Origin of the sequence: Streptomyces sp. NPDC001634 (assembly GCF_040298185.1) — a bacterium.
Taxonomy (GTDB): domain Bacteria; phylum Actinomycetota; class Actinomycetes; order Streptomycetales; family Streptomycetaceae; genus Streptomyces.
This window is the reverse complement of sequence record NZ_JBEOZU010000079.1, coordinates 1-43,788: the sequence shown is the minus strand read 5'-3', so window position 1 is coordinate 43,788 and position 43,788 is coordinate 1. Positions and strand designations below refer to the sequence as shown.

Below are 43,788 nucleotides of genomic sequence, written 5' to 3'. Positions count from 1 at the left end.
GCGGCGGTCGCCGAGCAGCTGCGCACCTCGGGCTCGCAGCAGCTGGCCCTCGCGCCGTACCTGATCGGTCCTGAGCTCGAGGCGGGCCTGCTGGACGCGGCCGCCAAGGAGGCAGGCTGCGCCGCGGCCGAGGCGCTGGGCGCATACCCGGCGATCGGCAAGCTGGCGCTCGCCAAGTACACGACGGCGCTGGGCATCGCCCCGCAGCAGCCGCAGGGCGCTCCGGTCCGCTGAACCCCGCCGGACCCACCTGTACGACCAAGGGCCCGCTCCTCTCCAGGAGCGGGCCCTTCGCCTTTCCGGGTCGGGGTCCGGGTCAGCCGAAGACGACACAGGAAGCCGCCGGTGCCGCCACCGAGCCGCCGTGCCGGGGCACCCCCGTCTCCTGGTCCACCGCGAACCAGGTCACGTCTCCGGACCGCTCGTTGGCGACGTACAGGAACCCCTCCGACAGGGCGATCGCACGCGGCCAGACGCCCCCGCACGGCACCGTGGTCACTCGTCCGATCACGTCACCCTCGACGGCCAGCACGGACAGCACGTCCTGCCCGCGTGTCGCGGTCCACACGAAGCGTCCGTCGGACGAGACGACGATTCCCGACGGGTAGGCGTCGCCCACGGGTGCGTCCGGCAGCACGGGCGTCTCGGCGACCGGCTTGAGGACCCCGCTCTCGGCGTCCCAGCGGCAGACGGTGACGGTCGGAGCCAGCTCGTTGACGACGTACGCACGCTCCCCGTCCGGGTGGAAGGCCAGATGGCGCGGCCCGGACCCGGGGCGCAGCGCCGTCTCGCACTGCAGCCTCGGCACGCCGTCCTCCAGCGCACACGCGCGGACGGAGTCCGTGCCGAGGTCGACGCTGACGATCCATCGGCCGCTCGGGTCGGGTTGCACCTGATGGGCGTGCGGTGCCTGCTGCCGCTCTGCAACCGGCCCCGAGCCCTTGTGCGGGAGCACGCCGGACGGGGCGGACGTGAGGGCGCCGTCGCCGCGCAGGGGCACGGCGGTGACGCTGCCGGAGCCGTAGTTGGCGGTCAGGACGTGACCAGCGTGGACGCTCAGATGCGTGGGTCCGCTGCCACCGACGGGGACGGGCGGACCGGTGAGTTCGGGCCTGTCGCCGTCGAGCCGGTACGCGGCGACCGCGCCGTCGGCCGTCTCGCTGACCGCGTACAGCACGTTCCCGGACAGTGCGAGGTACGACGGGTCGGGAACCCCGTCCACGGCGCTCAGCACGGTCAGCGCGCCGCTGTCCTGATCCACGGCCGCGGTGAGGACACCGCGCCCTCCTGCCGCCGTGAACGAGCCGATGTATGCCCGCCGCCCGCCGCCGTTCGCCACTGCCGTCCCCTCCCGCCGACACCTCACCGGGACGACGGTAGCAGTAGGTCTAGACCAACAAGGTGGTCAGGCCCGGGCCGGCGACGAGCCGCGCAGAGGGGCCGCCAGGGCGAGCAGGGCCCGTTCCAGGCCGTGGAGGTGGCTGAGGGCCTGCTCGGCACCCGGGTGGTGGACCGGGGCGCCCTCATGGGCCGTGAGGGCGCGTTCCGGTACCGCGCCGAGCAGGCTCTCCACCGCGCTCTCGACACGTCGGCACGCGGCCGTGAGACGGGCGTCGTGCGAGGCGTCGGGGTCGGCGGCCACGGCGACGAGGCCCCGCGTCTCCCGGGCGCAGACGTCGAGCAGGGCGAGTACCTGACGGGCTCGCGCCTTGCGCGCCCGCATCGGGTTCAGCGGATGCACCAGTGGCGCGACCGCCTGCCGTACGCGCCCCAGCAGCGCTTCGAGCTCCGCCGCACCGGACGCAGGGTCCGCCTCCGCATCGCCCGCGAGCCGCCGTGCCGCGGCGGCGGTGCAGTCGTGCACCGCGTGCAGGGCCCGGCGCACCCACTGGTCGGTGACCGTGTGCGTGGTGATGGGCAGGACGAGCGCGACAGCGAGGGCCGCCCCCAGCGCCCCGACGCCCGTCTCCGCGAGGCGCAGAGCGAGCAGCCCCGGATGCAGGACACCCAGGAGGCCGTACAGCAGACCTGCCATGACGGTGACGAAGAACATCATCCAGCTGTACGAGAGCGCCGCGGTGTAGAAGATCCCGAACACACAGACGGCGACGAGCGCGGCCGTGGGTGCGGGGGCGCCGTGCAGCGGCACGGCGATCAGCAGCCCGGCGACGATGCCGGTGACCGTGCCGACGACACGCCGGAATCCGCGTATGAGCGTCTCGCCGCGCGAGGCGGTGTTCACGAAGATCCACCAGACGGTGCCGACGGCCCAGTACCAGCGCTCATGCGACAGCAACTGGCCCGCAGCGGTCGCGAAGGCACACGCGGCGGTGGCCTGGAACGCCTGACGGGTGGCCGGCCGGTCGAGTCCGCGCCCGGCGAGCGGGGCGGGTGCGGCGGGCAGCGGCGAGCGGCGCTCGACACACCACAGGCCGAACCGCACCGCGGAGGAGACGGCGAGCGACAGCGCCACGGCCGCGTACAGCTCGGGGAGCAGGTCCGGGACGGCGTGCAGGAACTGGGCGATGAAGAAGGTCATGAACGCGAAGATGCCGAGCGCATGGCCCCGCGGCCCCCAGCGGCGCGCGTACACGCCGGCGAAGACCACCGCGAGCCAGGCCGTGTCGCGCACCGTCGGCGCCCCGTGCAGGGCGGTCGCCAGCGCGAGGACGGGGAGACCCACGACGGGCAGCAGCACGGTGGTGCCCGCCTGGTCGCGCACGGTCGGGTCGGCCACCGTGAACAGCGCGAGGAGCGCGGAGAGTCCGCCCGTGACCGAGGCGGGCAGGGACAGTCCGGCAAGCTCGCACAGGGCCACGGCCAGGCCGATGCCGAGCACCGCGCGCAGCGAGATGCGCAGCCGGAACAGCCCCGGATCCGGAGCCGTGAACATCTTCTTCACCGTCGGGTTCTTCACCGTCGGACGTCCGCCCCCACTTCATTTCGACACAACGCCAGGACATGGGAATGGCGCCGCGGGCACGGACTCCGGCTTCGTCACCGGTCCTGCGCTGCGCGGCGCCATTGATATCCACAAGAAAAGCACCAAGAAGGCAGTGGCTCAAGCGGCGCGCTCTCCACTGAGCCATTGGTACAGTCGAGGAAGATCCACCCATGTGACAGGGAGGCCAACGGACCATGGCCGTGGACCAGCTGGACACCCGCATCCTGCGGCTGCTGCTCGAGCAGCCGCGCACCAGCGTGCGCGAGTACGCACGCATCCTGGGCATCGCCCGCGGCACGTTGCAGGCCCGGCTGGACCGTCTGGAGCGTGACGGCGTGATCACCGGCATGGGCCCCTCCCTGTCCCCGGCCGCGCTCGGTCACCCTGTGCTCGCGTTCGTGCATATCGAGGTCACGCAGGGACACCTGGACGACGTGGGCGACGCCCTCGCGGCCGTACCGGAGATCGTCGAGGCGTTCTCGATCACCGGGGGCGGCGATCTGATGACCCGGGTCGTGGCGCGGGACAACGAACATCTGGAGGACGTCATCCAGACGCTGATCAGTCTGCCGGGTGTCGTCCGCACCCGTACGGAGGTGGCGCTGCGCGAACGCGTGCCGCACCGGTTGCTTCCGCTGGTGGAGTCGATCGGGCGCGCGGCCGCGACCTGACCGCCCCACCCGGAGAACTGCCCGCGCCCGCCCGCACATGACCGGCCCTTGGCATCCTGGACCCCATGAGCACTCTCGGCCCCGTCGCGGTCATCTTCGATCTCGACGGAACACTCGTGGACAGCGAGCCCAACTACTTCGAAGCAGGACGGCAGATTCTCGCCGAGCAGGGCGTCACCGACTACACCTTGGCCGATCACGAGCGGTACGTGGGCATCAGCACACAGGAGACGCTGGAGCGGTGGAAGGAGCGCTACGGCCTCCGGGCCTCGTTGGACGAGCTGCTCGCGGAGACGAACCGCCGTTATCTGGAGCTGGCCCGCGCCGCCACCCGGGTCTACCCGGAGATGCGGAAGTTCGTGGAGCTGCTGGCCGGGGAGGGTGTCTCGATGGCCGTGGCCTCGGGCTCGTCGTCGGAAGCCATCGAGGCGATTCTGGCAGGCACTGGCCTGGGGTCCTGGTTCACCACGGTCGTCTCGGCCCAGGAGGTCGCGCACGGCAAGCCGGCCCCGGACATCTTCCTGGAGGCCGCTCGCCGCCTCGATACCTCCCCCGCCGACTGCGTGGTCCTGGAGGACTCCGCTCCGGGTTCCGCCGCCGCACATGCCGCCGGGATGCGGTGCATCGCGATCCCGTATGTCGCCGCGCAGGCCGACGACCCGGCGTTCGCCACCGCGGGGCTGCTGGTGCGCGGCGGGCAGGCGGAGTTCACGGCTCGGGCGGCATTCGACTGGCTGGTGGGCTCGGCTGCGGCATCCTCGTAGGCGCGACGTCGGTCGTCGTCCGGGTCCGTCGACCGGGTCCGTCGACCGGGTCCGTCGACCGGGATTCGAACGGGAGTTGATCGAGAGTCGATCGGGAGGGGTTCATGGGTTCTGCCGCCGTCCTTGTGGCGAACCGCGGGGAGATAGCCGTCCGCGTGCTGCGCACCGCCGCCGAACTGGGCATGCGAACGGTCGCGGTGTACGCGGACGACGACGATCCGCACACCCGGCACGCCGACGAGGCCGTGCCGCTCACGGACTACCTGGACGCGGACGCCCTTGTGGCGGCCGCCCGGTCCAGCGGCTGCGAGTTCCTGCACCCGGGCTATGGATTCCTCAGCGAGGACGCGGAGTTCGCCCGGCGCTGCTCCGCCGACGGGATCACATTCGTCGGTCCCTCCCCCGAGGCACTCGCCCTCTTCGGCGACAAGACACGCGCGCGTGCGCTCGCCGCGGACCACGGGGTACCCGTGCTGCCCGGTGGCGGCACGACCGTCGACGAGGCCCGGGAGTTCCTGCGCGACGGTCCAGTGATGATCAAAGCTGTCGGCGGGGGCGGCGGGCGCGGCATGCGCGTGGTGCGTACGGCCGACGAGCTGGCGGAGGCCTGGGAGCGCTGCCGCTCCGAGGCCCGACAGGCGTTCGAACGTGACGCGTTGTACGTCGAGCGGCTGCTGGAGGGCGCCCGGCACATCGAGGTGCAGATCGTCGGCGACGCGAGCGGCGCCGTCACGCATCTGTGGGACCGGGACTGCAGCGTCCAGCGCCGCCATCAGAAGCTCGTCGAGATCGCACCGGCGCCCGAACTCCCGGACTCCGTACGGGAGAAGCTCCTGACGGCCGCCCTGCGCCTGGCCCGCGCCACGTGCTGCACGGGGCTCGGCACCTTCGAGTTCCTGGTCCGTGGCGAGGAGTTCCACTTCATCGAGGCCAATCCACGGCTCCAGGTGGAGCACACGGTCACCGAGGAGGTGACGGGTGTCGACCTGGTCGCCGTCCAACTGCGCCTGGCGGCGGGCGAGTCCCTCGCGTCGCTGGGTCTCGCGGGGCCGCCTGTGCCACCGCGCGGCTTCGCGGTGCAGGCGCGGGTCAATGCCGAGGTGACGTCGGCAGACGGCGCGGTCAGGCCGTCGGCCGGGCGGCTGACGCGCTTCGACGTGCCGACCGGGCCGGGCGTCCGGGTCGACACGGCGGCCCGCACGGGCACCGCCGTGGGAGTCCGCTACGACCCGCTGCTCGCCAAGGTGGTGGCGCATGTCCCGCACAGTGGCTGGGAGGCGGCCTGCGCCCGGGCCCGGCGAGCACTCGACGAGTTCGCGATCGAGGGCGTACGGACGTCGATCCCGCTGCTGCGGGCGGTGCTGGCGCACCCGGAGTTCTGGGCGCACACCGGCTTCGTCGAGCAGCATCTGCCGGAGCTGCTGCCCGGCGAACCGGGCCCGGCGGCCGAGCCGCTGGACGGCACGCTGAGCGCGCCGTTGAGCGGCACGGTCGTCTCGGTCGACATCGCGCCGGGCGACAACGTGCACCCGGGCCGGCAGTTGCTGGTGCTGGAGGCGATGAAGATGGAGCACGTCGTACGTGCCCCGGGCGCCGGAGTCGTACGCGCTCTGCACGCGCGCGTGGGCGACACGGTGGGCGAGGGACGGCCGCTGGTCGAGCTGGACGCGACCGCCGAAGCTCCGCACGAGGACGCCGGTGCCGAGCCCGTGGATCCGGACGCCGTACGCCCCGATCTGGCGGAGGTGATCCGACGGCATGCGTTCGGTCTCGACGAGCACCGCCCGGAGGCCGTCGCGAAGCGCCACGGGATCGGCCGGCGTACTGCGCGCGAGAACATCGAGGACCTGTGCGACGAGGAGTCGTTCACCGAGTTCGGCGCCCTCGCGATCGCCGCGCAGCGGCGCCGGCGCTCACTGGAGGACCTCATCCGGGCGACTCCGGCGGACGGCATGGTCACCGGCACCGGTCGGATCAACGGCACGCCGTGCGTGGCGATGTCGTACGACTACACAGTTCTGGCGGGCACCCAGGGGCTGCAGAACCACCGCAAGACCGACCGGATGCTGCAGATCGCCGAGGAGCGACGGCTGCCGGTGGTGCTGTTCGCGGAGGGCGGCGGGGGCCGCCCCGGTGACACGGACACCACGTCCGTCGCGGGCCTGGACGTGACCACGTTCCACCGGATGGGCCGCCTCAGCGGCCTCGTCCCGCTGGTCGGCATCGCCTCGGGGCGCTGCTTCGCGGGCAACGCGGCCCTCCTCGGCTGTTGCGACGTGGTGATCGCCACGCCCGACGCCACGATCGGCATGGGCGGCCCCGCGATGATCGAGGGCGGCGGGCTCGGTGTGTACCGGCCCGAGGAGGTGGGGCCACTGTCGGTCCAGGCCCCGGGCGGGGTGGTGGACATCGAGGCGGCGGACGACGCGGAGGCGGTCGAGGTGGCACGACGCTACCTGTCGTACTTCCGGGGACCGCGGACGACCTGGGAGGCACCGGACCAGCGGCTGCTGCGGCACGCCGTTCCCGAGAACCGCCGACGGGCGTACGACGTGCGCACCGTGATCGGGGCGCTCGCGGACACCGGCTCGCTGCTGGAGCTGCGACGGGCCTTCGGAGTGGGCGTGCTGACGTGCCTGCTGCGGATCGAGGGCCGCCCGATGGGTCTGATCGCGAACAATCCGGCACATCTGGGCGGGGCCGTCGACCGCGATGCCGCGGACAAGGCGGCCCGCTTCCTGCAACTGTGCGACGCCTTCGGTCTGCCGGTCGTCTCGCTCTGCGACACACCCGGATTCATGGTGGGCCCGGACGCCGAACGGACCGCGACGGTACGGCACTTCGCCCGCCTCTTCGTCACGGGCGCCAACCTGCGGGTGCCCCTGGTAAGCCTGGTCCTCAGAAAGGCGTACGGCCTGGGCGCGATGGCCATGATGGGCGGATCCACCCGCGCCCCACTGGCCACCGCCGCCTGGCCCACGGGCGAGTTCGGCGGTATGGGCCTGGAGGGCGCGGTCCGCCTCGGCTTCCGCAAGGAGCTCGAGGCGATCCCGGACCCGGCGGAGCGGGCACGCGCGTTCGAGGCGCGGGTCGCCGAAATGTACGAGCACGGCAAGGCCGTCAATGCGGCGGCGGCGCTCGAAATCGACGCGGTGATCGATCCGGCGACGTCGCGAGGGTGGATACGGGCGGCGCTGGAAGGGTGGGAGGGGCCCGGCGACGAGCCGCGCCGCGCCTTCGTCGACACCTGGTGAGCGCCCGACGGTTCCCCGGTGCTACGACCGGCGACGGGGCTTTCCGCGCCTGGCGCCCTTGGGACCGCCGGAACGGCTCCGGGGGTCCTTGCCCGTGGACGCCCTCGCCGCGGGCTTCTGCCGCCCGGCGGCCGCGTCGGGCTGCTTGCGCTTCGGCTGTGTCTGAGGCGCGGTCCGCCCCCGCGTGCTGTTGACCGTCCGTCCGCGGACGATCCCGATGAAGTCCTCGACGAGGTCGGTGGTGGCGTCCTCCGGCCACGACAGCGCGACGCTCGACTGGGGGGCGTCCACGACCGGCCGGTAGGTGAGGTCCCGGCGGTGGTGCAGACGCGCCAGCGACTGGGGGACGACGAGGAGGCCCACGCCGGCCGCCACGAGTTCGATGGCGTCCGCCGTGGTGGCGGGGCGTTCGAAGGCGGGCTCTCCGGGCGGCTGCTCCCAGCCGAGGACGTCGTCGAGGGGGTGGAAGAGCACCTCGTCGGCGAGGTCCTCCACGGACACCTCTTCCGCCGCCGTCACGACGTGGTCCTTGGGGACGACGACCACCGTCATCTCGGTGTAGAGGGGGATCGCGCTGAAGACCGTACGGTCGACCGGCAGCCGTACGAGGCCTGCGTCCGCCTCGCCGCTGCGCAACACATCGGATGCCTCTGCGGCCGGCACCTGGAGGAGGGTCAGGGGGATCCCGGGCAGGCGCTCGTTCCAGATCCGCACCCACTTGGCGGGCGTCACCCCGGGGACGTACGCGAGCCGGAACGAGGGAGATGCTTCCGAGCCTGTCACCCCGCCAGGTTACCGGGCGTGGTCGGAGGTCTCGTACACGGCCGATAGTCTGGACACCATGAAGTCGCACCAGACCACCCAGACGATGAAGCCCGCGACCGCGGCGAAGAAGCTGGGTGTGTACCTCCCCGCCACCCCCGCCGAGTTCCAGGAGGGTGTCGTCTCGCGCGCCGAGCTGAACGAGCTCCAGGCCGATCCGCCCGAGTGGCTGCGGGAGCTGCGACGCAACGGCCCGCACCCGCGTCCGGTGGTCGCGGCGAAGCTGGGCGTCTCCATCGCGGGCCTCGCGCGCGGCGGGGTCACCGAGCCCCTCACCACCGAGCAGATCGAGGCACTGAAGCAGGACCGGCCCGAGTGGCTGGAGAAGGAACGCGCCACCCAGGCCGAGGTCCGCAGGGAAGCGGAGCGCGTCAAGAAGAAGAACGCCGAACGCGCGGACCAGGCCCGCGGGGCGGGTTCCTGACCCCCTCCTCTCCCGGGCCTCGACGGCGGGCCTGAGCGCGGAATGGACCCCCGGCACCCCTGCCGGGGAGATGAACACGTCGCCGTGAACACCCGCGCGGCGGGCGTGGCGCGGCCGCATGCACGGGACCGCGGCGATAGCGTCGCGGCAGACGGTCATGATCCGGACCGGCGGTCGTACCGCGGGCCCGCGGACGCGCGGGCCCCGCCATGCCCTCTCCTTCCCTGCCGGCCTGCGTGGAGGAGGACGATGACGGAACTGTCGCAACGCATCGCCGCCGCCCGTCGGAAGACCGCACCCACATCCTCCTTCGGCCGGACGCTGCTGCGCTGGACCACGACGACCGATCACAAGGTGATCGGCAGGCTGTACATGGTCACGGCCTTCTGCTTCTTCCTCTTCGGCGGTCTGCTCGCCCTGGGGATGCGTGCCGAGCTGGCCCGTCCCGGACTGCAGTTCCTGTCCCTGGACGGCTACAACCAGTTCTTCACGGTGCACGGCACGGTGATGATGCTGCTCTTCGCCACGCCCATGTTCGCCGGGTTCGCCAACGCGGTGATGCCGCTGCAGATCGGTGCCCCGGACGTGGCCTTCCCGCGGCTGAACGCCCTGTCCTACTGGATGTACCTCTTCGGCGGCCTGATGGTCGTGTCCGGGTTCCTGGTGCCGGGCGGTGCGGCGTCGTTCGGCTGGTTCGCCTACGCCCCGCTGAACAGCGCGTACCACTCCCCCGGCGCGGGCGGGGACCTGTGGGTGATGGGGCTGGTGGTGACGGGTGTGTCGACGACGCTCGGCGCGGTCAACTTCATCGCCACGATCCTGTGTCTGCGGGCCCCCGGCATGACGATGTTCCGGATGCCGATCTTCACCTGGAACATCCTGTTCACCTCGATCCTGGTACTGCCTGCGTTCCCCGTGCTCACCGCCGATCTGCTGTGCCTGGAAGCGGACCGGAAGTTCGGGGCGCACGTGTTCGACGCGACGAACGGCGGCGCCATCCTGTGGCAGCACCTGTTCTGGTTCTTCGGCCACCCGGAGGTCTACATCGTCGCGCTGCCGTTCTTCGGGATCGTCTCGGAGATCATCCCGGTGTTCTCGCGCAAGCCGATGTTCGGCTATCTGCCGATGATCGGCGCGACGATCGCGATCACCATGCTGTCCGCGGTCGTATGGGCGCACCACATGTTCGCCACCGGTGCCGTGCTGCTGCCGTTCTTCTCCGTGATGTCGTTCCTGATCGCGGTGCCCACCGGGATCAAGTTCTTCGCGTGGATCGGCACGATGCACCGGGGGTCGCTGTCGTTCGAGACGCCGATGCTGTGGGCGCTGGGATTTCTGGTGACATTCCTGCTGGGTGGTCTCAGCGGCGTGCTCATCGCGTCCCCGCCGATCGACTTCCATGTCACCGACTCGTATTTCGTCGTGGCGCATCTGCACTATGTGCTCTTCGGCACCGTTGTCTTCGCGATGTTCGCGGGCTTCTACTTCTGGTGGCCCAAGTTCACCGGGAAGATGCTCGACGAACGGCTGGGCAAACTGCACTTCTGGCTGCTCCTGCCCGCCTTCCAGCTGACCTTCCTGGTGCAGCACTGGCTCGGCGCTGAGGGCATGCCCCGCCGCTATGCCGACTATCTGCCACAGGACGGCTTCACCCTGCTCAACACACTGTCGTCCGCGGGGGCGTTCCTGCTCGGCGTCTCCACACTGCCGTTCCTGTACAACGTCTGGCACACCGCACGGCACGGCGAACGGGTCACGCAGGACGATCCGTGGGGCTACGGCCGCGGGCTCGAGTGGGCGACATCCTGCCCGCCACCGCGCCACAACTTTCTGGCCCTGCCCCGGGTGCGGTCCGATTCGCCCGCCTTCGACCTGCACCATCCGGAGGTCGTCCGGCAGGCGCTGGAGGAGGGACTGCGGTGAAGGTCGAGTCACTGGTCTTCGGCGTCGTCGCCGTGTTCTTCGGGGGCTCGGCCGCGCTGTACGGCGCATGGTCGAGGGATGCGACCGGTACGGCGGTACTGATCATCGCCTTCGGTATGGCCACGCTGGTCTCATTCTTCTGCGCGGTGCAGTACAAACGCCGCGGGCGCCGTCCCCAGGACCGCAAGGACGCCGAGGTGGCGGACGGAGCCGGTCCCCTGGAGTTCTTCCCGCCCCACAGCCCCTGGCCCGTGATCACGGCCCTCGGTTTCGCCGTCGCGTCTTTGGGAGTGGTCTACGGGCTGTGGCTGTTCCTCATCGGCGTCGGGGTCTTGGCGCGGGGGGTTTTCGGGATGGTGTTCCAGTACGCGACTCGCGGGGGCTGAGCGGCTTCCTGGGTGCTCCCGGCCGGAACCGGGTCACCGGCCGGTGGTCGCTCTCGTAGCCGCCTTCCACGGTCTGCCGCACCTCCCCGGTCTCCTCTCCCTCGGCCAGGCGTTTCCGCTCCGCCTCCAGCAGGGCGTGACACAGCCGCCGGGTGAGCAGGAAGGCGAGGATCGGCGCCACCACCAGTGCGATGCGCAGAATCCACGTCAGGGAGTTCAACGAGATGCGGAAGGCGTTCGCAAGGATGTCGTTGCCGCCTGCCAGCAGCAGGACGGCGTAGAAGGTGACCCCTGCAGTGCCGAGTCCGGTGCGCACGGGACGTTCCCGCGGCCGGTCGCACAGGTGCTGTTCCTCGCTCCACTCGCCCGTCAGCCGCTCTTCGGCGAACGGGTACGCGTACAGCACGAGGAACAACAGCGCCGGCAGCACGACGGCCGGCAGCAGGACGTTCCACATGATCGTGTGACCGGCGATGTTCGTCTCCCAGGGCGGTACGAGCCGCAGCGCGCCCTCCAGGAAGCCGACGTACCAGTCGGGCTGCGAGCCGGTCGACGCCTGGTCCGGCCGGTAGGGCCCGTACACCCACACAGGGTTGATCTGGGCGAGCCCGCCGAGCAGCGCCATCACGCCGAAGACCGCGAGGGACAGACCCGTCGAGGACGCCGCGAACTGAGGGAAGAGCGGCTTGCCGACGGCGTTGCGGTTGGCCCTGCCCGGGCCGCGCCACTGGGTGTGCTTCAGGTGGAAGACAAGGATCAGGTGCACGGTGACCAGGGCGATCAGTGCGCCGGGCAGGAGCAGGATGTGCATGCCGTACAGACGGGCCACAATGTCCTGCCCGGGGAACTCGGACCCGAACACAAACATGCTCACGTACGTCCCCACGACCGGCAGGGACAGCATGATGCCCTGTGCGATGCGCAGCCCCGTGCCGGAGAGCAGGTCGTCGGGGAGCGAGTAGCCCGCGAAGCCCTCGGCGAGGGCGATCGCGAACAGCGTGACACCGATGACCCAGTTCATCTCCCGAGGTCTGCGGAAGGCACCGGTGAAGAAGATGCGCAGCAGGTGCACACCGATGGCGGCGACGAACACCAGGGCGGCCCAGTGGTGCATCTGCCGGACGAGGAGTCCGCCGCGCACGTCGAAGCTGATGTGCAGGGTCGAGTCGAAGGCCTCCGACATCAGCACGCCGCGCAGCGGCGCGTACGGCCCGTCGTAGACGACCTCCCGCATCTCCGGCTGGAAGACGAACGTCAGCCATACGCCGGTCAGTACGAGGAGGACCAGGCTGTAGAGCGCGATCTCACCGAGGAGGAACGACCAGTGGTCGGGGAAGGCCTTGCGCAGCAGCGCTCCGCCTCCGTCCAGCACGGGCAGCCGCGCGTCCGCCGCGTCGGCGATCCGTTCTCCGGGTCGGCGGGCCTCGGCCGGCGCCGGCAGGGCCGGTGGCCGGCGCTCCGCACTCACAGTGCGTTCCTGCCGCAGTCGACGGGCACCCCGCACCGGTCCCGGTCCACGGAACGCCTCCTTCTGCCGCCTCGCGCTGACCGCTCCCAGCCATGCATTGCCCTCGGGCAGGCGGACGAGTGTCCCCTCGCCGCGAAACACTCGCGCGCCCCGTGCGGTACACCCGTTCGGCTGTGGTGGAAGGCGAGGAACCCTGGGTCCCATGACGTCCAGGCGGGGGCCACGGATGAGCCGGGCGGCTTCGGCGGGGAACGGGACGGGCCGCCGGTCCCCCCGCGCCGGCGGCCCGCACGCCGGAGCACCGATGTGCTGGAGTGGCACCCAGAACGCCGATGTTGCTCGGTTGAAGTCTGGAGTAGCGGGGACGGCACCGGAATGGGTACAACTGCGTACGGACAGGCGGAGAGGGATACGTGACACTCGGGCCGGGCGAAGCCTACGAACGCATGCTGGCGGTGGCCGTGGCCGCGCTCCACGAACGGGACCCCGGGCAGCTGTGGCCGCTGCTGGCCGCCGCCCTGCCGGACCTGTGCGGCGGCGAGGCCTTGATCTACAAACTGGACGACTGGAGCGAGAGCCGGGGCACGGTCGGCCTCTCACCCGGTGTCGGCGCGGCATTCGACCGGCTCGGGGACGAGGCCATGGGGCTGATGCGGGCGGGTTACCCCTTCGCGGACCACTACACGACCCGAACGGACCGATTGCCGGTCACGGCGCGTCGGACGGCCGGACCCGCGTGGTCCGCAAGTCCGACCGCGCGTCTGATCGGCGAGACCCTGGATGCGGACCACGTACTGGCGCTTCCTCTGCCGCAGACGACCGACCCGATAACCGGATGTCTCATCTACCGCTCCGGTTCGGACTTCACCGACGACCACGTCCTCATCGGTCAACGCCTCCAGCCCCTGCTGGCAGCCGTCGAGCAGCAGCGGCAGCTACTGGAACGCTGGCAGCGGCAGGCCGTGCCGTGCGATGCACCGGGCACTCCCCAGGAGCTGGCCGAGGACTGTGATCTGACGCCACGGGAAACGACCGTTCTGCTCCTGCTCACCGACGCCCTGACGGCCGCAGCCATCGGCCGCCGCCTCGCCATCTCGGACCGCACGGTGCACAAGCACATCCAGAACATCTACCGCAAACTCGGCACACACGACCGCGTCAGCACGGTGCTCCGGGCCCAGCAACTGGGTCTGGTCCCCGCGATGCAGCCGGGTCCGGGCACAGTTCGACCGTGACGCCGCGCCGTCACTGCGTGAGCCTCGTGCGGGACCGGACGTGAGGTGTCATCCCTCGCTGTTGCCGCCGGAGAGGGCTCGGTGGTCCCTGCGTGTCCTCCATGCGTTGCCTTCACCGGCTGACGCGGGTCCCTGGAGAAGCCGCCTGTACTCCGAACGCTCCAGGGCAGCCTTGTCGTTCGGCCGCTCCAGGGCAGCCTTGTCAGTCGACGCCGGAACCGGCGCGGTCACCGGCGCACCCGTGCCGGCCCGACGGACTTCCCTTCCCCCGATCAGCAAGCCGAGCCACGCCGGACGGAGTCTGCGCCCGCGCCCGCGTCCGTGGAGCAAGCCCAGGACGATTGCGGCGCCCACCGCGATCAGGTGCTCGCGGCCGGCCAGGTTGGGCTTGGCGATCGACTCCCACACCATCGACGCGCCCGTGAGCGTGAACACGACCGGGGCACGCCGGACGATGGAGAGATAGGTGAACAGACCCACCACCGCGGCGGACGGCCCGGTGTCCAGCACCTGCCCGATCTCCGGCGGCAACCCCAGCCCCCACCAGCCCGGCCCCATCGCGATCATCACCCGCACCGTGAGGGTGCCGGCCAGCGTGGTCGCATAGGCGATGGCCAGAGTCCTGGCCCGGCCGAGTATCAGCTCGGCGAGAGCGAACGCGAGGAACAGCTGGGTGATGCCCGCCCATACCGGCAGGTCGAGGGCCGGAACATACAGCGACACCGGGGTGCGCAGCAGGGCGAGCCACAGCGGCAGGTCGGCCTTCACTCCGCCGACGATGCGCACCACCACCGCACCGGTCGGCCGCTGCGCGATCGCGTGGAAGAAGATGACGCCGAAGGCGGCCACGAACGCCAACGAGAGTCCGGGCAGCCCACGACGCAGCAGCCGCCGGACCGGATCGACAACGATGCCGCGCCACTCACCCCGCAGCGTGCGCCCGACGAACAGCGCGCCCCGGACCACCGCGGCCCGCAGGTAGGTTCGCAGGCCGCCGCTCGTGGCGGATGACAGCCCGACGTTGTATGGGACGCCGGCATGCGCACGGTCGTCCTCGGCACTGTTACGACGCCACTCCGCCCCTTGAAGCAAGGACTTCCCCCCACACCCTCAGCACGGCCATCCTATGAAGGGAAATTCAAATCCCGGCCAAGTGGTTCCAGGTGCGCGAGGGAATTGGGCAACACCTCGTTCGTATACAACCGTCTGCGACTACGACCGACTGCGACCGACCGCGACCGCAACCGTCTGCGACGAGGACCGCGCCGGACCCGATCGCGGGGTTACCGGAACTCAGCCAGCGGCGGCCGAAGCCCCAGCGCCGTCAGCCCACACGCCGCCGACAACAGGCATCAGCTCCAGGGGAGCAGATCGGTCAGCGTGGAGCGACCGGTCCGTACCGACAACGCGAAGTGATCGCGGTTGATGACGATGAGCTTCCCCAGGGCGTCCATGTACGCGCCGAAGTGCGCGTTGGACATGTCCGGATCCCAGCTGATGCAGAATCCCACGGCCGCCTGCTCCTTGCCCTGGGCGACCATCGCGCGGGTCCACCGGTCGTCGCGCTGGTAGACGGCGTACGTCTCCACGGTCTTCTCGGCCGCGGCCCTCTCCCCCGGGAAGGTGATGTTGGCGAGCTCGCGCCGGCACTCGCCGGTGAACCGCAGGTCATTGCGGTTCCGGCGGTAGGCCTGCCTTGTGCGGTCGAGGTCGTCGTCGTACGTCGCGAGGGTCGCGCCCTTCATCCCGTACAGCTCCTGGGACTTGTCGAGGAACGCCTGCGCGTACTGGTCGCGGTGCTCGGGATCGAGAAGGTACCGGCTCCCGTCGGCGTTGGCGTCGTACGCGATGGCGCGGGCGCAGGAGAGCGCGACGACGGAGTCGAAGGCGTCGCGTCGTGCGCCGCGCAGATGGTCGGAGGAGGCGGACAGCATCTGGCTGCCGAGGATCACCGCAAGCAGGGTGCACACGGTGGCGGCGAGCACGCCCGGTACCTGGCGCGCTGCACACTCTCACAGAGCCCCTTCCAAGAGGTGATGGAATACCCCTGGGGGGTATAGTGTTCTCACTGTCGAGAGGGCCGGGGATGCGCGCCCTCCGATGGCCGTCCCACGCATCGACCCCAGAGGAAGAAGCCATGACCGACCAGACGACCAACGGGTCCTGCTGCGGCTCCTGCGGCACCAACGCGGCAACCGATGTCCAGATCCACGGCACCGGCGTCACGACCGTCTACAAGGTCTCCGGCATGACCTGCGGTCACTGCGAGAGCGCCGTCTCCCAGGAGATAGGTGACCTGGACGGCGTCACCGCCGTCACGGCCGTCGCCGAGACCGGCGAGGTCACCGTCACCTCCGCCGCCCCGCTCGACGAGGAGGCCGTACGCGCCGCCGTCGACGAGGCCGGATACGAGTTCGCCGGCCAGGCCTGAGACGTCCGGGCCGCCCCGGAACGCGACAACCGCCGGGACGTATCGCTCCGCTGATACGGACGCCGTACGTCCTGGCCCTCCCCCAGGAGATACGCAATGACCAGCACGGCTCCCGAGAAGACGCTCAGCACGGCGGCGGCCGCTCCCGACTCCGAAGTGGAGCTCTCCATCGGCGGGATGACCTGCGCCTCGTGCGCGGCCCGTATCGAGAAGAAGCTCAACCGCATGGACGGCGTGACGGCGACGGTCAACTTCGCCACCGAGAAGGCGAAGGTCGCATACGGTGCGGGTGTCGAGGTCGCCGACCTCATCGCCACCGTCGAGAAGACCGGCTACACCGCCGAGGAGCCGCCGCCTCACACACCACAGCCCGAGGAGCACGCGGTCACGGCCGCACAGAACGGCGAGCCGGCCTCCCTGCGCCAACGGCTGATCGTCTCGCTGGCGCTGTCCGTGCCCGTCGTCCTGATGGCGATGGTGCCGGCCCTGCAGTTCGACAACTGGCAGTGGCTGTCGCTGACCCTCGCAGCCCCGGTCATGGTCTGGGGCGCCTCCCCCTTCCACAAGGCCGCGTTCACCAACGCCCGCCATGGCGCCGCAACGATGGACACGCTGGTCTCCATCGGCACGCTCGCCGCGTTCGGCTGGTCCCTCTGGGCCTTGTTCTTCGGGCACGCAGGCATGCCAGGCATGCGGCACGGCTTCGAGTTCACCGTCTCCCGCACCGACGGGTCCTCCTCCATCTACCTGGAGGCCGCGGCGGGCGTGACCGCCTTCATCCTCGCCGGCCGCTATCTGGAGGCGAAGTCCAAGCGCAAGGCGGGCGCGGCCCTCCGCGCCCTGCTGGAACTAGGCGCCAAGGACGTCTCGGTACTGCGCGACGGCAGGGAAGTACGCATTCCCGTCGCGCAGTTGGCGGTCGGCGACCGGTTCGTCGTACGTCCCGGCGAGAAGATCGCCGGCGACGGCACCGTCGTCGAGGGCGCCTCGGCGGTCGACGCCTCGATGCTGACCGGCGAGTCGGTGCCGGTGGACGTGACCGTCGGCGACGCCGTCACCGGCGCCACCGTGAACTCCGGCGGCCGCCTGGTCGTCGAGGCAACCCGGGTCGGAGCGGACACCCAGCTCGCGCGGATGGCGAAGCTGGTCGAGGACGCCCAGAACGGCAAGGCGGAGGTGCAGCGGCTCGCCGACCGGATCTCGGGCGTCTTCGTTCCCGTGGTCATCCTCATCGCCCTGGGAACCCTGTTGACCTGGCTGTTCATCACCGGTGACGCGACCGCCGCCTTCACTGCCGCCGTCGCCGTACTGATCATCGCCTGCCCGTGCGCCCTCGGCCTGGCCACTCCGACGGCCCTGATGGTCGGCACGGGACGAGGCGCCCAGCTCGGCATCCTCATCAAGGGACCCGAGGTCCTGGAGTCCACCCGACGCGTCGACACCGTCGTCCTCGACAAGACGGGGACCGTCACCACGGGCCGCATGGAACTGCAGGACGTGATCGCCGCACCGGGCGTGGACGAAGCCGAACTGTTGCGGCTGGCGGGCTCGTTGGAGCACGCCTCTGAGCATCCGATCGCCCGGGCGATCGCCGCCGGCGCAATCGAGCGGGCCGGAAGCCTGCCCGTCCCGGAGAACTTCGAGAACGTCGCCGGGCTCGGCGTGCAGGGCGTCGTCGACGGGCACGCCGTCCTCGTCGGCCGCGAGAAGCTCCTCGAGGAGTGGGTGATCGATCTGCCGCGTGAGCTGGTCGAAGCCAAGGCCGCGGCGGAGGCCGAGGGGCGTACGGCAGTGGCCGTCGCGTGGGACGGCGAGGCTCGCGGCGTCCTCACCGTGGCCGACGCGATCAAGGACACCAGCGCCGAAGCGGTGGCCCAACTGCGTCGCCTCGGCCTGCGGCCCGTCCTGCTCACCGGCGACAACCGGCTCGTCGCCGAGTCGGTCGCCCGTTCCGTGGGCATCGACGAGGTGATCGCCGAGGTACTGCCCCAGGACAAGGTGGCCGTGGTCAAGCAGTTGCAGGCCGAGGGCCGTACGGTCGCGATGGTCGGCGACGGCGTCAACGATGCGGCCGCCCTGGCCACCGCCGATCTGGGCCTGGCCATGGGCACCGGCACCGACGCGGCGATCGAGGCGGGCGACGTGACGCTCGTACGGGGCGACCTACGGGTGGCGGCGGACGCGATCCGCCTGTCCCGCAAGACGCTGGGCACCATCAAGGGCAACCTGTTCTGGGCCTTCGGCTACAACGTCGCCGCCCTGCCCCTGGCCGCCTTCGGCATGCTCAACCCGATGATCGCGGGCGCGGCGATGGCGTTCTCCTCAGTGTTCGTGGTCACCAACAGCCTGCGGCTGCGGTCGTTCAAGTAAGCGGACAAAGATCGCGTCACCAAGAGGTGCCCGGCCTTCGGGCCGGGCACCTCTCTTGCGTGGCACGACGTCACGATCCAAGACAACAAGACTTGACGTAGACACACTGTCTCGATAAAGCTGGGCATGATGGAAGCCGGACACTGTCCGGAGGCTCACAGGCGATGGAGGGCACCCACATGTCCAGCCCGCACCCCCACCTCGGTTCCGGCACTCCATGGGTGAGGCCCGACGACATGTACACCAGTCGGCCGCCCTGGGACATCGGACGCCCCCAACCGGCGTTCCAGGCACTCGCCGACGCGGGAGAAGTCCGGGGCCGGGTGCTGGACGTCGGCTGCGGAACCGGCGAACACGTGCTCATGTGCGCCGCGCGCGGCCTGGACGCCACCGGCGTCGACCTCGCCTCCCGAGCGCTGGATGCCGCCAAGGAGAAAGCCCGCGATCGGGGCCTTTCGGTTCGCTTCCTCCACCACGACGGCCGGAAGCTGGGCGATCTCGGGGAGTCGTTCGACACCGTCCTGGACTGCGGGCTGTTCCACCTCTTCAACGCCGACGATCGCGCAGCCTTCGTCGACAGCCTACGAGCCGTCCTGCAGCCGGGTGGCCGCTACTTCATGCTCTGCTTCAGCGACCGGCAGCCCGGCGATCAGGGACCGCACCGGATGACGCGGGGTGAGATCGAGACATCGTTCGCCGAAGGATGGCGGGTCGACTCGATCGAACCCGCCACGATCGACATCATCACCGATCCGCAGGGCATCCGGGCCTGGCTGGTCGCCCTGACCAGGATCTGACCTCCGCGGACAATGGGCGCCCCTGAGGCGGCGTGCGAACGCGCCGGCGCTGCTCGACCGCATGCCCGCGCCCGCAGGCGCCCGCCCCTGCGGGGTCGGCCCGAGAAAGGATTCCCATGCCGACCGCCGAAGCCCGGATCGCCACCGACCGCGCGAGCCGTTACCTCGTCCAACTCTGCCGTCACGCCGACATGATGGTGCGGATGCGCCATCGGCCGCCCGCCCGCCATGGTGGCCGCCAAATGCCCGACGTACGGCATGTCGAATGGTCCGACACCCATGGGACCGTCCGCTTCGCCGAGGGTCAGTGGACCCTCGACGCCAGTTCGGACGCGCTGACCGTGCACGTCGAAGCAGACGACGAGGAGACCCTGCAGCGACTTCAGAACGGCATCACTGGCCGCATCGAGAAGATCGGCCGACGCGACGGACTGAAAGTGACCTGGCAGGAGCGCCCCCCATCGCCCTCGGCTGCGCCCACTGACGAGACGCCTTACGCGGCCGGGGCACCCAAGGGTGATGGACGCACACTCCGGAGTTTCACCAAGACGACAGGTCTGCTGATGGTTGGCGCACTCGTCATAGCCGTGCACCTGGGCGTGGCCGGAGCGACACTGACCGCCTCGACGTGGACGGGCTGGGCCGTCAACGGCATCCTTGCGCTCATCGCATTGAAAGTCGCCATCGTGGCCGGCCACGTCATCCTGGGCCGCTTGGGCATCCGCCGCGGCAAAGCCTTCCTGACCCACCACAGGCAGCGACACACACCGCCCGAACCCGAAGCCACAAACCCGTCGGAAGCCGCACTGGCACAGACCGGGCTCATGACGAGCGAAGAGCGCGCCTGAAAGGGGCGGGCGCCTGATCCGTCTCAGCCGAGCTCGCGCGCGAGCGCCTCGATGAGGATCACCTGGCGGGCTGGTGGCATCCGGAATCCGCGTACCTACTAAGGAAGTCAGTAGTGCGCCCCGTGTGGCACCTCAAAGCCGGGAGCTCCTGTTCGTGCGCCACGCTCCCCGGCGTTCAACAGGAAGGCGGACTGGAGCTTCCGGCGTGAGGTAGTCCCGCTGTGCGACATGCACAACTCTTGGGGATGGTGCGGGTCCTGCAGGAGTCAGGGCCCGCACGCCACCAGCAGAGGCAACAGCGGAGAACCGACGGCTACCGCCACGATTCCCAACCACGCCGCGCGTGGCGGCCCGGGGCTGCGGAGTGAGAACGCGCCGCAGGCGGATGGCGACTCCCGACCCACTGGCCCCCAGGGCCGCCAGCGGCGCGCGGCCGGCCGCGACCTCGTGCATCGCGGTCGTCGGCACCTCGCCGGGATGGAACCGCAGGGCGCGGTCGTCCGCGATCATTTCCAGAAGCAGGAACGTCCGCTCCTTCGCGTGCCGGCCGAGCGGCAGGCCGCGGAACGTGCGGGAGAACGCCTCGGCGAGGACCCTCAGAAGATGGTGCCGCCCCACGATGTGGGCACGCTCGTGCTCCAGTACGGCTCGAAGCTGCGTTTCGGACAGGACGTCCAGCGCGCCGCGGGTGACGACGACGCGGGCGCCGCGCCCAGACAAGCAGTAGACGGCCGGAACGCCATGTTCGACGATCGTGGTGCCGTACTCGGGCGCACGTTGTCCGACGAGGGCGAGCAGGTCCAGTCGGCGACGGCGAGCCCGGCAGGCCCGCCGGCCGCACCGAGCCAGGCAGCCGATCGGCAGGAGCACGACGCTCGCGGTGGCGGTGAGCACGAGCGCGTCACCGAGCGCGGGCGGCGCAGCGCCCACCGAGGCGTCGTCAGCCTGGTGCGCCGCAGCGGCAGTGGCCGGCACTGCCCCGGACGGGCCGGCGCGGTCCCGGGACCTGGGCAGCGTAGAGGGCGTCAAGGATCGGCGGGACAACCCCTGTCCTACCGTTCGCCCAGCTTTTGGCCAACGTGCGTCGATATCGTCGCCCGATACCGGCCGATCAGTCACACTGGGCGGCGGAGGGGAGACCGGTACAGGCTGCGGTGCGCCAACGTGCCATCCCGAAATACGTGCTGCCTTGGGGAAGGCAGTGTCGGAACAGCAGGGGGATGCATGACACAGTCGCTACCGGGGCAACGCCCTGCCCGCGAGCAGGCGTTCACCGGGCGCGCAGGGCTTCCCGTCGTCGTGGTCGGGGCGGGCCCGTACGGACTGTCGGTGGGCGCGCATCTTCGAGCGGCAGGGGTGCCGGTCCGCATCTTCGGTGATGCGCTGGGCAGTTGGCGGCATGCCATGGCCACCGGCATGTTTTTGAAGTCGACCCCGGACGCGACCGACCTGTCCACGCCGGAGCCGGGCGGGCGCCTGGCGGACTTCCGCCGCGTGCACGGTGAGCCGGAGCTGACCGAGCTGACGCCGATCCCGTGCGACGTGTTCGTGCGGTACGGGATGTGGTTCCAAAAGCGCTACGTCGGCGAGGTGGACCCGGCCCGGGTCATCGCCGTCGACCGGGCCCCCTCCAACGGGGGTTTCCTCGTCCGGCTGGACGACGGGCAGGAACTTCCGGCCGCTGCCGTCGTGGTGGCCACGGGGCTGAACGGCCTTGCCCATATCCCCGAGGAACTGCGGCGACTCGCCCCGGACGGACCGGGCGTTGGTGCGTTGGTGTCGCACACCAGCCACCACACCGACCTGTCGCCGTATGCCGGTCGGCGTGTTGCCGTGATCGGCGGTGGCCAGTCCGCGTTGGAAAGCGCCGCGTTGCTGCACGAGGCCGGCGCCGAGGTTCAGGTGTTGGTCCGCGAATCGCGCGTGTTGTGGGGGATGAAGCCGGATCCGGCCCGGCCCTGGACGCAGCGCGTGGCCAAGCCCGCCTCACCGCTGGGCACGGGCTGGATCCTGGCCGCGGTCTGCAAGGCCCCACAAGGAGTGCGGAAGTTTCCCGCAGCCGCCCGCATGCTGCTGTTCCGGCGCGCGTTGGGGCCGTCGGGCGGATGGTGGCTGCGGGACCGGGTCGAGGGCATCGTGCCGGTCCGAACGTCCATCCGCGTCACCGGGGCGGAATCAGAGGGTCCCGGGGTGCGCCTGGAGATCGCCGGGCCTGGCGGCTCCGAGACGCTCACTGTCGATCACGTGCTCGCGGCCACCGGCTACCGGCTCGACCTGGACGCGGTGCCGTTCCTGTCGCCCTCGGTGCGCGGCGCCCTGACCTGCGTCCCCGGCTCGAAGGCACCCCACCTGTCCGCATCGTTCGAGTCATCGGTACCCGGCCTGTACTTCACCGGTTCACTCGCCGCCCCGGTGTTCGGCCCGATGATGCGGTTCGTGGCGGGCACGGAGTTCGCCGCCACTCGCATCACCCGGCACGCATCACGACTCTCTGCAGTCCGCTGAGCCGACACGTCGCCACCCTTAGGCTCGGTTGCCGAGCGCGGCCGAGGGCGAGATCCACGGCGCCATGATGGCCCGCCACGTCCACAAGGCGATCGCCGCAGGCGAGCAGGCCCTGGCCAAGGGCCTCAGAGCGTCGACGGAACCGGCCCGCGAGGTCCTCGGGCTACGACGCCTGTCGTGCCGTGAGGCTTCGGCGTACGCCGTAGGCCGCAGCCCCGAGCGCGAGCACCGCCGCTCCCCAGACCACCGACATCGCGGGCAGTGTGAAGGCCAGGACCAGGCAGCCGGCCAGCCCGACCACGGGGATGATGCGCGGGGGCCGGTTCTCCTCCTCGGTCAGGGTCCAGGCGGAGGCGTTCGCCACGGCGTAGTAAGCAAGTACGCCGAAGGAGGAGAAACCGATCGCGCCGCGCACGTCCGTGGTGGCGGCCAGGATCGCCACCACGGTACCCACCAGGAGCTCCGCGCGATGGGGCACCTTGAACCGCGGATGCACAGCGGACAGAGCATGGGGCAGGTGATGGTCCCGGGACATGGCCAGCGTGGTCCGTGAGACACCCAGGATCAACGCGAGCAACGACCCGAGCGCGGCCACCGCCGCCCCGACCCGAACCACCGGAACAAGCCCCGACACCCCTGCCTGCCGAACCGCCTCGGCCAACGGCGCACTCTCCCGTGCCAGCCCGTTCGGGCCCAGGACCGCGAGCACGGACACGGCGACCGCCGCATACACCACCAGCGTGATCCCCAAGGCCAGGGGAATGGCCCGCGGAATCGTGCGCGCGGGATCCCGGACCTCCTCCCCCAGGGTGGCGATCCGCGCGTATCCGGCGAAGGCGAAGAACAGCAGTCCAGCCGCCTGCAACACCCCGGCCACGGAGGCGTCCGAGCCGATGTCCAGCCGCCCGGCCTGAGCATCGCTGGAGGTCAGACAGGCCACCATCACAGCGGACAGCACGGCCAGGACCACGGCGACGATCGCCCGCGTCAGCCACGCCGCCTTCTGCACACCCACATAGTTCACCGCAGTCAGCGCCACAACGGCCGCCACCGCGATGGCGTGCGCCTGGTCCGGCCACACATAGGACCCCACAGTGAGCGCCATCGCCGTGCACGAGGCGGTCTTGCCCACCACGAAGCCCCACCCGGCGAGGTACCCCCAGAACTCGCCCAGCCGCTCACGGCCGTACACATACGTCCCACCGGACTGCGGATAGCGTGCCGCCAGCCGGGCCGAGGACGTGGCATTGCAGTACGCCACCACAGCGGCAACGGCCAGCCCCACCAGCAGCCCCGAGCCCGCCGCCCGCGCAGCCGGCGCCAGAGCGGCGAAGATCCCCGCACCGATCATCGAGCCCAGCCCGATGACGACAGCATCGAAAACGCCCAGTCTCCGCTCAAGCACAGCGGCTCCGCCGCCCTGCGACGCCTGACTCACTCTGCACCACCCATCTATCGACCTCCGATATCGCGAGACGATAGCCGCCGGGGATGAACATCAGGTGGTACGTGTCGTGATCCTCGGCTCCGCCAGCGGGTGCCTGAAGAGCTGGTCAGCGGGCATGTGGGCTGGTAGCGGGGTGGTTGCGCACTGTCGGGGGCTGGGGTGGGCGGGCTGCGTACCCGTTGCACGACGGATCTGTCCGATCCGGAGTGGGAGATCCTTCGTCCGCCGGTACCGGCGGTCAGGCCGGGTGGGCGTCCCGCGCAGCACACGCGGCGTGAGATCGTCGACGCGCCGACGCACTGGCTGCGGGCCGGCGTACTGGCTGCGGGCCGGCGTACTGGCTGCGGGCCGGCGTACTGGCTGCGGGCCGGCTGTGCCTGGAGGCTGCTACCGCAACACCTGCCGCCCTGGCAGACGGTGTACCACTACTGGCGCAAGGGGCGGCAAGTCAGTGTATGGGAGCGGATGTTGACCGCGCTGCGCGAACGCGAACGGGTTCGGCTCGGGCGGGATCCCGCACCGGGCCCGGGGATCGTGGACTGCCAGAGCGTCCGGGCCAGTGACGCGGTGCCTGCACGGCTACGACGGCGCCAAGAAGGTCAGCGGGATCAAGCGGCAGTTGCTGGCCGACACCCTGGGCACCGTCCGGGCCGCCTGCGTGAGCCCAGCCGACGTCAGCGACCTGACGGCGCAACGGTCCTGTTCGCCCGGGCTGTCGACGCCTTCCCGCGCCTCGGGCATGTCTGGGCGGACCAGGGCTACCGCGGTGCCAACTTCCACGCCTGGATCCCGGAGACCACCGGCATCACCGTGGAGATCGCGCAGCGCCGCGATGGCGGCTCCCGCTCCACATGGGCTCGGGCAGGGACGACACCTCGTGAAGTGCCCGTCTTCGCGGTTGTTCCGCGTCGTTGGGTGGTGGAGCGGTTGTTTGCCTGGCTGGGACGCTGCCGTCGACTGTCCAAAGACTACGAATACCTCCGCGGCAACTCGGAGAACGTCATCCACCTCGCCATGGCCATGCTGCTCGTACGTCGTCTCACAAGAACGACCCGCTGACCGGCCTTTTCAGACCCCTCCAACAATCACTTCTCTTGTCCTGTCCCGTCGGACGGAACCGGTGATCGTCGGGTCCCCTCTATCCAAGTAGCCTGCATGCGGGGGCATTGCAGACGTTACGGCCTGTATCGCCTGCTTCGTCCCCGTCGAGTGGTCCAGAGAGGTGGTCGCGTGTCCCTCACCGGAACGCCGTTCTTCGTCGTCCTCATCGTCGCGACGGTCGTGGCGATGATCGGCACGATCGCCCTGTGGGCCAGGATCCGCGGGCCCAGGCCGGCGCGCTGGCTGGCCCACGCCGTGATGATCGGCCTGTGCCAGCTCACCGCGATCAGTGTCGTTGCCACCTGGATCAACAACAGCTACGGCCTGTATGCGTCGTGGGACGACCTCCTCGGCAAGACGAACACCAACGCGGTCGCGATGCCGGGACCTCCGGTCAAGCGCGCGAAGTTCAACCACAGCACCAAGGGCGGTGTACTGGACACGTACTTCCGCGGCCAGAAGTCCGCCCTGTCCGGACAGGTGCTGGTGTGGACGCCGCCTCAGTACGATGAGCCAGGTTTCAAGAACAAGCGGTTCCCGGTCATCATGCTGCTGCACGGCGTGCCCGGCTCCCCGCAGTCCTGGCTGGAGCACGGCGGTATGCCGGGCGCCTTCGCGGACCTGCTGAACCAGAACAAGGTGCACCCCTTCATCCTGGTGATGCCCGTGGTCAACCCGGGCAGTGTGGACACCGACTGCACCGACCTGCCCAACCGCAAGGTCGCGACCTGGATGTCGGCGGACGTCCCGGACCTGATCAGCCACAAGTTCCGCACCCTGCGGAGTGCCAGTGGCTGGGGCCTGATGGGCTTCTCGACCGGCGGCTTCTGCGCCGCGAAACTGCCCCTGCAGTACCCGAAGGTCTTCGGCGCGGGCGCCGCTCTCGACCCCGACCCGCTGACCGGCGACAAGTCCGTCCTCCCGGACCCGACCGTGCGCCGACTCAGCAGCCCGACCTACTTGGTGCGGCACACGAAATCCCACGTCAGCCTGTTCCTCGCCACCTCACGCGAGGACCGTCTCAGCCCGCCCTCCTACATCACGCAGTTCCAGGCGGCCGCGGCGTCCTCGCCAGTCACGGTGCGCACGCTGTTCCTGCCGAACGGCGGCCACAACTACAACACCTGGTCCGCGGAGTTCCCGCCGGCCTTCGCCTGGCTCAGCCAGTGGCTCTCCGCCCCGCACTGACCCCGGCCGTTTCCCGGCTGCCGGATCCTGTCGGACGACTGTCGAGCCGCTGTCGATCAGCGGTCGATCGGGGTCCGGCACGTGGACGGGGCCGGTACCGGGAACTTTGTGGCGTAGCACGAGCGGGTGGAGAAAGTGCGACTCCTCCTGGCGGACCACGACCGGCCGATCGCCGATCTCGTGGCGACGGCCGCCCGGTACAAGGGCTGGGAGGCGGTGACCGCGTACGCGGGCGAGGAGGCGCTGCGGTCGGCCGCCGAGTTCCATCCGGACGTCATGGCGCTCGACCTGATCCTGCCGGGCCTCGACGGCTTCGGCGTGCTCGACCGGCTGCGCGGCTCCGGGACGATGGTGTCGGTGGTGTTCCTGACCGCCCTGCGACGGGCCGGCCGACCGGGTCGCGGGACTGACCCGGGGCGGGGACGAGTCTCTGGTCAAGTCGTTCGCGGTGGAGGAGCTGATGGCCCGGCTGCGGACAGTGCTGCGGCGCAGCGCGGGGGGCCCGGCTTCCGGCGGTCTGTGCTGCGGGTGGCGGACCTGAGGCTGGACGAGGACACCCGCCGGTGCGGCGCGGCGACCGGTCGCTCTCGCTCACGCCGACCGAGTTCGAGGCGCTGCGCCATCTGATGCACAGCCGGCCCGCAGCCAGTGCGCCGGCGCGTCGACGATCTCACGCCGCGTGTGCTTCGCGGGACGCCCACCCGGCCTGACCGCCGGTACCGACAGACGAAGGATCTCCCACTCCGGATCGGACAGATCCGTCGTGCCACGGGTACGCAGCCCGCCCACCCCAGCCCCCGACAGTGCGCAACCACCCCGCTACCAGCCCACATGCCCGCCGACCAGCTCTTCAGACACCCTCTGGTGACGATGGCGATCCTCACCGCGTGGCGGCTGCGCGGCAGGCTGTGCGCGATGGGGGTGCACTCCACCGTCGGCCTGGTCCCGGCGGGCTGGAAACGCGCCGGCGAGCTCTCGCGGGTGGTGCCACGGCGTCTGCGCGGCCGAGGCTGGGGGTATTCGTCGCAGGCGGCCTGCTGGAGGCGGCCATCCGCACCCCAGGGACGACGACACCACAACAAGCCCCCGGGCCGCAGTGACACCGAGGCCGTGCACTGCAACCCCGCCCTCTTGCGGCTCTACCAGGCCCCCTCACCCAGGACTTCGCGGGCCAGCTCCGCCAAGGCTCTGCGGTCCTCGGCCAGTGCCTTCTTCCCCGCCTTCGTGGCCGTGTAGACGCGCCGGGCACGGCCGTCGACGACGCGCTGTTCGGAGACCAGCAGCCCGTCGGCCTCCAGCCGGTGCAGCGTCGGATACAGCGTGCCGGGACTGATCTGGTAGCCGTGGTGGGCAAGTTCCTCCGTCATCCACGCGCCGTGGATCTCCCCTTTTGCGGCGTGGTGCAGGATGTGCAGCCGCACCGCACCGCGCTGGAATTCACGCACCGTCCACCCCACACCCCACCCGGCAGTGACGAAACCGATATCGGCCTTCGAGTCTACGGGTCGGACACGGGCAGGCCGGAAGGCTCCTGCCGGTGCCCCGGCTGGACAAATCCCCCTTCCCGCGGCGCCGATCGCGCGCACGGCGCTCTCGGCACCGGACGGAACCGGCGATCTGCGCCATGACGCCGTCGCGGCATGCCGATACGGTATCGAGTTACGATATTTGCCTTGTGTATCCATATGGACACTCAAAGTGCTCGCGCCGCCGGTCCGAATCAGTCGGGTCCCGGCAAGCGGGGAAGGGAGCAAGGCCGTGCCCGGCTCTCGTCGCGATGCCCTCAAGCTTGGTGGCGTGTCCCGTGCCGGCCGGAGCGGGTGCCGGTGTGGTCGCCGGCTGCGACTCCCGAGTCGGGGCGAGAAGGCGATGGCCGACTCGCTGGCCGCGGCATGCCCCGCGGCTCCGAAGTCGGCTACCGCGCCTTCAGCGTCAACGGCCGCACACTGGGCCACGGCCGGCCGATCAAGGTCAAGACCGGACAGCGTGTGCTGTTCCACGTCCTCAACGCCGGCGCCACCGAAATCCGCAGCCTCGCCCTGCCCGGCCACACCTTCCAAGTGGTCGCGCTCGACGGCAACCCGGTACCCCGCCAGGCCAACCTGCCGGTGGTGTGGATCGGCACCGCCGAACGCGTCTCGCCCCTGGTGGAAATGAACCACCGGGGCGTGTGGGTGCGGCTCCGCCACCCAGCGGCCCGACCACACGATCGACCTGCTGGTGGAGAGACGCAACGCAGCCGACAAGGGATTCGACATCCGGCCCCTCAACGGTGTCACGTTCTCCGTGGACACCGACAAGCCGGTGCTGGACGTCGAGCGCGGTAAGCGGTACCGGATGCGGCTGCGCAACGCCTCCGACGACATCCACCCCGTCCACCTGCACCGCCATACCTTGAGGTCACCCATATCGCCGGCGCCGCCACCCACGGCCTGCGCAAGGACGTCGTCATGCTCGGCGGCTACCAGACCCTCGACTTCGACTTCACCGCCGACCGGCCGGGACTGTCCCTGTTCCACTGCCACCAGCAGCCCGGCCGGGACCAGCAAGGTGTCGCCCGGCAGGAAGAAGCCGACCACCATGCGGCTCTGCCAGCACCCAGTGATCTTCCTCCCCCCGCCCGTGTGCCCCCCTTCCCAGGGACCCATGGAGAAGCGCCACGCCGCAGCTGCGGTAACCGCCCTCGGCCTCGCCACCTGCACGAGCAGCGATGGCGGCACGGCTCCCCCGGTTCGTACGGCACGGCGCTGAACCATGTCCACGGACTCGGCCTGGATCCCTACAGCGGGCGCCTACCAAGCGTCTGGCGGCCGCGCCAACCGGCGCACACTGATCCACTCCGCCCAGACCACCCGGACCTCTTGGCTCGTGCAGACAACACTGGCGGCCCCCAACCACTTCATCCACCGGCCTTTCACCTACCCTGAGCTGGAGGTGGGTGAGTGACGATGAGCGTGCGGCGGCGGACCGGAGCCGTGGTGCTGGGCCTGCTGGTGGCCCTGGCCACAATGCTCGGCGCGGCCTGCCTGTGCACCCACGGGTACGCCATGCAGCCACGGACCGTAGCCGTCTCCTCGATCACCTACGAGACACCCGGCGGTCACGCACGCGACCACGCGTGCCTGTCCCCCGGCCACGATCAGTGCGGCGGGGCGTCGACAGCTGTCACACCGACCACCGGCCCCGGCCCGCATCCACAGCCCTTCAGCCCGCCCGTCCGACTGGACGCACGGCCCGCCTCCCCCTCCACGACCTTCACCACGTACGCGATGTCGCCGCGTGCGCCCGACCTTCACGTCCTACAGGTGCTGCGGACCTAGACCGGATGCCCGCTCCCGATTCACCGGCATCAGTCAATTTCCGCTGCAGACAAGGGACTTCACAATGGCTTCCGCCAGCTCCAAGAACTCGAACGCAGGCAAGGGCAAGAACAGCAGCAGTTACAAGGCCGAGGCCCGCCGCGCTCGAATAGAAGAACAGCGCCGCGCCGAACGGGCGCGCGAGCGCCGCAACCGGATCATCACCATCGTCGCGTCCACCGCGATCCTCGCCGGGCTCGTGGGCGGCGGCTGGTACCTCGTCGACCGCGCCAACCAGAAGGAACAGGCCAAGGCCGTCCCGATCTCCGGCGAGAAGACGTGGTCGAATCTGAGCCGCAACCACGTCACCACGAAGGTCGCCTACCCCATGACCCCGCCCGTGGGCGGCAATCACGCGCCCGTCTGGCAGGACTGCAACGGCAACGTCTACACCCAGCCGGTCCAGAACGAGAACGCCGTGCATTCCCTGGAGCACGGAGCAGTCTGGGTCACCTACAACAACAAGGCCGCCGACGCCGACGTCAAGGCGCTCGCCGCCAAGGTCGCCAAGACCCCGTACACGCTGATGAGCCCCTACCCCGGCCAGTCCTCGCCGATCACGCTGAACGCCTGGGGCCATCAGCTGAACGTGACGAAGGCATCGGATCCCCGGGTGGCCGAGTTCCTCGGCAAGTACGTCCAGGGCCCGCAGACCCCCGAACCGGGAGCGGCATGCACCGGCGGTAAGTCCTCCTGAGCGCCGGCGGCTGTTGCCCCTGCTGATCGCGGACGACGAAGAGAGCCGTGACGCGCCGCCCTCGCCGCGGCGCGTCACCAGTTCTTGATCCACATGCCGTCGACCCAAACTGCGGAATCTGCTCGAAGACCCGACCGTTCTGCAGGCCGTCCGGACCCTGCTCCCCGCGTAGCAGCCCACGACAGCTCGCAGGCACGCCGCACAACGAAAGAGACTCGGGTCGATCAGACTGGTCCGAGTCTCTGTGCGGAGCGTGGGACGGATCAGTCCTGCGAACGCAGCCCGGTCAACGTCACCGCCACCAGTCGCTTGACCGCGGCCTTCGAGGTCAGGCTGCCGGCCGCGGCCAGGGCATGGATGCAGTAGTCGGCCAGCTCGTCCGGCGCGACGTCGTCGCGAACCTCGCCCACCTCCACCGCCTCGGCCAGCAAGCCCCGGATGAAATGGCGAAGATGCTGCTCCGCGTGGGCCACATGGTCCCCGCGGTGCAGGAGCGCCGACAGCTCTCCCCCATGGCCGTTTCGCTGTTGCTGGATGAACGCGTAGGCCTCCAGCACCGCGGCCAGTCGTTCGCCAGGGGTTCCGGGGCGGTCACGCAGTTCGGCGAGCTGGCTGAGGTGACCGGAGATCTGGCGTTCGTGCCAGGCGGTCATGATGGACTCGACGTCCGGAAAGTACTTGTACAGCGTGGCCCGACCGATGCCGCTCTGTTCGGCGATCCGCGACATCGTCACGGCCCGCAGCCCCTGCTCGGCGACGAGGGAGGCCGTGGTCTCCAGCACCGCGTCCCGCACTGCGCGGCGGTGCTCCTCGATCGTCTCGTTCCACAGCTTCGGCACCAGCTCAGTGTATGTGACGACGCCCTCGATACACCTCGACCTGATAGGGACATCCTGTCGTGATAAAGCCGCCACGGCAGGGTGGCGGACGCGGCAGTGCGGACGAACCGCGATTCAGCCCCGTAGGCGGGGGTGGCGGCGCATGCCTGGTCAGGCCGTCGCCGTCTCACCGTGGAGCTGTCCCCGCGGCCACGAACATCGGCAGTGACAGAAAAAGCCGGTCCGCCTCGGCCCGTGCTCGCTGCTCGGCGATCCAGCCGTTCGCCTGTGCTCGGGTGACAGCGCCGCTGGAGCAGGCACCTTCGGCCAGTCCGACGAGCATCGGCAGCATCGTCGGCCCTGTGAAGACTCCGGTACGCACCTCGACCGACACCTCGTCGAAGCCGGCATCCAGCAGCAGGTTGCGGTACTGGCGGGCGGCGCGCGGGCTGGCGGTCAGATCGGCGCGGACGCGCACGATGGTACGCGTGAGGTCGGGATCCCCGGAGTCGATGACGAACGTGTCCCAGTCCTGCCCGACGAGAACGGCGCGCCCGCCGGGCACGAGGACCCTGCGAGCCTCGGCCAACGCCCGTCCCGGCTCGGCCAGTTCATGGAACACCTTGTCGGCTCGGTAGCCGTCAGCCGAGGCGTCCGGCAGCGGGAGTTCGTACGCACCCGCCATCCGGAAGTCCGCCTCGGGCCATCGGCCACGGGCGACGGCCATCATCCGCTCGTCCGGGTACAGGCCGGCGGCCTTCACGTCCCGCTCGGCAAGCTCCGCCACGGCCCGTCCCGCGCCGCACCCCACATCGAGCACGGTCATTCCGGGCCCGGCGGCGAGCAAGTCGTAGGTGAGTTCCCGGAGTTCCACGGCTCCCGGAAGCCGGTCGACGGCATCGAGCAGCGCGATGAGGTCGTCCGTCGTGTGGCGCGTCTGTTCTGCTTCCTTGGTCACGAGCGCCACGCTGCGACTTAATGTCGGCATGAAGTCAAGCGAGCACAGCACGTCGGGCCGCGGCGAGGACAGCCCCATGAACATCGGCACCCTCGCGGAACGCTTCGGCCTGGCGACACATGTCCTGCGCCACTGGGAGGCGATGGGGCTCCTCACCCCCGCGCGCGACGGCGCCGGCCGACGCCGCTACCGCGCTGCCGACCTCACCCGCGTCGCCGTAATCCTCCGTGCCAAGGAAGCCGGGCTCTCCCTCGACACCATCCGATCCCTGGCCGCTACGACCGTTCCGGCGAAGCGGCGCGACATCCTGCGCGATGAGGCCGAGGCACTTCGTTCCCGCGTCGCGGCGGCCCAGGCGTCCCTCGAACTCATCGAATGCGCCCTCGGCTGCGACCACGAGGACTTCACCCAGTGCCCTCACTTCCAGCAGATGATGGCGGATCGCGTCGGTGCGGACGCCCCGGACCACATTCCCGTCCGAGCCGCCGACCGTGGGCAGTCGGACGATTCGGTGGCTACACGGCGAGCCCGAGCGGCGACGATCCGGTCGAACCACACGCCCCCAAGCCGCTCCATGATCGGCGTTGGTCCTGGGGTGACCGGACGCCATTGGTGGTCGGCTGCGGTCGTGGTGGTTGCTGTACTCCGCTGCTGTACCGCAACATCACAGCCCGCCTGTAGGGCTGACGGTCAGCCGCAGCTGCCGACGGCTGTGGTCGGGTAGTCGTGACCCGGCTAGCCGACCACAACGGCCTGGCCACAGTGATGTGACCTCGACATGTGGCCAGAGGCGGTCGCAGGAGCCGCGCTGCGGACTCGGAGATACCTCCGACAGGGCGGGCGGGCTACTCGCCCGTGGCGCCGTCGATGGCTTCGCGGAGAAGATCCGCGTGCCCGATGTGGCGGGCGTACTCCTCGATCACGTGCTCAAGAACGAACCGCACATCGGTGTCACCGAACTCCGAGCTCGACACAATGCGCGCAGTGTCGTCGGTCACCCGCGCGAACACCTGCCGCGACTCCTCGCACGCCTTCACGTAGTCCTCGTAGACATCCCTGGCCGGCGTAGGGTCCGACTCGTCGTACCACTCGTCGCCGGCAGCGGTGACGTAGGTCCTGTAAGGGAAGAATCGAGGGGGTGTGCCCGCCAGCGTCCGCTGGAACCAGTGACGCTCGACCCCCTGCAGATGGCGCATGAGCCCCAGCAGGGTCAACCCCGAGGATCGCACAGGCCGTTGCCGCAGTTGTGCGTCCGAGAGGCCCTCGCACTTCCACAAGAAGGTTGCCCGGTGGTGGTCGAGGTTCGAGGCGATCACCTCCAGCCATGAGCCCGAAACCGTGCGCTCAGGTCGAACGATCTTGTGGACTACTACGTCGCTCACGCCGGAGGTCTCCTTGCTCGTTATTGCGCTTGGCCGAGTACGCGCCCCGCGATTCGCGGAACCGGGCGGCGCCACACTGCCACCCGTGTCAAGCGCATCCGCCCAAGAAGACTCCCCTCTGCATCGAAACTCATCGCCGCGCACTGCAACCACCGCAGCACACTGGGTCAGGCGCACGCTTTCCACCTGTGACGGCGGCGTCTTGGACGGTGTACAGGGGCGTTCACCGATCTCCATTTCCCGTCCGGGCCTTCAACGCAGCTGGTTGTCGGGTCTCAGCAGAACGCCGATGACCGCTGCTGAATGAGACGGAAACTGATTCGAAAATCCACCCTCTCGCTTCCGTGGCCGCTGGTCAGACGGCTGCTTCCGGGGCTTCATCGGTGACCTTGCTGGTGCCGCAGCCGTCACCGGAGGCGTCGGGGTCGGCGCACAAGCCGAAGATCTCGGCGTCGGCCTTGACGAGGTGGTCCCCCCGCCTTGCGCGGCAGCGGTGCTTTGCCAACCAATCCCCGGAGTCCCGACGCCGTAGGCACCCGGGCCGCTGTTGGAGGAGCGCCGCCCGCGGCCGTACCTCTTCCGCGTCACTCCTCTGCACCGTTGGGAGCGACGGCAGGCAGCCGTCCGCTGAGGCTGGGACCTGACACAGGGGGGCGCCGTCTGTTCGGGAGCCAACCGGGTGGATGGGATCGCGGCGCCGCAGCCGCGCTGCTCAAGGAAGAAAGAGGTGCCTCCGCATGTCACACCACACCGCGGCGGGGGCGGGGTCTACCTGGGTGGCCAGGTGGGCGGGCGCTCTGCTGTCCCTGGCCGTGGCTGCCATCCATGTCGTCGACCAAGGCGGTATCACGGCAACGAGGGACCCCTACTACATCGGCGTTGCCTACCACGTCCTGGAGATCGCGGCCGTGGTCACCCCGGTGCTGCTCCTCATCGGTCTCGTCCGACCGGGATGGCTGTTGGCAGCCGGGGTCGCCGCCGGCCCCTTGCTGGGCTACGTCCTCTCCAGGGGGCCGGGACTGCCCGACTACAGCGACGACGTCGGCAAGTGGACCGAACCGCTCGGGCTGGTCAGCCTGGCCGTCGAAGGCGCCCTGCTCCTGCTGTCGGTGCCGCTCTTCGTCGAAAGTTGGCGGAACCGTGCTGGGCGAGCCAATGCCTGAACGATCTTGAAAACCGTCGTGGCGCGAGCCACCGTGGGTTCAAATCCCACACCCACCGTGTAGGTGAACGGCCTCTGACCAGGTTGATCGGTCAGCGACGGTCGATCGCACCAGCAGGCAAGCGCTGGAGCACGGCATTGCGTAGACGCGCCGCAGCGCTTCGTCAGTGCGAAACCGTCACTTGTACGGACTGATGTCGCCCTCGGGTGACCCTGTGGCGAACACCGTGCTGCCGTCGGCACACGCGCGCACCTCGATATCGATTCCAGTCCACGGAACCAGCGTGGCGCCCAGGCTGAGTGCCGCGGTGATCAGCGAGGCCATCGCGAGGACGAGGATCAGCAGACTGCGGGGCCGGTCGGCCGCTCTGCGCGCCATCCAGGCCTCGCAGGCGTGGAAAGGCCCTCGTCGGCGCAGAGCTGGGACAGGACCAGGACAGTGGTGAGGAAGCCGATCACCGGGCCCAGCCGGGCCGCCTCTGCCAAAGGGGCCGCCGGTTTGCCGTCCACGAGCCGAGCGCTTTCGGCGCCGTGAGGAGGTAGGCGCGCAGGCCCACTCACCTTGCTGACCGGGTACCGGACCCCGATGGCCCTGCGTCGGATCGGTTACCGAGCGGCTGGAGACCTGGCTGCAGAACCGGCTTGTCCTCCGTGCTGACCGGCTCGCCGAGATCGCCGTCCAGACCGCGATGTGGCACGGTCGGCGACCGCTCCGGACACGTGTGTTACCGCTGCACATGCCGGTTCATGCTGCAAGTGCCGGTTCATAATGAAAGCAGCAGCACCATGGAGTACTCGCGATGCCGGATCCCATGCAGGCAGGGAAGCCGATGGCTGCGGTCGGGCAGGCCGTGGCCTGGTGGAACCTGCTGCCCGTCGCTTTGATCGTCTTCGACGGCGCCGGACGGATCACGCAGTGGGCGAAGGCCGCCCCTGAGCTGTTCGGTTACACCGCGGATGAGGTCATCGGCCGCGACGGTACCGACCTCGTTCTCCCGGACAGCCGGCGAGAGGCCCGCGCCGTCCAGGAGGCGGTCGCTTCCGGACGCAGTGTGACCGGGCACATCCCGGTGCGGCACAAGAACGGCTCGATTGTCGAGGTGGAGGTATGGGCGTGCCCCATCACCGCGCAGAGCGGGGATGGGTGGGACGTGCTGGTCCTTGCCGCCGACGTTCGCGCCGCGCGTCAGGTCCGCGAGGTGGGTGGCCTGCTGGACAGCCTGTTCGCCAGCTCGCCGGTGGGGTTGGCGGTCTTCGACACCGAGCTACGGTTCCAGCACGTCAATCGCACCGTGGAGGCCATGCACGGGCTACCTGGTTCGGCGCACGTCGGTCGAAGGCCGTCCGAGGTGCTGCCGGGGGTGAACAGCGAGCAGATGGAGGCGGCGATGCGCCGGGTACTGGTCACCGGCGACCCCGTGGTGAACTTCCGCCGCATAGGCCGCACCCCGGCCGACCCCGACCATGACCGCGTCTGGTCCTGTTCCTACTTCCGCCTCGAAGACGCGGGCGGCAAGCCATTGGGGATCAGCGCCTCGATGATCGACATCACCGCGCAGCAGAAGAGCGAGCTGGAGGCCGCCACCGGCCGCCAGCGCCTGGAGCTGCTCAACGAGGCCACGCTGCGGGTCGGCACCACTCTCGATGTGGCCCTTACCGGGCAAGAACTGGCCGACATCGCCGTGCCGCGCTTTGCCGACATCGCCACCGTCGACGTCCTGGCCGACGTCACCGAAGATGCCGAGCCGATGAGCAGCCTGTCCAGCGGCGCAGTCCTGCGCCGACTCGGCAAGGCCCCCGCCTCCGGCCTCGCGGCCGTCGACATCCTCGCCCCCGTCGGCCGGACCCTCCACTTCCCTGCCACCGCCCCGTACACGCAGGCCGTCATTGACCGTCGGCCCTATCTCCTGCGTCGTATCGACGCCCGTGTCATCGCTCCCGCCGCCCGCTACACCTCCACTCCCAAACGGCTCCTTGCCCTGGGCGTGCACTCGATGATCATGGTCCCCCTCGCAGCCCGCGGCCTGGTCCTCGGCGTCGCCACCTTCCTGCGCACGGGTGACAGGCCGGCCTTTGACGCCGCCGACCTCGCGCTCGCCGGTGATCTCGCCGCTCACGCCGGCGTCTGCATCGACAACGCCCGGCTGTTCCACCGCGAACACGACACCGCGCTCACTCTGAAGCGCAGCATGCTTCCCGGCCGCCCGAAACCCCCGGCAGGCATCGAGATAGCCCACCGCTACCGGCCCGCCTCCGACGTCCACGAGGTCGGAGGCGACTGGTACGACGTCGCCACGCTCGCCCCCGGCAAGGGCGCCATCGTCATCGGTGACGTCATGGGCCACGGCATCCAAGCCGCCGCGATCATGGGACAGATGCGCACCACCGTGCGCGCCTTCACTCACCTCGACCTGCCCCCCGACCAGCTCCTGCACCACCTCGACTCCGCGCTGCAGGAACTCGACAGCCCCCTGCTGGCCACCTGCCTGTACAGCGTCTGCGACGCCGCGGCCCATCGCTGCCACCTCGGCCGCGCAGGCCACCCCCCACCTGCCCTCGTGACACCCGACGGCACCGCCCGCCTGCTCGATCTGCCACCCGGCGCCCCCCTGGGCATCGGGGGCATCTCCTACGACACCACCGAGATCACCCTCGCCCCCGGCAGCATCCTCGTCCTGTACACCGACGGCCTCGTCGAAGCCCGCGGAACTGACCTGGACCAGCGTCTCAATGAGCTGACCCGCCTCCTCACCGGCGCCCACCGCGACCTTGACCAACTGTGCGACACCCTCATGGACCACCTCGCCCCAACCCCAGCCGAGGACGACATCACCATCCTCGCCGCCCGCATCGGCACCCCCACGCCCTGACAGGCTGAAGGCGCGCTTGAGCGACTGCAGTCGAGACACCGCTGCCCCGGCCTCCGTCCGGCCGGGGCAACGGTTGCACAGGTCAGCTCAACGAGCGATCGGCGATGCGCCGGCCTCTGAACCTGCGGAGCAGCACTCCCACAGCCGGGCCGGTTGGACGGGCTGCGGCAGCTTGGGCAGGAACCCGGAGAAGAACGCCATGTGCGCGGGCAGGGCGGAGGTGCCTGGCGTCTGCCGCCGGTGCCTAGTGAGTCGGGCGGTCCCACAAGCCCTCGCAGAGCCGGGCGGGATCTCCGTCTCGGTCGATCACCGGCTTCCTCTGGTGCATCAAGTAGCCCAAAGCCGCCTCAGACAGAAGGATGTTCTTCAGACTTGCCGGCTGCCAGGGGCGGCCACCTGCCCGCATGCCGTACATGACGGCCAAGTGGTCAGCGGGTGAGGGCTCTCCGGCCCGGCTCAGGCGGGCCGCCCAACGAATCTCGCGGCCGATGTAGTACGGATGTCGGCGTGTTGGAGACGCCTCAGGCGGGGGCGCCTGGTCGAACACCAGGGCGATCAGCGGGGTTGTGAAAGGGTGTGCACCTGGCGATCGAGAGCTTGCAGGCGTTGTGTACCGCGGTGGGCCAAGTCGTGTTTCAGGTTGCGCCCGGAGAAGTGGTGCACGGGTTCGACTTGATCCGGGGGTTGTTCCGGTGGCGGGATGCGGCCCGCACGGATGAACCCTCCCTGAGGACAACCTCACCGCGTCGAGTCCCGATCTGCTCCGCGCGATGGTCAAGGTGCATGCCGCGATCGCGGTCGAGGTCAATACCGACGAACACCGCAAGATTCTGGGCTTGAACGTCGCTACGGCTGAGGACGGCGCCGGCTGGCCGGGGTTCCTGCTGCGCCCGCTGATCGCCCGCGGCTTGTCCGGGGTCCAGCTGCTCGTCTCCGACACCCATGCCGGCTTGGTCGGCGCGGTCTTGCCCCACGCCTGGTGGCAGTGCTGCCGAACCCACTGAAGCTGTAATGAATCAAGGCGTGTTGCTATCTGGTGGTGCTGCGGCGAGGAGCTCGGCGGCGGTGCGGTAGCGGGTGGCGGCCTGAGCGGGGAGGTGCCCTTCCTGCTGCAGGAGGAGGCGGGTTTCGCGGACGGCGTTGCGGATCGACAACCGGTCCGGTCGCAGAGGGCATTCGGAGCGTGTATCGAAGCGCATCAACAGAGGCCTTCTCCGTGATCGAAAGGGTTCCGGGAGAAATGGTGGCGGCGACCATCCGGACGATCTTCGCGCAGACCGCCGGTGAGGCTGTCCGCAGCCAGCTGGACGTGGTCACCGACATGCTCGGACGCCAGTTCCCCACCAGGTCAAGGCGATGCCGCCTGGACGCAGCAGTCGACATCACCGTGTTCGCGGACTTCCCCGTCTGCCCACTGGAAGAAGATCTGGTCCACCAATCTTCTGGAGCGGCTGAACCGGGAGATCAAACGCCGGGCCGACATCGTCCAGGTCTTCCCCGATCCAGCCGCCCTCGACCGGCTCGCCACCGCCGTCCTGGCCGAACTCCACGATGAATGGCACGTCTTCGACCGCCGCTACCTCTCCGAAGCCTCCATGGCCGAACTCGTCACGACGCAACCCGCCGCGGACGACCGCCGGCTTCCACCACAGCCGAAACCGAATCAGCTCGACCAGTGACTACACCTCTCGGCGGGAGGCCATCCGCTGTCGCCCGTCGCGTCGGACAGCTTGCCGATCGCGGCGCACCTCTTCCCTGATCGGAGAGTGTCTGTGGTCGAGTGGCCCGTGCCGCCAGGGGTGCCGCCCGGCTCCGGCGGCAGTGACCAGGTAGCCGTCCAGGCTGACGGTAAGTCAGGTAAGGCTTCCGGAGCCGCTCCGCGAGCCCCTGTTTCAGCGGTGTGTGCCGTGTCACGCACCCCAATAGCCACCTAAGTTGTCTGCATCACAGCGGAAATGTCCATTTAGCGTCCATGCTCGAAACGGATACCGACTCCCGAAGTGGAGCTCATCGGCAACCTCTTGGGCGCGAAGCCCAAAGTGACCCACGACACAGCATTCGTGACATTCCTCCCTGTTCCCCCGGAAAGGTGCCCCATTATGGCCGCTTACCTCTGTCCTCCTGCCGTGATACACGGCGAGCACGCCGTGGAGACCAGCCAGATCGTGGCGGAGGTGCGCGACCGGCATCCGCACGCGGCGTGGGCGCCGCGGATCGACGGCATCGCGGCCAGCACGGGCATCGAGACACGCGGGTGGATGCTGCCGCTGGAGGCCGCCGTCGCGCCCGGCAACGGGGGCGGCCTGCGGGCTGTCGGCATCGGGTCGGCCCAAGAGGCGTTGGCACGCGATGGGTTCACCCAGCAGGACGTGGACCGCGTGATCGCCGCCCTTGAGGCGATACCCGCGCCGCAGACCGTCCAGGAGCGCACCGCGCCGGCCTGGGAGGCTGTGCAGTCCTACGGGGAGCGTGCGGCGCGCGGGGCCCTGCAGATCGCCGGGCTGGACGCCGCAGACATCGACTGCCTGATCACCAGTCACTCCACCACTCCGGCACTGCCGGGTCTGGACATTGCCCTGGCCAACAAGCTTCCGCTCCGCAACGACGTGATGCTGCTGCCGGCCACGCAGTGGGCCTGTATAGCGGGGACCCGCTCCCTGGCGCTGGCGGCGGATCTCGTGGCCGCGGACCCCGACCGGGTGGTCCTGGTCGTGATCGCGGAGGCGCTGAGCACGACCTACCAGCCCGCTGACGACACTCTCGAGTCCCTGATCGTCCGGTTGCTGTTTGCGGACACCGCGGTCGCCGCGGTGGTCACGGGCCGCCCGCGGCGCGAGTCGGTGCTGCGGCTGGACTCCGCCTGGCACCACACCCTGCCCGGCACCCACGACCTGCACCGCCTGGAGACGAGGGCGGACGGCACCCACTTCGTGATGGACCGGCGCGGGCCGCGCGCCGTACAGGAGACGGTCACCGCGATGTGGGAGTGGCTGCGCGTCCGTTACCAGGACGACCCCGACTCCTGGCACCCCGACGTGCTGCTGGCGCACCCCGGCGGGACCCGGGTGCTGGAGTACATGGAGCAGACGATGCCCGACGCGTGGCCGTCGGGGCTGCTGGACTACAGCCGGGACAGCTACACCAGCGGCAACCGCGGAGGCGCCGCCGTGTTCGACATCATGCGGCGGGCGCACGACGCCGGGCAGAAGCCAGGCAGTCGCGCCGTCCTGTACGCGGCGGCACCGGGCCTCACCGCCACCGCCCTGGAGGGGGAGTGGCTGTAGTGCGAGCGCGCGCCACCCGTACCAGCAAACGGGCCGTCCGCATCACCGGTCACGCCACCGGTACCGCTGAGGGCGCCGTGCGTACCGTCGGTGGTGTCGGCTGACGCGCACGAGGCCTGAACCCTCGCCGCGCTCCCATACGCCGGCCGCGCCCCCGCCCCCCAGCCGCGTCACCTCGCGACTTCCGCCCAGACCACCTTGCCGGTGTCCGTCCACCGCACGCCCCACCGGGTGGTGAGCCTGTGCAGGATGTACAGGCCACGACCGCCGTCGTCGAGGAGGCCGCCCCGGCTCAGACGTGGCCTGCCGTTGCCGGTGTCGCCCACCTCGCACAGCAGGCCGTGACCGGCCCTGATCAGCCGTACCGTGATGGGACCGGTGGCGAAGCGCACCGCGTTCGTGACCAGCTCGCTGATCAGCAGCGACACGTTGTCCAGGGTGTCGTCCCTGGTGCGCCATTGCCGCAACAGCGCGGAGACCTGCGCGCGGGCACGGGCGGGCGCGTCGTCGCGGGCGGGCAGCCGCCAGGTCGCGGTGTCCCCCTTGCGGTAGCCGATCATGCGTGCGAGCAGCAGGGTTACGTCGTCGCGCTGGCGCCCAGGCGCCAGCCCGGAGACGACGCGCCGTGCGGCCTGCTGCAGGGCGTCCCAGGGGTGCACCCTGGACACGGCGTCCGCCAGCCTGCCGATGCCCTCGTCGATCGACACGGCCGGATCCTCCACCAGGCCGTCGGTGTAGAGGGCGAGCAGGGAGCCCGGGGGTGCGCCGAACGTGTGCACGCCGAACGGCTCCCGCAGCGCGAACTCGGCGCCCAGGCCGGGATGAGGGCGGACCGCGAGCGGGCCCGCCTGCCCGTCCGGGGACACCAGGACCGGGGGGAGGTGGCCGGCGCTGGACAGCGCCACATGGTGGCTGACCGGGTCGTAGAGGGCGATGCAGCAGGTCGACCCGAGGGCGCTGTAGCCGGCCGCCAGCCCGGACTCCGCGTCGTCCAGCAGCGTCACGGTCTCGTCCAGGTGCTCCAGCACCTCATCGGGCGCCAGCCCCGCGGACAGCAGCGCGCGAGCCTCCATGCTCAGCTGGCCCATGGTTGCCGCGGCTCCCAGGCCGTGCCCGACGACGTCACCGACCACCAGCGCGGTACGGCCGTCCGGCAGCGGAAAGCTGTTCACCCAGTCGCCGCCGACGCCCGCGCTGTCGGGCGTGGCGGGCTGGTAGACGCTGGCGATCTCGATGGTGTCGCCGCCGGTCCGGGGCAGCAGCCGGCGCTGCAACGCCAGCACCTGCGTGTGCTCGCGCTGGTGCTGACGGGCCAGGTCGACGTGATGGGCGGTCCTGGCCACCAGTTCCTGCAGGTCGAGCAGCTCGCTGTCGCGGAAGGGGCAGTCCGCCCGCCGCCAGACCTCCGCCACGCCCAGCACGACAGGTGGCGCGCCGTCCAAGACCAGCGGTATGCACGCCAAACCCGCCGACCGGTCACCGGGCACCAGGGCACGCGTCACTCGCGGACTGCCCAGTACCCGCTCGACCCCCTCCCGGTCGGGTATGACGATGGCCTGCGGGGCATCGTCCCGCCGTACCGCCTGCGCCAGCAGGCGACTCGCGTCGCTGGGAAGATCGTCACCCGGAGTCACGTAGCCCTCGGGCCACGCCCGGTCCGGCACCAGGGCAGCCCGCCGAAGCCGGATGCGCCCCTGCCCCTGCCCGGTGACTCCCTCGCCCGTCCACACGGCGAAGTCCAGGTCGACGGCGGCCACGTCTCCCCAGGCCAGCAGGGACTGCGCCAGTGACTGCGCGGTCTCGCCGATGTCCAGCGAGGTACCGATCGCGGTCTCGGCGGCGTACAGGTGCAGCCTCCTGGCCATGGCGATCACGGAGACGGTCAGGCCTTCCTCAGGCACCGCGGCGGGCAGGATGCTCAGCGAGACCACCAGCTCCGACCCGTCGCCGCGCCGCAGGCGCTGGATCCGGGCGACGTGTGCCTCACCGGTCTCCAGGACCTGCCGCAACCGCCGTGTGACCGTCGGTACGTCCCCGGGGGGCAGGAGATCGACGAAGGGACTCCCGACCATGGCGTCCAGACCCGCGAATACGGGGGCGTCCAGATTGCAGCGGGTGATTCTCAGATCCCTGTCCAGGTTGACCGCGCCGAGAATCTGATCCTGACCGCCGGCTGCCGGGTTGTCGGGTACGCGTTGGCGGGTGGTGCGGTCGCCCTGCGCATCGGCCGGACCGGCGGCCGTTGCCGCTCCGCCGCGTGGGATGTATCGCCCCAGGGCACTGCTGACCAGGTCGAACGACGAAGAGGACGAGGGAGACGGTGTGGAGTCCATGCGGCTCTCTCAGCAATCCCCGGCGCAGCGCCGGTGCCGTACTCGGACCCGTGCGACGGGGCCCCGAGACCCCTGACCGCACACCTCATTGAATAACACCGGGGGTCGCTGCGCCCACACCAGCGAATCGCGCGGTGAACGCGGACAGTGAGGGAATGCCGCAGCCGGTGGGGCCGTACTCACCTTGCCGCGGGGCCGTGGCCCGCCAGGATGCGACGACCGCCGCAGGACCACTGGGCGCCGGGGGGGGGGCCCCCCCCGGGGGGGGCGCGGGCGCCCCCCCCCGCGCGCGTTAGGTGGGGGGACGAGGGGGGGTGGGCGGGGGGTGGGGGCGAAGAGGGGGGGGA

At 70.1% G+C, this 43,788-nt stretch carries 34 protein-coding genes and 8 pseudogenes; 27 read left to right on the top strand and 15 right to left on the bottom strand.

The annotated features are described in order from the left end of the window. Positions 1–234 (top strand): annotated as a pseudogene (locus ABT186_RS36850) (hypothetical protein); the annotation flags it as partial. A gap of 82 nt (positions 235–316) precedes the next feature. Here the strand turns inward: ABT186_RS36850 and ABT186_RS36845 are convergent. Together ABT186_RS36845 and ABT186_RS36840 are read right to left on the bottom strand one after the other, a co-directional pair. After that, on the bottom strand, positions 317–1,339 hold the full coding sequence (locus ABT186_RS36845) for a lactonase family protein (RefSeq protein WP_351229956.1): 1,023 nt from the start codon (positions 1,337–1,339) through the stop codon (positions 317–319). A gap of 66 nt (positions 1,340–1,405) precedes the next feature. Beyond that, a complete protein-coding gene (locus ABT186_RS36840; RefSeq protein WP_351928826.1) occupies positions 1,406–2,893 on the bottom strand; it encodes an FUSC family protein in 1,488 nt (495 codons plus the stop codon). 245 nt (positions 2,894–3,138) lie between these two features. Between ABT186_RS36840 and ABT186_RS36835 the strand changes: the two genes are divergently transcribed. The 3 genes from ABT186_RS36835 to ABT186_RS36825 all read left to right on the top strand — a co-directional run bounded on the left by ABT186_RS36835 (position 3,139) and on the right by ABT186_RS36825 (position 7,633). After that, on the top strand, positions 3,139–3,615 hold the full coding sequence (locus ABT186_RS36835) for an Lrp/AsnC family transcriptional regulator (protein WP_351229958.1): 477 nt from the start codon (positions 3,139–3,141) through the stop codon (positions 3,613–3,615). Positions 3,616–3,680: 65 nt separating this feature from the next. After that, positions 3,681–4,379, top strand: coding sequence for an HAD family hydrolase (locus tag ABT186_RS36830; RefSeq protein ID WP_351928822.1), 699 nt, complete (start codon positions 3,681–3,683; stop codon positions 4,377–4,379). Between the two features lie 104 nt (positions 4,380–4,483). Then, entirely contained in the window at positions 4,484–7,633 is a 3,150-nt protein-coding gene (locus ABT186_RS36825) for an acetyl-CoA carboxylase family protein (protein WP_351928820.1), read from the top strand. Between the two features lie 21 nt (positions 7,634–7,654). Here the strand turns inward: ABT186_RS36825 and ABT186_RS36820 are convergent, their stop codons facing one another. Next, a complete protein-coding gene (locus tag ABT186_RS36820) occupies positions 7,655–8,416 on the bottom strand; it encodes a LysR substrate-binding domain-containing protein (protein ID WP_351229964.1) in 762 nt (253 codons plus the stop codon). A gap of 58 nt (positions 8,417–8,474) precedes the next feature. Here ABT186_RS36820 and ABT186_RS36815 point away from each other — a divergent pair, with 58 nt between their 5' ends. The 3 genes from ABT186_RS36815 to ctaF all read left to right on the top strand — a co-directional run bounded on the left by ABT186_RS36815 (position 8,475) and on the right by ctaF (position 11,188). Further along, a complete protein-coding gene (locus tag ABT186_RS36815; protein WP_351229966.1) occupies positions 8,475–8,879 on the top strand; it encodes a DUF5997 family protein in 405 nt (134 codons plus the stop codon). Between the two features lie 249 nt (positions 8,880–9,128). Next, a complete protein-coding gene (gene ctaD / locus ABT186_RS36810) occupies positions 9,129–10,802 on the top strand; it encodes an aa3-type cytochrome oxidase subunit I (RefSeq protein ID WP_351229968.1) in 1,674 nt (557 codons plus the stop codon). Further along, entirely contained in the window at positions 10,799–11,188 is a 390-nt protein-coding gene (gene ctaF, locus ABT186_RS36805; protein ID WP_351229970.1) for an aa3-type cytochrome oxidase subunit IV, read from the top strand. Before ctaD ends, ctaF begins: the two co-directional genes overlap by 4 nt. Here the strand turns inward: ctaF and qcrB are convergent. Next, the gene (gene qcrB, locus ABT186_RS36800; protein WP_502973442.1) at positions 11,118–12,656 is read right to left on the bottom strand and encodes a cytochrome bc1 complex cytochrome b subunit; all 1,539 of its coding nucleotides are present in this window, start codon (positions 12,654–12,656) and stop codon (positions 11,118–11,120) included. The genes ctaF and qcrB overlap by 71 nt on opposite strands. 413 nt (positions 12,657–13,069) lie before the next feature. On the opposite strand from qcrB, the gene ABT186_RS36795 reads away from it, so the two are divergent. After that, the gene (locus ABT186_RS36795; RefSeq protein WP_502973441.1) at positions 13,070–13,891 is read left to right on the top strand and encodes a helix-turn-helix transcriptional regulator; all 822 of its coding nucleotides are present in this window, start codon (positions 13,070–13,072) and stop codon (positions 13,889–13,891) included. Between the two features lie 48 nt (positions 13,892–13,939). Here the strand turns inward: ABT186_RS36795 and ABT186_RS36790 are convergent, their stop codons facing one another. Next, the gene (locus ABT186_RS36790; RefSeq protein ID WP_351229972.1) at positions 13,940–14,983 is read right to left on the bottom strand and encodes a hypothetical protein; all 1,044 of its coding nucleotides are present in this window, start codon (positions 14,981–14,983) and stop codon (positions 13,940–13,942) included. Positions 14,984–15,243: 260 nt separating this feature from the next. Then, a complete protein-coding gene (locus ABT186_RS36785; protein ID WP_351928818.1) occupies positions 15,244–15,876 on the bottom strand; it encodes a hypothetical protein in 633 nt (210 codons plus the stop codon). Positions 15,877–16,028: 152 nt separating this feature from the next. Between ABT186_RS36785 and ABT186_RS36780 the strand changes: the two genes are divergently transcribed. From ABT186_RS36780 to ABT186_RS36765, 4 genes are all read left to right on the top strand, one after another. Continuing rightward, positions 16,029–16,322 carry a heavy-metal-associated domain-containing protein gene (locus ABT186_RS36780; protein ID WP_351229976.1) on the top strand — a complete coding sequence of 98 codons (294 nt, stop codon included), beginning with the start codon at positions 16,029–16,031 and terminating at the stop codon, positions 16,320–16,322. A gap of 96 nt (positions 16,323–16,418) precedes the next feature. After that, complete coding sequence (locus ABT186_RS36775) at positions 16,419–18,692, top strand: heavy metal translocating P-type ATPase (RefSeq protein ID WP_351928816.1); 2,274 nt, start codon at positions 16,419–16,421, stop codon at positions 18,690–18,692. A 179-nt stretch (positions 18,693–18,871) separates the two neighbouring features. Beyond that, positions 18,872–19,489: a class I SAM-dependent methyltransferase gene (locus ABT186_RS36770; RefSeq protein ID WP_351232129.1), complete on the top strand. Its 618-nt coding sequence runs from the start codon at positions 18,872–18,874 to the stop codon at positions 19,487–19,489. A 116-nt stretch (positions 19,490–19,605) separates the two neighbouring features. Further along, the gene (locus ABT186_RS36765; RefSeq protein ID WP_351928814.1) at positions 19,606–20,337 is read left to right on the top strand and encodes a DUF2218 domain-containing protein; all 732 of its coding nucleotides are present in this window, start codon (positions 19,606–19,608) and stop codon (positions 20,335–20,337) included. Between the two features lie 132 nt (positions 20,338–20,469). Here the strand turns inward: ABT186_RS36765 and ABT186_RS36760 are convergent, their stop codons facing one another. Then, positions 20,470–21,312, bottom strand: coding sequence for a M56 family metallopeptidase (locus ABT186_RS36760; protein WP_351928812.1), 843 nt, complete (start codon positions 21,310–21,312; stop codon positions 20,470–20,472). A 249-nt stretch (positions 21,313–21,561) separates the two neighbouring features. Between ABT186_RS36760 and ABT186_RS36755 the strand changes: the two genes are divergently transcribed. Continuing rightward, a complete protein-coding gene (locus tag ABT186_RS36755; protein ID WP_351232135.1) occupies positions 21,562–22,842 on the top strand; it encodes an FAD-dependent oxidoreductase in 1,281 nt (426 codons plus the stop codon). Positions 22,843–23,005: 163 nt separating this feature from the next. Here the strand turns inward: ABT186_RS36755 and ABT186_RS36750 are convergent, their stop codons facing one another. Beyond that, on the bottom strand, positions 23,006–24,247 hold the full coding sequence (locus tag ABT186_RS36750; protein ID WP_502973440.1) for an APC family permease: 1,242 nt from the start codon (positions 24,245–24,247) through the stop codon (positions 23,006–23,008). Positions 24,248–24,448: 201 nt separating this feature from the next. Between ABT186_RS36750 and ABT186_RS36745 the strand changes: the two genes are divergently transcribed. The 3 genes and pseudogenes from ABT186_RS36745 to ABT186_RS36735 all read left to right on the top strand — a co-directional run. Further along, on the top strand, positions 24,449–25,348 hold the full coding sequence (locus ABT186_RS36745) for an IS5 family transposase (RefSeq protein ID WP_351928810.1): 900 nt from the start codon (positions 24,449–24,451) through the stop codon (positions 25,346–25,348). Positions 25,349–25,519: 171 nt separating this feature from the next. Next, positions 25,520–26,578 (top strand): alpha/beta hydrolase, encoded by a 1,059-nt coding sequence (locus ABT186_RS36740; protein WP_351928808.1) that lies wholly within the window; start codon positions 25,520–25,522, stop codon positions 26,576–26,578. A 126-nt stretch (positions 26,579–26,704) separates the two neighbouring features. After that, positions 26,705–27,252, top strand: a pseudogene (locus ABT186_RS36735) (response regulator transcription factor); the annotation flags it as partial. Positions 27,253–27,717: 465 nt separating this feature from the next. Here the strand turns inward: ABT186_RS36735 and ABT186_RS36730 are convergent. Next, on the bottom strand, positions 27,718–28,023 hold the full coding sequence (locus ABT186_RS36730; protein ID WP_351232141.1) for an Rv3488 family transcriptional regulator: 306 nt from the start codon (positions 28,021–28,023) through the stop codon (positions 27,718–27,720). A 195-nt stretch (positions 28,024–28,218) separates the two neighbouring features. On the opposite strand from ABT186_RS36730, the pseudogene ABT186_RS36725 reads away from it, so the two are divergent. The 5 genes and pseudogenes from ABT186_RS36725 to ABT186_RS36705 all read left to right on the top strand — a co-directional run. After that, positions 28,219–28,740 (top strand): annotated as a pseudogene (locus ABT186_RS36725) (hypothetical protein); the annotation flags it as partial. Positions 28,741–28,798: 58 nt separating this feature from the next. Next, positions 28,799–28,963, top strand: a pseudogene (locus tag ABT186_RS36720) (multicopper oxidase domain-containing protein); the annotation flags it as partial. Between the two features lie 23 nt (positions 28,964–28,986). Beyond that, positions 28,987–29,505, top strand: coding sequence for a multicopper oxidase domain-containing protein (locus tag ABT186_RS36715; RefSeq protein ID WP_351928824.1), 519 nt, complete (start codon positions 28,987–28,989; stop codon positions 29,503–29,505). Positions 29,506–29,520: 15 nt separating this feature from the next. Next, positions 29,521–29,898 (top strand): hypothetical protein, encoded by a 378-nt coding sequence (locus tag ABT186_RS36710; protein WP_351928806.1) that lies wholly within the window; start codon positions 29,521–29,523, stop codon positions 29,896–29,898. Positions 29,899–29,962: 64 nt separating this feature from the next. Beyond that, positions 29,963–30,634 carry a thioredoxin-like domain-containing protein gene (locus ABT186_RS36705; RefSeq protein WP_351928804.1) on the top strand — a complete coding sequence of 224 codons (672 nt, stop codon included), beginning with the start codon at positions 29,963–29,965 and terminating at the stop codon, positions 30,632–30,634. A 263-nt stretch (positions 30,635–30,897) separates the two neighbouring features. On the opposite strand, the gene ABT186_RS36700 is transcribed toward ABT186_RS36705, so the two are convergent. Both ABT186_RS36700 and ABT186_RS36695 read right to left on the bottom strand, forming a co-directional pair. Then, positions 30,898–31,473 carry a TetR/AcrR family transcriptional regulator gene (locus tag ABT186_RS36700; RefSeq protein ID WP_351928802.1) on the bottom strand — a complete coding sequence of 192 codons (576 nt, stop codon included), beginning with the start codon at positions 31,471–31,473 and terminating at the stop codon, positions 30,898–30,900. Positions 31,474–31,639: 166 nt separating this feature from the next. Further along, positions 31,640–32,410 carry a methyltransferase domain-containing protein gene (locus tag ABT186_RS36695; RefSeq protein WP_351928800.1) on the bottom strand — a complete coding sequence of 257 codons (771 nt, stop codon included), beginning with the start codon at positions 32,408–32,410 and terminating at the stop codon, positions 31,640–31,642. A 28-nt stretch (positions 32,411–32,438) separates the two neighbouring features. Between ABT186_RS36695 and ABT186_RS36690 the strand changes: the two are divergent. Beyond that, positions 32,439–32,885, top strand: a pseudogene (locus tag ABT186_RS36690) (MerR family transcriptional regulator); the annotation flags it as partial. A 370-nt stretch (positions 32,886–33,255) separates the two neighbouring features. Here the strand turns inward: ABT186_RS36690 and ABT186_RS36685 are convergent. Both ABT186_RS36685 and ABT186_RS36680 read right to left on the bottom strand, forming a co-directional pair. Continuing rightward, the gene (locus ABT186_RS36685) at positions 33,256–33,792 is read right to left on the bottom strand and encodes a DinB family protein (RefSeq protein ID WP_351232152.1); all 537 of its coding nucleotides are present in this window, start codon (positions 33,790–33,792) and stop codon (positions 33,256–33,258) included. 355 nt (positions 33,793–34,147) lie between these two features. Then, entirely contained in the window at positions 34,148–34,297 is a 150-nt protein-coding gene (locus ABT186_RS36680; RefSeq protein ID WP_351928798.1) for a hypothetical protein, read from the bottom strand. 232 nt (positions 34,298–34,529) lie between these two features. On the opposite strand from ABT186_RS36680, the gene ABT186_RS36675 reads away from it, so the two are divergent. Beyond that, positions 34,530–34,955 (top strand): hypothetical protein, encoded by a 426-nt coding sequence (locus tag ABT186_RS36675; RefSeq protein ID WP_351232156.1) that lies wholly within the window; start codon positions 34,530–34,532, stop codon positions 34,953–34,955. 198 nt (positions 34,956–35,153) lie between these two features. Here the strand turns inward: ABT186_RS36675 and ABT186_RS36670 are convergent. Beyond that, positions 35,154–35,437, bottom strand: a pseudogene (locus ABT186_RS36670) (hypothetical protein); the annotation flags it as partial. A 317-nt stretch (positions 35,438–35,754) separates the two neighbouring features. Here ABT186_RS36670 and ABT186_RS36665 point away from each other — a divergent pair. The 4 genes and pseudogenes from ABT186_RS36665 (at position 35,755) to ABT186_RS36650 (ending at position 41,108) form a co-directional block, all read left to right on the top strand. Continuing rightward, on the top strand, positions 35,755–37,824 hold the full coding sequence (locus tag ABT186_RS36665; RefSeq protein WP_351928796.1) for a SpoIIE family protein phosphatase: 2,070 nt from the start codon (positions 35,755–35,757) through the stop codon (positions 37,822–37,824). Positions 37,825–38,594: 770 nt separating this feature from the next. Beyond that, positions 38,595–38,825, top strand: a pseudogene (locus ABT186_RS36660) (transposase); the annotation flags it as partial. 212 nt (positions 38,826–39,037) lie between these two features. Beyond that, positions 39,038–39,503 (top strand): annotated as a pseudogene (locus tag ABT186_RS48135) (transposase); the annotation flags it as partial. Positions 39,504–39,923: 420 nt separating this feature from the next. Further along, the gene (locus tag ABT186_RS36650; RefSeq protein WP_351232160.1) at positions 39,924–41,108 is read left to right on the top strand and encodes a beta-ketoacyl-[acyl-carrier-protein] synthase family protein; all 1,185 of its coding nucleotides are present in this window, start codon (positions 39,924–39,926) and stop codon (positions 41,106–41,108) included. Between the two features lie 170 nt (positions 41,109–41,278). Here ABT186_RS36650 and ABT186_RS36645 read toward each other — a convergent pair whose 3' ends face one another. Continuing rightward, positions 41,279–43,441, bottom strand: a complete 2,163-nt coding sequence (locus ABT186_RS36645; RefSeq protein ID WP_351928794.1) for an ATP-binding SpoIIE family protein phosphatase — start codon at positions 43,439–43,441, stop codon at positions 41,279–41,281. Positions 43,442–43,788 lie beyond the last annotated feature (347 nt).

Coding starts and splice junctions, on each gene's coding strand:
- ABT186_RS36780 (WP_351229976.1), top strand. CDS start 16,029: ATGACCGACCAGACGACCAACGGGTCCTGCTGCGGCTCCTGCGGCACC.
- ABT186_RS36840 (WP_351928826.1), bottom strand. CDS start 2,893: ATGTTCACGGCTCCGGATCCGGGGCTGTTCCGGCTGCGCATCTCGCTG.
- ABT186_RS36755 (WP_351232135.1), top strand. CDS start 21,562: ATGACACAGTCGCTACCGGGGCAACGCCCTGCCCGCGAGCAGGCGTTC.
- ABT186_RS36830 (WP_351928822.1), top strand. CDS start 3,681: ATGAGCACTCTCGGCCCCGTCGCGGTCATCTTCGATCTCGACGGAACA.
- ABT186_RS36835 (WP_351229958.1), top strand. CDS start 3,139: ATGGCCGTGGACCAGCTGGACACCCGCATCCTGCGGCTGCTGCTCGAG.
- ABT186_RS36765 (WP_351928814.1), top strand. CDS start 19,606: ATGCCGACCGCCGAAGCCCGGATCGCCACCGACCGCGCGAGCCGTTAC.
- ABT186_RS36650 (WP_351232160.1), top strand. CDS start 39,924: ATGGCCGCTTACCTCTGTCCTCCTGCCGTGATACACGGCGAGCACGCC.
- ABT186_RS36705 (WP_351928804.1), top strand. CDS start 29,963: ATGGCTTCCGCCAGCTCCAAGAACTCGAACGCAGGCAAGGGCAAGAAC.
- ABT186_RS36665 (WP_351928796.1), top strand. CDS start 35,755: ATGCCGGATCCCATGCAGGCAGGGAAGCCGATGGCTGCGGTCGGGCAG.
- ABT186_RS36645 (WP_351928794.1), bottom strand. CDS start 43,441: ATGGACTCCACACCGTCTCCCTCGTCCTCTTCGTCGTTCGACCTGGTC.
- ABT186_RS36815 (WP_351229966.1), top strand. CDS start 8,475: ATGAAGTCGCACCAGACCACCCAGACGATGAAGCCCGCGACCGCGGCG.
- ctaD (WP_351229968.1), top strand. CDS start 9,129: ATGACGGAACTGTCGCAACGCATCGCCGCCGCCCGTCGGAAGACCGCA.
- ABT186_RS36775 (WP_351928816.1), top strand. CDS start 16,419: ATGACCAGCACGGCTCCCGAGAAGACGCTCAGCACGGCGGCGGCCGCT.
- ABT186_RS36825 (WP_351928820.1), top strand. CDS start 4,484: ATGGGTTCTGCCGCCGTCCTTGTGGCGAACCGCGGGGAGATAGCCGTC.
- ABT186_RS36675 (WP_351232156.1), top strand. CDS start 34,530: ATGTCACACCACACCGCGGCGGGGGCGGGGTCTACCTGGGTGGCCAGG.
- ABT186_RS36770 (WP_351232129.1), top strand. CDS start 18,872: ATGTCCAGCCCGCACCCCCACCTCGGTTCCGGCACTCCATGGGTGAGG.